The 54,935-nt window shown below is 70.4% G+C and carries 57 protein-coding genes and 2 tRNA genes (1 of these 59 only partly in view); 30 read left to right on the top strand and 29 right to left on the bottom strand.

Annotated elements, in window-relative coordinates:
- Positions 1–1,154 carry the 3' portion of a serine--tRNA ligase gene (gene serS / locus ACBJ32_RS37145; protein WP_375130721.1) on the top strand. The gene continues 109 nt to the left of window position 1, outside the view, so 1,154 of the gene's 1,263 nt are visible here — the last part of the coding sequence; its start codon lies beyond the left edge, outside the window; the stop codon is at positions 1,152–1,154.
- A 4-nt stretch (positions 1,155–1,158) separates the two neighbouring features.
- Here the strand turns inward: serS and ACBJ32_RS37140 are convergent, their stop codons facing one another.
- Positions 1,159–2,484, bottom strand: a complete 1,326-nt coding sequence (locus ACBJ32_RS37140; protein WP_375130720.1) for a hypothetical protein — start codon at positions 2,482–2,484, stop codon at positions 1,159–1,161.
- 260 nt (positions 2,485–2,744) lie between these two features.
- Positions 2,745–2,948, bottom strand: a complete 204-nt coding sequence (locus ACBJ32_RS37135) for a cold-shock protein (RefSeq protein WP_080043977.1) — start codon at positions 2,946–2,948, stop codon at positions 2,745–2,747.
- 250 nt (positions 2,949–3,198) lie between these two features.
- On the opposite strand from ACBJ32_RS37135, the gene ACBJ32_RS37130 reads away from it, so the two are divergent.
- Positions 3,199–3,969: an HAD family hydrolase gene (locus ACBJ32_RS37130; protein ID WP_375130719.1), complete on the top strand. Its 771-nt coding sequence runs from the start codon at positions 3,199–3,201 to the stop codon at positions 3,967–3,969.
- A gap of 40 nt (positions 3,970–4,009) precedes the next feature.
- Here ACBJ32_RS37130 and ACBJ32_RS37125 read toward each other — a convergent pair whose 3' ends face one another.
- Together ACBJ32_RS37125 and ACBJ32_RS37120 are read right to left on the bottom strand one after the other, a co-directional pair.
- Complete coding sequence (locus ACBJ32_RS37125; RefSeq protein ID WP_357874596.1) at positions 4,010–4,528, bottom strand: bacterial proteasome activator family protein; 519 nt, start codon at positions 4,526–4,528, stop codon at positions 4,010–4,012.
- A gap of 5 nt (positions 4,529–4,533) precedes the next feature.
- On the bottom strand, positions 4,534–5,490 hold the full coding sequence (locus ACBJ32_RS37120; protein WP_357874598.1) for an NAD(P)H-quinone oxidoreductase: 957 nt from the start codon (positions 5,488–5,490) through the stop codon (positions 4,534–4,536).
- Between the two features lie 114 nt (positions 5,491–5,604).
- On the opposite strand from ACBJ32_RS37120, the gene ACBJ32_RS37115 reads away from it, so the two are divergent.
- Positions 5,605–7,800 (top strand): AAA family ATPase, encoded by a 2,196-nt coding sequence (locus ACBJ32_RS37115; protein ID WP_375130718.1) that lies wholly within the window; start codon positions 5,605–5,607, stop codon positions 7,798–7,800.
- A gap of 49 nt (positions 7,801–7,849) precedes the next feature.
- Here the strand turns inward: ACBJ32_RS37115 and ACBJ32_RS37110 are convergent, their stop codons facing one another.
- Positions 7,850–8,290 carry a calmodulin-binding protein gene (locus ACBJ32_RS37110; RefSeq protein ID WP_375130717.1) on the bottom strand — a complete coding sequence of 147 codons (441 nt, stop codon included), beginning with the start codon at positions 8,288–8,290 and terminating at the stop codon, positions 7,850–7,852.
- A 160-nt stretch (positions 8,291–8,450) separates the two neighbouring features.
- Positions 8,451–8,540: transfer RNA gene (locus ACBJ32_RS37105), tRNA-Ser, on the bottom strand.
- 36 nt (positions 8,541–8,576) lie between these two features.
- On the opposite strand from ACBJ32_RS37105, the gene ACBJ32_RS37100 reads away from it, so the two are divergent.
- Entirely contained in the window at positions 8,577–8,918 is a 342-nt protein-coding gene (locus tag ACBJ32_RS37100; protein WP_375130716.1) for an STAS domain-containing protein, read from the top strand.
- A gap of 10 nt (positions 8,919–8,928) precedes the next feature.
- Here ACBJ32_RS37100 and ACBJ32_RS37095 read toward each other — a convergent pair whose 3' ends face one another.
- The 6 genes from ACBJ32_RS37095 to ACBJ32_RS37070 form a co-directional block, all read right to left on the bottom strand.
- On the bottom strand, positions 8,929–9,774 hold the full coding sequence (locus tag ACBJ32_RS37095) for an NUDIX domain-containing protein (protein ID WP_375130715.1): 846 nt from the start codon (positions 9,772–9,774) through the stop codon (positions 8,929–8,931).
- A gap of 12 nt (positions 9,775–9,786) precedes the next feature.
- Entirely contained in the window at positions 9,787–10,512 is a 726-nt protein-coding gene (locus ACBJ32_RS37090; RefSeq protein WP_375130714.1) for a M15 family metallopeptidase, read from the bottom strand.
- Between the two features lie 85 nt (positions 10,513–10,597).
- The gene (locus ACBJ32_RS37085; protein ID WP_375130713.1) at positions 10,598–11,074 is read right to left on the bottom strand and encodes a universal stress protein; all 477 of its coding nucleotides are present in this window, start codon (positions 11,072–11,074) and stop codon (positions 10,598–10,600) included.
- Positions 11,075–11,087: 13 nt separating this feature from the next.
- Positions 11,088–11,324 (bottom strand): hypothetical protein, encoded by a 237-nt coding sequence (locus ACBJ32_RS37080; RefSeq protein ID WP_357874615.1) that lies wholly within the window; start codon positions 11,322–11,324, stop codon positions 11,088–11,090.
- Positions 11,321–11,749 carry a hypothetical protein gene (locus tag ACBJ32_RS37075; protein ID WP_375130712.1) on the bottom strand — a complete coding sequence of 143 codons (429 nt, stop codon included), beginning with the start codon at positions 11,747–11,749 and terminating at the stop codon, positions 11,321–11,323. Before ACBJ32_RS37075 ends, ACBJ32_RS37080 begins: the two co-directional genes overlap by 4 nt.
- The gene (locus ACBJ32_RS37070) at positions 11,746–13,557 is read right to left on the bottom strand and encodes an MDR family MFS transporter (protein WP_375130711.1); all 1,812 of its coding nucleotides are present in this window, start codon (positions 13,555–13,557) and stop codon (positions 11,746–11,748) included. The genes ACBJ32_RS37075 and ACBJ32_RS37070 overlap by 4 nt, the downstream gene beginning before the upstream one ends.
- Positions 13,558–13,653: 96 nt before the next feature.
- Between ACBJ32_RS37070 and ACBJ32_RS37065 the strand changes: the two genes are divergently transcribed.
- The 3 genes from ACBJ32_RS37065 (at position 13,654) to ACBJ32_RS37055 (ending at position 16,723) form a co-directional block, all read left to right on the top strand.
- Positions 13,654–14,214 (top strand): TetR family transcriptional regulator, encoded by a 561-nt coding sequence (locus tag ACBJ32_RS37065; protein ID WP_357874623.1) that lies wholly within the window; start codon positions 13,654–13,656, stop codon positions 14,212–14,214.
- 137 nt (positions 14,215–14,351) lie between these two features.
- Positions 14,352–15,674: a glycoside hydrolase family 6 protein gene (locus ACBJ32_RS37060; protein ID WP_375130710.1), complete on the top strand. Its 1,323-nt coding sequence runs from the start codon at positions 14,352–14,354 to the stop codon at positions 15,672–15,674.
- Positions 15,675–15,739: 65 nt separating this feature from the next.
- Entirely contained in the window at positions 15,740–16,723 is a 984-nt protein-coding gene (locus ACBJ32_RS37055; RefSeq protein ID WP_375130709.1) for an LLM class flavin-dependent oxidoreductase, read from the top strand.
- Between the two features lie 67 nt (positions 16,724–16,790).
- Here ACBJ32_RS37055 and ACBJ32_RS37050 read toward each other — a convergent pair whose 3' ends face one another.
- From ACBJ32_RS37050 to ACBJ32_RS37035, 4 genes are all read right to left on the bottom strand, one after another.
- A complete protein-coding gene (locus tag ACBJ32_RS37050; RefSeq protein WP_375130708.1) occupies positions 16,791–17,222 on the bottom strand; it encodes a hypothetical protein in 432 nt (143 codons plus the stop codon).
- 11 nt (positions 17,223–17,233) lie between these two features.
- Positions 17,234–18,310 carry a DUF6745 domain-containing protein gene (locus ACBJ32_RS37045; RefSeq protein WP_375130707.1) on the bottom strand — a complete coding sequence of 359 codons (1,077 nt, stop codon included), beginning with the start codon at positions 18,308–18,310 and terminating at the stop codon, positions 17,234–17,236.
- 82 nt (positions 18,311–18,392) lie between these two features.
- The gene (locus ACBJ32_RS37040; RefSeq protein WP_357874636.1) at positions 18,393–18,842 is read right to left on the bottom strand and encodes a hypothetical protein; all 450 of its coding nucleotides are present in this window, start codon (positions 18,840–18,842) and stop codon (positions 18,393–18,395) included.
- Complete coding sequence (locus ACBJ32_RS37035) at positions 18,832–19,584, bottom strand: PAS domain S-box protein (protein ID WP_375130706.1); 753 nt, start codon at positions 19,582–19,584, stop codon at positions 18,832–18,834. The genes ACBJ32_RS37040 and ACBJ32_RS37035 overlap by 11 nt, the downstream gene beginning before the upstream one ends.
- A gap of 283 nt (positions 19,585–19,867) precedes the next feature.
- Here ACBJ32_RS37035 and ACBJ32_RS37030 point away from each other — a divergent pair, with 283 nt between their 5' ends.
- The gene (locus ACBJ32_RS37030) at positions 19,868–20,086 is read left to right on the top strand and encodes a hypothetical protein (protein WP_357874641.1); all 219 of its coding nucleotides are present in this window, start codon (positions 19,868–19,870) and stop codon (positions 20,084–20,086) included.
- On the opposite strand, the gene fxsT is transcribed toward ACBJ32_RS37030, so the two are convergent.
- Entirely contained in the window at positions 20,081–22,612 is a 2,532-nt protein-coding gene (fxsT, locus tag ACBJ32_RS37025; protein WP_375130705.1) for an FxSxx-COOH system tetratricopeptide repeat protein, read from the bottom strand. The genes ACBJ32_RS37030 and fxsT overlap by 6 nt on opposite strands.
- Positions 22,613–22,757: 145 nt before the next feature.
- Between fxsT and fxsA the strand changes: the two genes are divergently transcribed.
- The 7 genes from fxsA (at position 22,758) to ACBJ32_RS36990 (ending at position 30,036) form a co-directional block, all read left to right on the top strand.
- The gene (gene fxsA, locus ACBJ32_RS37020; RefSeq protein WP_357874647.1) at positions 22,758–22,919 is read left to right on the top strand and encodes an FxSxx-COOH cyclophane-containing RiPP peptide; all 162 of its coding nucleotides are present in this window, start codon (positions 22,758–22,760) and stop codon (positions 22,917–22,919) included.
- A gap of 262 nt (positions 22,920–23,181) precedes the next feature.
- The gene (locus tag ACBJ32_RS37015) at positions 23,182–23,886 is read left to right on the top strand and encodes an SIR2 family protein (RefSeq protein ID WP_357874650.1); all 705 of its coding nucleotides are present in this window, start codon (positions 23,182–23,184) and stop codon (positions 23,884–23,886) included.
- Between the two features lie 10 nt (positions 23,887–23,896).
- On the top strand, positions 23,897–25,534 hold the full coding sequence (locus tag ACBJ32_RS37010) for an ATP-binding protein (protein WP_375130704.1): 1,638 nt from the start codon (positions 23,897–23,899) through the stop codon (positions 25,532–25,534).
- Between the two features lie 49 nt (positions 25,535–25,583).
- Positions 25,584–26,795, top strand: coding sequence for an FxsB family cyclophane-forming radical SAM/SPASM peptide maturase (locus ACBJ32_RS37005; protein WP_375130703.1), 1,212 nt, complete (start codon positions 25,584–25,586; stop codon positions 26,793–26,795).
- On the top strand, positions 26,792–28,078 hold the full coding sequence (locus ACBJ32_RS37000; protein WP_375130702.1) for an HEXXH motif domain-containing protein: 1,287 nt from the start codon (positions 26,792–26,794) through the stop codon (positions 28,076–28,078). The genes ACBJ32_RS37005 and ACBJ32_RS37000 overlap by 4 nt, the downstream gene beginning before the upstream one ends.
- A 120-nt stretch (positions 28,079–28,198) precedes the next feature.
- Positions 28,199–29,203, top strand: coding sequence for an ATP-binding cassette domain-containing protein (locus ACBJ32_RS36995; RefSeq protein ID WP_375130701.1), 1,005 nt, complete (start codon positions 28,199–28,201; stop codon positions 29,201–29,203).
- Positions 29,200–30,036, top strand: a complete 837-nt coding sequence (locus tag ACBJ32_RS36990) for an ABC transporter permease (RefSeq protein ID WP_357874663.1) — start codon at positions 29,200–29,202, stop codon at positions 30,034–30,036. The genes ACBJ32_RS36995 and ACBJ32_RS36990 overlap by 4 nt, the downstream gene beginning before the upstream one ends.
- Here the strand turns inward: ACBJ32_RS36990 and ACBJ32_RS36985 are convergent.
- A complete protein-coding gene (locus ACBJ32_RS36985) occupies positions 29,965–33,183 on the bottom strand; it encodes a BTAD domain-containing putative transcriptional regulator (RefSeq protein WP_375130700.1) in 3,219 nt (1,072 codons plus the stop codon). The genes ACBJ32_RS36990 and ACBJ32_RS36985 overlap by 72 nt on opposite strands.
- Positions 33,184–33,537: 354 nt before the next feature.
- On the opposite strand from ACBJ32_RS36985, the gene ACBJ32_RS36980 reads away from it, so the two are divergent.
- From ACBJ32_RS36980 to ACBJ32_RS36970, 3 genes are all read left to right on the top strand, one after another.
- Positions 33,538–33,828 (top strand): STAS domain-containing protein, encoded by a 291-nt coding sequence (locus ACBJ32_RS36980; protein ID WP_357874667.1) that lies wholly within the window; start codon positions 33,538–33,540, stop codon positions 33,826–33,828.
- A gap of 101 nt (positions 33,829–33,929) precedes the next feature.
- Complete coding sequence (locus tag ACBJ32_RS36975) at positions 33,930–34,649, top strand: GAF and ANTAR domain-containing protein (RefSeq protein WP_375130699.1); 720 nt, start codon at positions 33,930–33,932, stop codon at positions 34,647–34,649.
- Positions 34,650–34,751: 102 nt separating this feature from the next.
- The gene (locus ACBJ32_RS36970; RefSeq protein WP_375130698.1) at positions 34,752–35,555 is read left to right on the top strand and encodes a GAF and ANTAR domain-containing protein; all 804 of its coding nucleotides are present in this window, start codon (positions 34,752–34,754) and stop codon (positions 35,553–35,555) included.
- Between the two features lie 27 nt (positions 35,556–35,582).
- Here ACBJ32_RS36970 and ACBJ32_RS36965 read toward each other — a convergent pair whose 3' ends face one another.
- The 3 genes from ACBJ32_RS36965 to ACBJ32_RS36955 all read right to left on the bottom strand — a co-directional run bounded on the left by ACBJ32_RS36965 (position 35,583) and on the right by ACBJ32_RS36955 (position 37,808).
- On the bottom strand, positions 35,583–35,996 hold the full coding sequence (locus ACBJ32_RS36965) for an ATP-binding protein (RefSeq protein ID WP_375130697.1): 414 nt from the start codon (positions 35,994–35,996) through the stop codon (positions 35,583–35,585).
- Between the two features lie 334 nt (positions 35,997–36,330).
- A complete protein-coding gene (locus tag ACBJ32_RS36960) occupies positions 36,331–36,759 on the bottom strand; it encodes an NAD(P)H-binding protein (RefSeq protein ID WP_375130696.1) in 429 nt (142 codons plus the stop codon).
- Between the two features lie 110 nt (positions 36,760–36,869).
- The gene (locus ACBJ32_RS36955) at positions 36,870–37,808 is read right to left on the bottom strand and encodes an NADP-dependent oxidoreductase (protein WP_375130695.1); all 939 of its coding nucleotides are present in this window, start codon (positions 37,806–37,808) and stop codon (positions 36,870–36,872) included.
- A 99-nt stretch (positions 37,809–37,907) separates the two neighbouring features.
- Between ACBJ32_RS36955 and ACBJ32_RS36950 the strand changes: the two genes are divergently transcribed.
- The 5 genes from ACBJ32_RS36950 (at position 37,908) to ACBJ32_RS36930 (ending at position 42,775) form a co-directional block, all read left to right on the top strand.
- On the top strand, positions 37,908–38,615 hold the full coding sequence (locus ACBJ32_RS36950) for a TetR/AcrR family transcriptional regulator (RefSeq protein WP_375130694.1): 708 nt from the start codon (positions 37,908–37,910) through the stop codon (positions 38,613–38,615).
- A 380-nt stretch (positions 38,616–38,995) separates the two neighbouring features.
- A complete protein-coding gene (locus ACBJ32_RS36945; RefSeq protein ID WP_375130693.1) occupies positions 38,996–39,745 on the top strand; it encodes a hypothetical protein in 750 nt (249 codons plus the stop codon).
- Positions 39,746–40,091: 346 nt separating this feature from the next.
- Entirely contained in the window at positions 40,092–40,997 is a 906-nt protein-coding gene (locus ACBJ32_RS36940) for an RDD family protein (protein ID WP_375130692.1), read from the top strand.
- Between the two features lie 34 nt (positions 40,998–41,031).
- On the top strand, positions 41,032–41,709 hold the full coding sequence (locus ACBJ32_RS36935; RefSeq protein WP_375130691.1) for a sulfotransferase domain-containing protein: 678 nt from the start codon (positions 41,032–41,034) through the stop codon (positions 41,707–41,709).
- Between the two features lie 457 nt (positions 41,710–42,166).
- A complete protein-coding gene (locus ACBJ32_RS36930) occupies positions 42,167–42,775 on the top strand; it encodes a hypothetical protein (RefSeq protein WP_375130690.1) in 609 nt (202 codons plus the stop codon).
- Between the two features lie 136 nt (positions 42,776–42,911).
- Here the strand turns inward: ACBJ32_RS36930 and ACBJ32_RS36925 are convergent.
- Both ACBJ32_RS36925 and ACBJ32_RS36920 read right to left on the bottom strand, forming a co-directional pair.
- Positions 42,912–42,984, bottom strand: a tRNA-Arg gene (locus ACBJ32_RS36925).
- A gap of 179 nt (positions 42,985–43,163) precedes the next feature.
- Positions 43,164–43,355 (bottom strand): hypothetical protein, encoded by a 192-nt coding sequence (locus tag ACBJ32_RS36920; RefSeq protein WP_375130689.1) that lies wholly within the window; start codon positions 43,353–43,355, stop codon positions 43,164–43,166.
- Positions 43,356–43,717: 362 nt separating this feature from the next.
- Between ACBJ32_RS36920 and ACBJ32_RS36915 the strand changes: the two genes are divergently transcribed.
- Together ACBJ32_RS36915 and ACBJ32_RS36910 are read left to right on the top strand one after the other, a co-directional pair.
- Positions 43,718–44,992, top strand: a complete 1,275-nt coding sequence (locus tag ACBJ32_RS36915; RefSeq protein WP_375130688.1) for a sensor histidine kinase — start codon at positions 43,718–43,720, stop codon at positions 44,990–44,992.
- 103 nt (positions 44,993–45,095) lie between these two features.
- Positions 45,096–45,737, top strand: coding sequence for a response regulator (locus tag ACBJ32_RS36910; RefSeq protein ID WP_375130687.1), 642 nt, complete (start codon positions 45,096–45,098; stop codon positions 45,735–45,737).
- Positions 45,738–46,623: 886 nt separating this feature from the next.
- Here the strand turns inward: ACBJ32_RS36910 and ACBJ32_RS36905 are convergent.
- A complete protein-coding gene (locus tag ACBJ32_RS36905; RefSeq protein ID WP_375130686.1) occupies positions 46,624–46,758 on the bottom strand; it encodes a hypothetical protein in 135 nt (44 codons plus the stop codon).
- Positions 46,759–46,881: 123 nt separating this feature from the next.
- On the opposite strand from ACBJ32_RS36905, the gene ACBJ32_RS36900 reads away from it, so the two are divergent.
- From ACBJ32_RS36900 to ACBJ32_RS36885, 4 genes are read left to right on the top strand one after another with little or no spacing between them, the layout of a single operon-like run.
- On the top strand, positions 46,882–47,160 hold the full coding sequence (locus ACBJ32_RS36900) for a hypothetical protein (RefSeq protein ID WP_357874704.1): 279 nt from the start codon (positions 46,882–46,884) through the stop codon (positions 47,158–47,160).
- A gap of 5 nt (positions 47,161–47,165) precedes the next feature.
- Complete coding sequence (locus tag ACBJ32_RS36895) at positions 47,166–47,903, top strand: prolipoprotein diacylglyceryl transferase (RefSeq protein ID WP_375130685.1); 738 nt, start codon at positions 47,166–47,168, stop codon at positions 47,901–47,903.
- Positions 47,900–49,417, top strand: a complete 1,518-nt coding sequence (locus tag ACBJ32_RS36890; protein ID WP_375130684.1) for a radical SAM protein — start codon at positions 47,900–47,902, stop codon at positions 49,415–49,417. Before ACBJ32_RS36895 ends, ACBJ32_RS36890 begins: the two co-directional genes overlap by 4 nt.
- Complete coding sequence (locus ACBJ32_RS36885; protein WP_375130683.1) at positions 49,414–49,662, top strand: hypothetical protein; 249 nt, start codon at positions 49,414–49,416, stop codon at positions 49,660–49,662. The genes ACBJ32_RS36890 and ACBJ32_RS36885 overlap by 4 nt, the downstream gene beginning before the upstream one ends.
- Here ACBJ32_RS36885 and ACBJ32_RS36880 read toward each other — a convergent pair.
- From ACBJ32_RS36880 to ACBJ32_RS36860, 5 genes are read right to left on the bottom strand one after another with little or no spacing between them, the layout of a single operon-like run.
- Entirely contained in the window at positions 49,652–50,812 is a 1,161-nt protein-coding gene (locus ACBJ32_RS36880; protein ID WP_375130682.1) for a hypothetical protein, read from the bottom strand. The two genes, ACBJ32_RS36885 and ACBJ32_RS36880, sit on opposite strands and share 11 nt — an antisense overlap.
- Complete coding sequence (locus tag ACBJ32_RS36875; RefSeq protein WP_375130681.1) at positions 50,809–51,276, bottom strand: SigE family RNA polymerase sigma factor; 468 nt, start codon at positions 51,274–51,276, stop codon at positions 50,809–50,811. Before ACBJ32_RS36875 ends, ACBJ32_RS36880 begins: the two co-directional genes overlap by 4 nt.
- 40 nt (positions 51,277–51,316) lie before the next feature.
- On the bottom strand, positions 51,317–51,775 hold the full coding sequence (locus ACBJ32_RS36870) for a MaoC family dehydratase (RefSeq protein WP_357874718.1): 459 nt from the start codon (positions 51,773–51,775) through the stop codon (positions 51,317–51,319).
- Positions 51,776–51,786: 11 nt separating this feature from the next.
- Positions 51,787–52,956, bottom strand: a complete 1,170-nt coding sequence (locus tag ACBJ32_RS36865; protein ID WP_375130680.1) for a TolB family protein — start codon at positions 52,954–52,956, stop codon at positions 51,787–51,789.
- Positions 52,953–53,483, bottom strand: a complete 531-nt coding sequence (locus tag ACBJ32_RS36860) for a SigE family RNA polymerase sigma factor (RefSeq protein WP_375130679.1) — start codon at positions 53,481–53,483, stop codon at positions 52,953–52,955. Before ACBJ32_RS36860 ends, ACBJ32_RS36865 begins: the two co-directional genes overlap by 4 nt.
- A 234-nt stretch (positions 53,484–53,717) precedes the next feature.
- Here ACBJ32_RS36860 and ACBJ32_RS36855 point away from each other — a divergent pair, with 234 nt between their 5' ends.
- Positions 53,718–54,899 (top strand): AAA family ATPase, encoded by a 1,182-nt coding sequence (locus tag ACBJ32_RS36855; protein WP_375130678.1) that lies wholly within the window; start codon positions 53,718–53,720, stop codon positions 54,897–54,899.
- Positions 54,900–54,935 lie beyond the last annotated feature (36 nt).

The following is a 54,935-nucleotide window of genomic DNA, read 5'->3' as shown; positions in this document are numbered from 1 at the left end:
GCCGCCGATCCGCGCTGACCTCGTTCGAGTCTCTGCGCGCGGAGCAGAAGAGCATGGGCAAGTCGGTCTCCAAGGCGCAGGGCGAGGAGAAGGCCGCGCTGCTCCAGCGGGCCAAGGACCTCGCGGGCCAGGTCAAGACCGCCGAGTCCGAGGCCGAGAAGCTGGGCGCCGAGCTGGACGAGCTGCTTCAGACGGTGCCCAACATCGTCGAGGAGGCGGCGCCGCCCGGCGGCGAGGACGACTACGTCGTGCTCGAGACGTACGGCGAGCCCCGCGAGTTCGACTTCGAGCCGAAGGACCACCTGGAGCTGGGCGAGGCGCTCGGCGCCATCGACATGGAGCGGGGCGCCAAGGTCTCGGGCTCGCGCTTCTTCTTCCTCAAGGGCGTCGGTGCGCGGCTGCAGCTCGGCCTGCTCAACATGGCCATGCAGCAGGCGATCGAGGCCGGGTTCACGCCGATGATCACGCCGGTGCTCGTCAAGCCGGAGACCATGCAGGGCACCGGCTTCCACGTGTCCCACGACAAGGAGATCTACCGGCTGCCTGAGGACGACCTCTACCTCGTCGGCACCTCCGAGGTGTCGCTGGCCGGCTACCACGCCCAGGAGATCCTCAACGCCGACGAGCTGCCGCTGCGCTACGCGGGCTGGTCGTCGTGCTTCCGCCGCGAGGCGGGCTCCTACGGCAAGGACACCAGGGGCATCATCCGGGTCCACCAGTTCGACAAGGTCGAGATGTTCTCGTACGTGCGGCCCGAGGACGCCCAGGAGGAGCACCAACGGCTGCTGGCCTGGGAGAAGGAGATGCTGGCCAAGATCGAGGTGCCGTACCGGATCATCGACACGGCGGCGGGCGACCTCGGCATGTCGGCGGCCCGCAAGTTCGACTGCGAGGCGTGGATCCCCACCCAGGGGCGTTACCGCGAGCTGACCTCGACGTCCAACTGCACCGAGTTCCAGGCCCGCAGGCTCGCCGTCCGCTTCCGCGACAAGGACGGCAAGCCCCAGCACCTGGCCACGCTCAACGGCACGCTCGCCACGACCCGCTGGATCGTGGCGATCCTGGAGAACCACCAGCAGGCCGACGGCTCCGTGGTGGTCCCCAAGGCGCTGCGCCCCTACGTGGGGCTCGACGTGCTGGAGCCGGCCAAGTAGAGCCTCACGGGCCGGCGTAGGGGTCCGGATCCGCGCGGCGGGCGTCGCTCCTGACGGCGGCGGCGCTCGCCAGCACGACCAGGCCGGTCAGCAGTACGGCGAACGCGAACGCGACCGCGTACGAGTCCGGCGTGCCCTCAGCCCAGCCCACGAACGGCAGGTAGACGGCCAGGTAGACGAGCGGCGAGGCCAGCACCCCGATGGCGGCGGGCACGGGCCGGGCCCGGCCCGTGAATCCCAGGACGAGGGAGCCCACGACGCCCGCCAGGATCATGAGCAGGCCCAGGGTGGAGAAGGGCATCCCCGGGGCGTAGAACGAGTCCGGCAGGATGCTGTCGCCACTCACCAGGAGCAGCAGGCCGAGGCAGGCGGTGAGCGCGGAGCCGGTGTAGGCGACGGCGTACTGGCGCAGCCCGGCCCCCGCCCCGGCGAACAGCATGCAGGCGGCGAGGAAGATCGCCACGTTCCGCTCGGGACCGGTGTCCACCTCGGCCGAGGTGGTGCCGGGCCAGCCCAGGCGCCGCCACGTGCCGGACGCCTCCCGGACGGTGATGCCCGCCATGCCGTTCGCCACGACGACGACGTGCCCGCCCGCCTGCGCCTGCACGGCCAGGGACGTGGCACGCACACCGGCGGAGTCGTACTGTCTGGTCAGCCGCTTCAGCTCGTCCGCTGAGGGCTCCCACGACGGGCGCCACGTGACGCCGGCGTCGTCCGACTGCTCCACCGCCGTGCGGCCTGGGCTCAATCGGTAGCAGCGGGTGGCCTGCTGCGGGACGCACTGGGCGCTCTGCGCCGGCCGCTGGGTGCTCTCGCCGGGCGTCTCCGTCCAGGTGCGGCCGCCGTCCTGCGACACCCAGTCCATCGGCGTGTCCGTGTGGACGGTGACGCGTCCTGCCCGGTCCACCTCCACGGCCTGGGCGGAGGGTGGCGGGGGCGCGGTGCTGGTGGCGGTGACGGCGATCAGGGCCAGCGGAACCGTGACGATGATCCGCCAGCGGGCTGAGGCGGGATGGTGGAGGGTGCGCCGGCGTACCCACCACGCCAGGGCGAGGGCCGGCAGCGCCAGCAGGTCCGTAGGATCGGCCAGGACGCGCGACGGGCCCGCGACGAGGGTCCAAGTCTGGGAAGCGAGCTCCGCGCCCGTCCCCGTGGTTTTGACGGCCGCGAAGAGGGCGCCGGTGAGCACCGTGGCCGCCAGGTCGGCCCGCCGCCAGAACAGCAACGCCAGCAGCGCGGGCGCCACGACGAGCCCGGCGACGTCGCTGAGCTTGCCCGTGACGAGGCCGGGCCAGGCCTGCTTGAGCAGGTGGTCGTTGACCAAAAGCACGAGAACCCCGGCAACGGTCACGGGGTGACACAACCACGCGTACCTCATACTCAGGTCGATGGCCTGAGGAGGCGGACGGTTCAAGGGGTGTGTGAGTCGAGTCACAGCCGTGACCGATCCGACACCGGCTTCGTGATCTTTCTCACGTTCGGGTCCGTCCGGGACCCTGGCTACGGGGCGGCCCGTCATGGCCGGTCCCGGACAAGCAAAAGACCGAGGCCCGCTGGGAGCGAACCCCGGTCTATCTCGCTGCTAACAGGTTAGAGGGCTCGGACCTGAGAGGCCTGCGGCCCCTTCTGGCCCTGCGTGATCTCGAACTCGACCCGCTGGCCGTCTTCAAGGCTGCGGTAGCCGTTGCCGACGATCTCGGAGAAGTGAACGAACACGTCCGGCGCACCGCCGTCCGGGGCGATGAAGCCGAAGCCCTTCTCGGCGTTGAACCACTTGACGGTTCCCTGAGCCATAAAAGCTCTCCCTCAGGATGTGAATCTATGGGACCCACACCTCGTGGGTCCCGGTGTGTCGTACAGCAAGCACCCGGGGTGGCTCAGACAAAGTCATGCTGGTTTTCACTACGGGATCAGCTAATACAACGCCATCACATCTAACACCATTCTGGAGCGTTGGTGTTCCCCTCCTCAGGAAGATTTCTGTCAGGCGGCATCACCGGGCAAACTGGAACCTGTTATGCAGAGTCTTCCCGCACCGCGTCTAGTGGCCACCGACCTCGACGGAACCGCGCTGCGTACGGACGGAACCGTGTCTCCCCGCACGGTCGCCGCCTTCGCCAAAGTCGAGGAATCGGGGGCTGTGCTGGCCTTCGTGACGGGGCGTCCGCCCCGGTGGATGGGCGGGGTGGCCGGCGCCGTACGCCACCGTGGCCTGGCCATCTGCGCGAACGGGGCCCTGATCTACGATCTCCATACCGAACGGATAGTGGAATCTCACCTCATCGCCGTGGAGGTGCTCGAGGAAGTCGTCGCTCAGCTAAGAGCGAACGTGTCCGAACTCGTATTTTCGGTCGAGTATGAAGCCGGTTTTGCGCATGAGTCCGATTTCCTGCTGGGCGGCCTGGACCGCCGCCTGGGGGCGGTGCGGATCGACTCGGTGACCGCCAAGCCGTGCGCCAAGCTGCTGGCCCTGCACCCCGCCATGGGCGCGGACGAGCTGCAGGCCATCGTGCACGAGCTGGTGGGGCATCTGGTGACGGCCACCCACTCCAGCCGCAGAGGCCTGATCGAGATGAGCGCCCAGGGCGTGACGAAGGCGAGCGCCCTGGCGGCGTTCGCCGCCGAGCGGGGGATCAAGGACACGCAGAGCGTCGCCTTCGGTGACATGCCGAACGACCTGCCCATGCTGAGCTGGGCAGGTACGTCGTACGCGGTCGCCAACGCGCACCCCGACGTGCTGGCGGCGGTCGATCACGTGACCGCGACCAACGACGACGACGGTGTCGCGCGGGTGATCGAGGAGCTCTACCGGTAGCCGCGTCCAGCGGCAGAGGCAGGGCCCCTGACCGCCGTGCCTAGAGGTAGGGCCCCGAGCCGTGGGGGCGCTGGCCCTCTTCACCGGGCACGCCAGGCACGCCGGGCAGCGCTCTGCGCATCTGCTCGAGCTGGGCCCGAGCCGCCATCTGCTGCGCGAACAGCGTGGTCTGGATGCCGTGGAACAAACCTTCGAGCCAACCCACCAGCTGGGCGTGCGCGATGCGCAGCTCCGCCTCGCTCGGCGGTGTGCCGTTGTCGTCGGTGAACGGGAGCGAGAGCCGCTCCAGCTCGTCGACCAGCTCCGGCGCCAGCCCGTCCTCGAGCTCCTTGATGGAGGACTCGTGGATCTCCTTCAGCCGCTTGCGGCTGGCCTCGTCGAGAGGAGCCGCGCGCACCTCCTCGAGAAGCTGGCGGATCATGCTGCCGATGCGCATCACCTTGGCGGGCTGCTCGACCAGGTTGGTGACCGATCGATCATCCTCGCCGCTATCGCCCTGACCTTGGAAGTCAGGGCCCACCACCACGATGTGGGGGGTGTTGTTGTCCTCAGCATTCATAACACTCACCGTACTAGCAGGATCTTGCCGACGTGCTCTCCCGAATCCAACATTCGGTGAGCTTCCGCGGCCTCGGACATGGGGACCTCCGCGTACACGACAGGACGCACCGCACCCGCTCCGACCAGGGGCCATACGTTGTCGACCACACTCCGCACGATGACGCCCTTGTCGTCGACGGGACGAGCGCGCAGCGTCGTGGCGTGCACCGACAGGCGCTTGGCGAGCATGGCGCCGAGGTCGATCTCGCCCTTGCGCCCGCCCTGCAGCCCGATGATCACCAGCCGCCCGCCGGCGCGCAGCGCCCGGACGTTGCCCGCGAGGTACTTCGCGCCCATGATGTCGAGGATGACGTCGGCGCGTACCTTGTCGGCGAAGTCCTCCTCGCGATAGTTGATGACCTCGTCCGCGCCGAGCTCCCTGACGCGCTCGCCCTTGGCCGCCGAGCCGACGGTGGTGACGACGTGCGAGCCGAGCGCCTTGGCGAGCTGCACCGCGAACGTGCCGATGCCGCTGGCCCCGCCGTGCACCAGCAGCGTCTCGCCCCTGCGCAGCCGGCCGACCATGAACACGTTGGACCAGACCGTGCACGCCACCTCGGGCAGGCCCGCCGCCTCGCGCAGCGACACGTTCTCGGGCACGGGCATGACCTGCTGCCACGGTACGGCTACGCGCTCGGCGTAACCGCCGCCACCGAGCAGCGCGCAGACCTCGTCACCCGGCTTGAAGTGCTCCACGTCCTCCCCGATCTCGACCACCACCCCGGAGACCTCCAGCCCCGGGTAGGGCGAGGAGCCGGGGGGCGGGTCGTAGAATCCTTGCCGTTGCAGGACGTCGGCTCGGTTCACCGCCGAGGCGGTCACGTCGATGAGCACGTCCCCGCGCTCGACGTGCGGCTCCGGCACCTCGCGCCACTCCAGCACCTCTGGTCCGCCTGGCCTGGCGATCTCAATGGCTCGCATGCGATCCACGGTAGCCGGGCAAAGAAGTTGTGGGTTGCCGGGCTGCGAGGGAACTCATGGCGTTAACCTGCAAGGTATTTGCTGCCCCTTTAGACCCACCCGAGGGGGAACACGGTGGCAAGACACGATCGAGAGGAATCTCTCGAGGAACAGCTGGCCTGGCTGGACGCGATCAAGGAGACGGAGGAGGCGCCTGTCCCTGTCAGCGCCTCCGGAGCTCTCGCCGACGAGCCGGTCGCATCGCCGTACCCCAAGGACCCGTGGGCGCTGGTGCCCCAGCACCACGACACCCCGACGCCGCCGCTGTTCCGCGCGGCCGTCGACTCCGTGTACGGCGCCGAGGCGGCCGAGGAGGTCCCCGAGCGGGAGAGCGAGGCCGGGGAGTGGCTCGGCGAGGCCACCGTCAAGGTGGAGCCCGCGGCGCCCGCCGACGACCCCTTCCACGCGCCGCTGAAGCCGTTGCCGCGCCCCGACGACACCGACGCCTACCCGTCACTGTCGTTCACCCCGCCCGGCACCTCACCCGGCACTTCACCCGGCACCCAGCCAGGCACCTCGACCGGCACCCACTCCGGCGCCCCGCCCGAGCAGGCCGCCTCACAGCCCGAGCGGGCCGAGGACACGACGTGGCCGCCTTCGGGCGAGGAGACGGCCTGGGTCACGCCCCCTGACTGGCCGCGGCCGGCCACCGAGGAGGCCACTCCCGCCGGGGAGCCCGCTCACGCCGGAGAGCCGGCGCGCGCCGGGGAGTCCGCGCGCGCCGAGGAGGAGCAGGCCCGCGTGGAGGAGGAGCCTCCCGCGGTCGAGGAGAAGGGCGCGTGGGCCGACACCCAGCCGCGCAACGAGCGGCCGTCCTGGGAGGAGCAGGCCGGCGCGTCCGCCGGGGAGCCCGCCGAGGCGGAGCCGCCCCAGACGATGCCGCGGGCCGATCTCCCGCAGTGGGCCGAGTCGTCGCAGACGCGGCCGCGCGGCGACGTCCCGCAGTGGAACGAGCCCGAGACCCACGCCCAGGACCAGCGCCTCACGTGGTCGGAGCAGCAGCCGGACCGTTCCCACTGGAGCGAGCGGCCCTCGGACCGTCCTGACTGGAGCGAGCGCCCAGCGGATCGTCCCGAGTGGAGCGATGACCCTGCCGACCGGCCCGGGTGGAGCGAGCAGCCCCCCGAGCACCTCCACCAGCCCCCCGAGCACCTCCACCAGCCTTCCGGGCACCTTCACCAGCAGGAGCACCTCCGGCAACCGGAGCAGCAGCGCCCGCAGTGGACCGAGCAGCACGAGTGGCGTCCCGCCGAGCGCGAGATCCCGCCGCCACCGCGCCGCCGCCCGGCCCCGACCCCGGTGTTCACCGCCTCGCCCAGGCCGCCGGTCACCGGCCGGCCGACCGCCGAGAGCCTCGACCCGGAGTCCCTGCTTCGCGGACGGCGCAACGCCCCCTCCAAGGGCTGGCGCCGCCTGGTCTACAGGGCGTCCGGCGGCTGGATCAAGCCGGGCGAGTCACCGGAGGTGCGCCGCCGCCGCGAGCTCGTCACCAGGGCCCGCACCCCGGTCACGGCCGGTCACCACCGCGTGGCCGTGCTGAGCCTGAAGGGCGGCGTGGGCAAGACCACGACCACGGTCGGCCTCGGCGCCACCCTGGCCCAGATGCGCGGCGACCGCGTCATCGCCGTGGACGCCAACCCCGACAGGGGCACGCTGTCCGACAAGCTCGTCCTGGAGACCTCGGCCACCGTGCGCGACCTGCTCAACGAGCGTGACCAGGTCAAGCGGTACGTCGACATCAGGGCGTTCACCTCGCAGGCGCCCTCGCGGCTGGAGGTGCTGGCCTCCGACCGCGACCCGTCGGTCTCCGAGGCGTTCAGCGGCTCCGACTACCAGGCCGTCTCCCAGGTCCTGGAGAACTTCTACTCGATCTGCATCACCGACTGCGGCACCGGCCTGCTGCACTCCGCCATGGGCGGCGTGCTCGGGCTGGCCGACCAGATCGTGCTGGTCAGCTCCCCGTCCGTGGACGGCGCCAGGGCGGCCTCCGCGACGCTCGACTGGCTGGAGGCGCACCACTACGCCGACCTGGTCAAGAACGCGACCGTGGTGCTGTGCAGCGTCAGGCCCCGGTCGAAGTCGGCGGTGGACATCAAGAAGCTGGAGGCCCACTTCGCCGCCAGGTGCCGCGCGGTGATCAGGGTGCCGTACGACCCGCATCTGGAGGAGGGCGCGGAGATCGATCTCGACCGGCTCCAGGAGCCGACGAGGGAGGCGTACCTGCAGCTCGCCGCCTACGTGGGCGACGGCTTCGCGGGCCTCAGGGACTGACCCGGGCGCACTGCCGGCGCGGCGACCGGCAGTGCGTGGCACGTCATGATCACGGCGCGGGCAGTTCCCTGACCAATCGGGAGGTCCACGGGCAGAAGACGAGCCCGGGCAGGAACGCGCCGCCCGCCTCGTCCAGATGGTCCTCGACGTAGGGGATCGTGGCGTCGCACACCTCGATGGCCACGTCGAAGAAGTCGACGGTCTCGGGCCGGTAGTGGTAGCTCCAGCGGGCGTTGTAGGGGACGGCCTGCTTCGCGATCCTGCCGACGACGTGGGGCCGCTCGTTCGTCACGCCGTGGATCAGGTCGCGCGCGTGCTGGATCTTGGCGGGATCGGTGAGCCGCAGGACGAACTCCTCCCGGGTGATGTCGGTCATCACGAAGTACGCCGCGGGCGCGGCCTGCGGGGCGGCCGTGGCCGGCGCGGCCGCGGTCAGGACGGCGAGTGCCGCGGCGAGGGGAGCGCCGATCTTACGGGTGATACGTCGCACGAGGTACCTCCGGTACAGGGGGTTGAGATCCACAACCCTTCGACACGGACGGTAGTGATACGACTACGCTGTGTGACACTAGCGTGACCGCCACACAGTTCTGGCTTGACCGGGGGGCGGCTCAGGGGCCTCAGGGCACGTCAGGAGCCCAGGGAAGAGCTGGCGGAGGGTGTGGGATTCGAACCCACGAGGCCATCGCTGACCTGGCCGCTTTCAAGGCGGCTGCACTCGTCCACTATGCGAACCCTCCTGTGCGGAAACCACGATAGCGGCTGTAGTGACAGGGGTGTACGTTCAGGAGGTGGCGGATCTCAACGTCGAGGTGCAGCGCGGTGACTGCGACGCGCTCGTGCGCCTCACCGGCGACCTCGACAAGCTCACGGCGCCACTGCTGAAGGACGCGCTGGTGCAGTTGTTCACCGAGGGCCGGGTGCAGATCGTGATCGACGCCGGCGAGCTGGACTTCTGCGACTCCAGTGGCCTGTGGGTGCTGGTGGAGCACCAGCGCAGGGTCTCCGCGCACGCCGGCTCCTTAGGCATCGTGGGTGTCCACGGGGTGCTGCAGCGCGTGCTCGACGTGACAGGGCTCAAGGCCGCCTTCGACCGCGTGGTTCCCGCCGAGCTCTAGACGCCGAGCCCTAGACACCGAGCTGCGACAGCAGCCACTTGGGGCCCACGGTCTCCGCGCCCAGCCGGCCCACCCGCTCCTTGAGCCCCCGGTCGGCCGTGACGACGAGCACGCGCTCCCACGGCTTGGCCTGGCGCACGACGTCCACGATGGCGTCGTCACCGCTGCCGGTGGCCGCGACCACCTGGATGCCCTCCACGGCCGGCGCGCTCCTGGCGGCGCCCTCCACGACCGCCACCATCCTCGGGTACCACTGCGCCAGCACGGGATGTGCCAGCCGCAGCCCCGACACCTCGCGCAGCAGCCGGGTCGCCGCCCCCAGCCGGTCGTTCCACCAGCCGCGCTCGGCCCGCGCGCCCACGATGTTGGCCACGTCCAGCACGACGGTCTCGGGCCTGATCGCCTCCTGGAGGTCGCCCCATGTCGCGGCGAAGCCGGGATGCAGCCTGCGCTCGGCGATCTCGGGCAGCGCCAGCCAGCGCAGCTCGGTGCTCTCGCGGTTGGCCGGCGCCGCCGCCAGCAGCTCGGCCGACTCGGCGATCACCGTCTCGAACGCCCACCCGCCGTGGTCGTCGAGGTAGATGCCCTGCACCCGCAGGCCGTCACCGGCCAGCGCCGCCTCCTCGCGGGCCTCGCGCAGCGCGCTCGCGACCGCGTCCTCGTGGCTGTCGCGGGCTCCGCCGGGCAGCCCCCAGGTGCCGCCGTGGTGGCTCCACCAGGAGCGTTTCTGCATGAGCACGTACGGCACCCCGGCGTCGTCGTGATGGACGACGAGCAGCCCTGAGGCGCCGTGCACGCCCCAGTGCCTGTGGCCCTGGGCGCACTCCGTCCAGCCGTCGCCGTCCCTAGCCGCCATGTGGCAATTCTCTCAGCCTCCGCCCTTGGAGAAATGCTGGTAGTCCTTGGCTCCCGACCAGTAGCCGCCCCACTCCCAGCCCACCCCGGCGAAGGCCTTGACGACCTTGTCGCCAGGATTAATCACACCTTTACCCTTAATTGGACGCTCGGTGAACTTCTTGGCATTTTGGTGTGCCGTCGTGCCACTTGCGGTGACATATGGGTTCTGCTGGGGATTGATGTCTATTGCTTCCCCGTATGCGTGATTTGACCAGTTGCTCGACCCGGTCGCCTGGCGGCAGTTGAAGGCCGAGGTGTTGTTGGCCTCGATCGAGTCGAAGTCGTCCGCCTTGAACGCGTCCACCAGCTTCATCTGCTCGATCGGCCAGCGCCAGTCGTACAGCTTCTCGAAGACCGTCTCGATGTCGTCGGTGACCGTCCTGCGCACCACCAGCTCACCGGTGTGCGGCTTGTTGTCGAAGCCCCAGTACGTCAGCGTCACCAGCCGCAGGTCCCGGTAGTGGACCGGGCAGCCGGGGCGCCAGGAGTAGGGGAGCTGGTCGCGGGAGACCCGCGAGACCTTCGAGCTGAACGCGGGCGGCCCCGTGGAAGTGGGAGTCGCGGGTGCGGGCGTGGGTGATTCGGGCGCTCCTTGCTCGGGAGCCGAGGTCGTGGGCGCGGGCACGGAGGCCGGCTGGCCCGCGCCGCACGACACGGTCCCGAGCACCACGAGCGCCAAGGCGGCAGCACGTCTCATCTGGCCACCATATGCGACGTCTGGCCAGGTCAACGAGCTATCGACGCCATGAGGCGGCCCGCGTCGCGCACGGCACCGGGCCAGGTCAGGGCACGATCAGGACCGTACGGTGCGCCCGTCTCGCCAGGTGGGCGGCCACCGACCCGCGCCAGGGCGAGCGGGAGCGGCCCACGACGATGCCGTCGGCCATGTGCGTGCTGGCCAGCGTCTCCAGCGCCCTGGCCGGGTCGCCGCGCAGGCTGACGAACTGCCACGGCACCCCGGCGCCGCGCAGCTCGTCGCGCAGCTCCTCGGCCAGGTCCGCGCCCGAGTCGGGGATGATCGGCGACCCGGCGAAGAACCAGAGCGAGGCGGTGTTCAGCGACTCCACGAACGCGATGAGCAGCGCGGCGCCGTCCCGCCGGGCGAGCCCGGCCGCGTACGCCAGCGCGTTGCGGCTCGGGCCCGAGCCGTCGAAGCCCACGACGAGCAGGCCGGCGCCGTCCTTGCCGATCTCGAACTGCCCTGCGGGGAGCCGGCCCGCCACGGGCTCCCACTGCGGGTCGATGCCATTGCCGGACACGGCATGACTCGCGTCAGGAGTCGGCGTGCTTGCCGCGGTGGGCCAGGTCGCGCAGGGCGTCGGCCGCGTAGATCACGAGGGCGACGAACGACAGCGCGGCGAGCCCGCCGCCGAGCCACAGGTCGTTGATCGTCGCGTCCACGTACTCGGCGCCGCGCGGCTGGTAGCCGACCGCGAACGGGGCCGCGACCAGCCACAGGCCGGCCAGGAACAGCACGACCAGGGCGGCTACGCCCAGCTTGGCCTTCATCGGTTCTCCTCCACTCCGACCAGGGGAGCCTTGCCGTTCTGGCGGTGCTCGCCAGTGCGGGGGTTGTGGTTCAGGTCCTCGCGCAGCGCCTCGACCAGCGGCGCGAGCAGACCGGCCAGCTCGGCGGACGTGGCCTGCGGCGCGGCGGCCACCGGCACGGGCTCCGGCTCCGGCTCGGGACCGCGCGGCTTGGGCACGACCAGGCCGCGGACGACGAGCTCCTCGTGGACGGCCAGCACGAAGGCGATCGCGCCCACGAGGCCCACGACGGCCACCCCGAGGCCGGCGAAGAACTCGGACTGGGTGGCGTTCGTCCAGTCGGCGCCCTCGGGCTGGGTGCCGAGGGCGAAGGGCGCGATCATCAGCCACAACCCGGCCAGTACGGCCAGGGCGGCCGCGACGGCGCCCACGAACTTGCGAATCATTGCGAGATTCCTCCTGTTACGAGGTCTTTCTGTGGGGGCGTGGCCTGCGCGATCAGAGCGCGCGAGGTGGGCCGCAGCACGTCCTGCACGACCGATCTCGCCCGCTCGCGCTCCGGGCGGTCGTCAGGCGGCGCCATCTTGGCGACGGCGGTGAGGAGCGCGGAGCGTTCGCCGTTCACCCGCTCGACGCGCTGGGCGATGAGCTCCAGCAGCAGGCCGGCCAGGACCAGGTCGTCCTTGCTGAGCGGCTTGGGCTCGGGGGCCACCGGAACGCTCGACCCGCGCAGCGGCAGCTCCTTGAGGAAGAGCGTGGCCACGAAGCCGAGCAGCGCGATGGGCACGCCGACCAGGAACACGGTCTCCAGACCCCGGGTGAACGCCTCCAGCACGATGTTCTTGATCGGCGTCGGGAGCATCTGGATGGCGCTGGGGCTGCCGAGCTTGACCTCGGAGCCGCCGGGCAGGTGGATGCCCGCCGCCTTGACCATCTCGGCGATCTCGTCCTTGAGCCGGCTCGTCAGGATGGCGCCGAACGCGGCCACGCCCACCGCGCCGCCCAGCGACCTGAAGAACGACACACCCGACGTGGTCGAGGCCATGTCCCGCAGCTCGGAGCCGTTCTGCGCGGCCAGGATGAGCATCTGCATGGACAGGCCGAGCCCGATGCCCAGCACCGCCACGTCGAACCCGATCAGCCACTCGCTGGAGTCCACGTGCAGCCGGGACAGCAGGAACAGGCCGATGGCCACGATGAGCAGGCCCGCCACCGGGAAGATCTTCCACTTGCCCGTCTGGGTGACGATCTTCCCGGAGATCACGCCGGCCAGGAACAGCGCCACGACCATGGGCAGCGTCATCAGGCCCGAGTTGGTCGGGCTGAGCCCCTTGACGATCTGCAGGTACTGCGGCAGGTAGATCATCGCGCCGAACATCGCCATGCCGACGAACAGCGAGGCGAGGCTGGTCAGCACGAACGTCGGGTTGCGGAACAGGCGCGGCGGCAGGATCGGGTTGCGCGCGGTCCGCTCCGACAGCACCGCCAGGGCCAGCATGAGCAGGGCGACCGCGCCCAGGAAGTACGTCCAACCCGAGTTCCACTCGAACTCGTTGCCGCCCAGCGTCAGCAGCAGCATCAGCGCGCTCGCGCTGGCCGTGATCGTCGTGGCGCCCCAGATGTCGATCGAGGTGCTGCGAGTGGCCTTCGGCAGCTTCAGCACCCTCTGGATCACGAAGAAGGACACCAGCGCGAACGGCACGACCACGTAGAAGCACCAGCGCCAGCCCAGCCAGTCGGCGTCCACGATGAACCCGCCCAGCAACGGCCCCGCGACCGTGGAGATGCCGAAGACGGCCCCCATGTAGCCGGAGTAGCGGCCACGCTCGCGGGGGGAGACGATGTCCCCCAGGATCACCTGGCTCAGCGCCGACAGACCACCGACGCCCAGGCCCTGTACGGCACGCGCCGCGATGAGCTGCCCCATGTCCTGCGACAGGCCCGCCACGAGCGATGCCGCGACGAACAACGCCAGCGCGGTCTGGAAGAGCAGCTTGCGCCCGAACAGGTCGGACAGCTTGCCCCACAGCGGTGTGGAGACCGTCATCGTCAGCATGGTCGCGCTCGCGACCCATGAGTACTGGTCCTGACCGCCTAGCTCCCCCACGATCGTCGGCAGCGCGGTGCCCACCACGGACGTCGAGATCATCGACGTGAGCATCGCGAGCATGAGCCCGGACATGACCTCGAGGATCTCGCGGTGCGTGTAGGTCCGCTGCTTCGTGGGGGACGCGGCCTGCGCCTGGGCTACCAAGACACAACATCCCCTTCTTGCAGTTTTATCCAACTTGAGTATACGCATGTTTACTAGCCGCGCGGTAAGTGGGTGTGCGTTCAGTAGAGTGCGGGCATGAACCCCCAGGTGACTGAGGCCAGGCCGCGCGACCGTGAGGCCACCCGGGAGCGCATCCTGCAGGCGGCTCGCACCCTGTTCGGCGAGCAGGGCTACGAGCAGGTGACCGTCCGCATGATCGCGGCGGCGGCTGAGGCCAACATCGCCCTGGTGGGCCGCTACTTCGGGTCGAAGGCCGGCTTGTTCGCCGCGGTCCTGCAGGGCGAGCCGACCTTCGGCGACCTGTTCACGGGCCGCCCGGAGGAGCTGCCCCGGCGGCTGGCGGAGTACGCGGCCCAGCGCATGCAGCACCCGCCCGAGAGCCCGATCCTGCGCACGCTCGAACGTTCGGCCTACCACCCGGAGGTGCGGGTGGCGGCCAGGGAACGGCTGATCACGGCGGTGCTCAGCCCGCTGGAGGCCATGCTCTCCGGTCCTGACGCGCACGCGCGTGCCCGCATGGCCGTCTCGGTCGTCCTGGGCATCGGGGCGATGCGCCGCCGCGTCGGCCCCGAGGAGCCCACGCCGGCCGACGTGGACCGGCTGACCGCCGTGTTCGAGGCGTGCCTGGCCGGTTGAAAGTTTCACCGCTCATCACGGCTCCGACCTGCGTGACGAGCCAGGGATCGACCCGATGTCTTTGTCCGGCCCCGGCGGGCTCCTAGCATCCATGATGCCCGTGGGAGCGCTCCCACCCGACGGACGGAGTTATCTACATGTCTCGCAGAAGGCCCATGTGGGCGGTGCTCGTCGCGGCGGGCGCCCTGGCCGCGGCGGGGGCGGTGGTCATGTCAACCCCCAGCGCGCAGGCCGCCGACTCCGCTTTCTACGTGGATCCGCAGACCAACGCCGCCAAGTGGGTGGCCGCCAACCCGAACGACAGCCGCACCCCGGTGATCAGGGACCGTATCGCCGCCGTGCCGCAGGGGCGCTGGTTCGCCACGTACAACCCCTCGACCGTGCGCGGCCAGGTGGACGCGTACGTCGGCGCCGCCGCGGCGGCGGGCAAGATCCCGATCATGGCCGTGTACGCGATGCCGAACCGCGACTGCGGCGGCCCCAGCGCGGGCGGCGCGCCCGACCACGCGGCCTACCGCGCCTGGATCGACGAGATCGCGGCCGGTCTGGCGGGCCGCCCCGCCTCCATCGTCCTCGAACCCGACGCCCTGGCGATCATGACCAACTGCATGAACGCCTCGGAGCAGGCCGAGGTGAAGGCCTCCATGGCCTACGCGGGCAAGCGGCTCAAGCAGGCGTCGTCGCAGGCCAAGGTGTACTTCGACATCGGCCACGACGGCTGGCTGTCCGCCTCCGAGGCCGCCTCCAGGCTGGTCGGGGCGGAAGTGGCCAACAGCGCCGACGGCCTGGCGGTCAACACCTCGAACTACCGCGCCACGCCGGGGCTCGTCTCGTACGCGAAGAGCATCATCGCGGCGACCGGCGTGTCCAGGCTGAAGGCGGTCATCGACACCAGCCGCAACGGCAACGGCCCGTCCGGCAGCGAGTGGTGCGACCCGGCGGGCCGCGCCACGGGCATCTGGAGCACCACGGAGACGGGCGACGCGGCCATCGACGCCTACCTGTGGGTCAAGCCTCCGGGCGAGGCGGACGGCTGCATCGCCGGCGCCGGGCAGTTCGTGCCGCAGCGCGCGTACGACCTGGCCGTCGCGGCGGGCGGCACCTCCACGCCCACCGTCACCCCGACGGTCACCCCCACCGTCACCCCGACGACCGGGCCGGGTGGCTGCACCGCCACGTACAAGGTGGCGACCCAGTGGTCGGGTGGATTCCAGGGCGAGGTCACCGTCAAGAACACCGGCTCCGCGCAGATGAGCGGCTGGAGGGTCGGCTGGACGCTGCCGGGCGGCCAGACGATCTCGCAGCTCTGGAACGGCACCCTGTCCGGCACGAGCGGCGCCGTCAGCGTCACGAACCTCAACTGGAACGGCACGCTGGCCGCCGGCGCGAGCACCACGTTCGGCTTCCTGGTCAACGGACAGAGTGGCACCCCTTCCACGGTGACGTGCACCTCGTCATGAAATAACGCGCCTTTCGCGGCTGTTGTCCACTGCCAGGTCAACCGCTCTGCGAAAGGCGCGTACTCATGGCTCTGCCGCTGTCCATCCTGGATCTGGCGCACATAGGCGAGGGCGAGACCGCGGCGGACAGCTTCGCCGCCAGCGTCGCCCTGGCCCAGCGGGCCGAGGAGCTCGGATACCGGCGGATCTGGTACGCCGAGCACCACAACATGGACAGCATCGCCTCCTCGGCCACGAGCGTGCTCATCGCCCACGTCGCCGCCCACACCCGGACGATCCGCCTGGGAGCGGGCGGCGTCATGCTGCCGAACCACTCGCCGCTGACCATCGCCGAGCAGTTCGGCACGCTGGAGACGCTGCACCCGGGGCGCATCGACCTCGGGCTCGGCCGGGCGCCCGGCAGCGACCAGCAGACGATGCGGGCGCTGCGCCGCAGCCCCGCCTCCGCCGACTCCTTCCCGCAGGACGTGCTGGAGCTGCAGGGCTACCTGACGGGCGAGACCCGCATCCCCGGCGTGCACGCCACGCCGGGCAAGGGCACGGACGTGCCGCTCTACATCCTCGGCTCCTCCCTGTTCGGCGCCCAGCTCGCCGCCATGCTCGGCCTGCCGTACGCGTTCGCCTCGCATTTCGCGCCCACCGCGCTGGAGGAGGCCGTCGCGGTCTACCGGCAGGAGTTCAAGCCGTCGGCGCAGCTCGCCGAGCCGTACGTGATCGCCGCGCTGAACGTGATCGCGGCCGAGACCACCGAGGAGGCCGAGGAGCAGTTCCTGGCCTCCAAGCGGCTCAGGGTGAGCAGGTTCCTCGGGCGGGGGCGCACGTTCACGACCGAGGAGGCCGACATGATCCTCGACTCCCCGGCCGGGCAGCAGCTCGTGCAGATGGCCAAGTACTCGGCGGTCGGGAACCCCGCCGAGGTGAAGGCGTACGTGGAGCGGTTCGCCGAGCACGCCCGGGCCGACGAGCTGATCGTGGCGTTCTCGGCGCCCGACAGGAAGGCCTGGATGCGCTCGGCGGAACTGCTGGCCGACGTGCTGATCCGCGGCTAGCGGCGAGCGCCGCCCGCTGATCCGCGAGCGTCAGCGAGCCACACCTACGGATCCGCGAGTGGCGCCGCTAGTCCGCGACCAGCCGGGAGCGGCTGCCCTCGTGCTCGCGCTGGCGCCGCACCACGTACGTGCCGGGCGCGCATCCCGAGCCCCCGTGTTCGGGATGCAGCAGGTAGACGGGGGCGGTGGCGTCGAACACGCCGATCGCCAGCCCCTGCCCGTCCCGGACGTGCGCGGTCCAGCGGCAGGTGCCCGGCTCGGCGACGAGCGTGTGCGGGTTGCCGCCGGCCGCGCCGCGCAGCAGCTCCACCCCCTCGGCGGGCACGGGCCGCCACACGGCGTCGCCCCACACGGTGACGTCGACTTCGGACAGCGGGATGACGATCAGGTCGCCCTGGGCCTGGAGGCCGTCGAGCACGGGGATCCGTACGGAGTGTTCGAGGTGGTCGAGCACGGTGAGCCCGGTTCGGCTGGTGAGCTCGGCAAGGGTCATGGTCATGGGAATCACCTTCAGGTTCTGCGCAGGAGTCGGGAGTACTGCTCGGCGGACAGCCCGTACGTCCAGCCGGCGGCGGAGAGCGGATCGGTGAGGTGGCCGGGCACGGTCAGGCCGTACCGGCGGCGCCGGCCGTCGCGCTCGACGGAGCCGTTCACCGCGACGAGCACCTTCGTCTCCCGCCGCATGTCGTAGAGCCGCAGCTCGGCGCCAGGGTTGCCGGGATCGGGCGCCGTGCCGACCAGCCTCAGCCCGGCCTGCTCGACGTACTCGGGCCAGCCGAGGCGCTCGATGGCGCACCGCCTGACCTCGACGTTGGTCTCGGCCGCGATGCGTTCGACGGTCGGGCCGGCGATCACCCAGGCCGGCACGCGGGTGCCGTGCCAGGAGTGCAGGGACCAGCCGTCGGCGTAGCGCACGGCAGGGCCGTCCGCGTGGTGCAGCCGCACCTGGCCGTCGTCGCCCGACACCTCCGTGTGCAGGGCGACGGGACGTTCGGACACGACGCACACGTGCTCGGCCGGCCACCACCAGTGGCACGAGGAGGCCACCGTCGCCCACAGCTTCCACTGCCGGAGCTGCTCGGCGGTGAACACCACCCCGGCGACCCGGCGCAGGGCGTCGTAGTGGGCGATCCAGGGAACGAGCTGGCTCTCGTACCAGCGGTTGTTCCAGGAGAACTCCCCGGTGTGGGCCTGCTGGAGCGGCTGGAGGAGGCAGACCCCGCTGCTGTGGAGCAGCGGGGTCTGCACCCTGCGCCGGATGAGCTGGTCGAGCGGCTGTTGCAGACCTCGCACCTTGGCGTCGATGCCGCGGCGCAGCTCGTTCTTGAGCGCGATGAGCCGGTGCGGCAGCGGCCATCCGTCCACCCGCTCCAGGCTCTGCGCGGAGCCCAGCCCCGGGGGCACGGTCGCCAGCGCGGTCAGGGGTGAGGCGACCCAGTGGAAGCGGGGCGGCGGCAGCCCGACCAGGTCGTAGAGAGAGGAGATGGCCGTCTCGGCGGCCGGACGGTCGGCGGGCAGCGTCGATAGCGCTCGGCCCAGCCATTGCTCGCGGATCTCGGCAGCTTCCCGCTGCGCGTGAGCGCTCACCGATCGAGGGCGGTGGCGCCCTCCCTTCGCATGATCATGGGACCGATGGTGGCAGACGGGCCGGGCCGCTGTCCACCCCGGATCACTCCTGCTGCGGGTGCCGGAGCTGGTACGGGCCGGTCGTCTCGGAGGCCGGCGCCGGTGACAGGCCCGCCGCCATGAGCTGGGCGCGCAGCGTGATCACCGTACGGTCGAGCGCCCTGATCTGCGCCTGCAGGCGGCGGATCTGGTCGCGCATCGCCGTGGAGGCGCTCTGCTCCTCGACCAGGTCGGTGCTCACCTGGTCGGCCTGGCTCTGCATGCGGGTGAGCTGCTTCTCCAGCTGGTCGAGCGCGTCCTCGTAGATCGTCTTGGCCCGCAGGAACGCCTCGGCGTCCACCTTCGAACGTTCCAGCTCCGCCTGCCGCTCGACCTGGAGCAGCGCGGTCTGGTGGGTCTTCCTGTTGGCGTCGGTGGCCGAGCGGAAGGCGAGGTAGGCCACCCCGAGCGGCACGGCGCCGATGGCCACCTGGATGAGGATGTCAGTCAGCATCGTCGCCCCGCATGGGCTTGATCACTCCGGTGTAGGCGATGCCGTCGTCGCTGTGCCAGGCGTTGACGGTCAGCGCGATGGGGAACTCGCTGCCGTCGCGCCGCAGGCCGACCAACGGGATGATGTGGCCCGCCAGCGTGGACACGCCGGTGACGCGCACCCTGGCCAGGCCCTCGACGTGCTGGTCGCGCAGGCGCGGCGGCATGAGGATGGTCAGCGGCCGGCCCACCGCCTCCTCGGTGCTCCATCCGAACAACTTGGCGGCCTGCGGGTTCCACGACTGGATGAGCCCGTCGGCGTCGGCGACGACGACCGCCGCGCCGCCTGCCTCCCGGTCCGCCGCGACGGCCTCGGGCCAGGTCGCGATCAGCGCGATCCAGCCGCCGAACGCCAGCCAGACCGCCCCGCCCACCCAGCCGCGCGGGTTGTCGCCGGTGAAGGTCGAGATCAGGTACACCAGGCCGTACAGCAGGAGCAGCGCCGTGGCGGCCGCGAAGGCGATCCGGTCCGAGCGCAGGAACATCTGCACCAGGCACAACGCTCCCGTGGCGCACCAGGCCAGCGCCCAGACACCGAGCGGGGCGATGGCGGCGAGCGCGGCGTACCCCGGGGCCGCGCGCTGCGCGTCGGGGGGGAACGCCAGGGAGGCGGCGATGGCTAAGCAGAGCAGGCCCACGAAGGCCAGCGAGGCGCCGCGACGGCCGATGCGGTGCAGGACGCGCGCGAGGACTTCGTTACTCACGGTCGCTAGATTAATGCATATAGTTAACTTTGGTGGTGGTTATCTTGAGGGAGATGTTCCACTCGCCGAGCGGCCACTCTCCGTGACCGGCGCCGTCGCGGCGCCCGCAGAGGGGTGCGGTTCGGTCGCCGAAGCGACTCCGCAGCTCCGGGCCCTGGTCGAGAGGGGTGAGGCGGCTCATGTGCCGTGATGTGGCATCGTTCCCAGGTTGGCCCTGAGTGCCCCGCTCTGGCATGACAACGGGGGCTGGACCGGCCGCGCGCGGGCTGGTTAGAGTGACCGCATGACTACAGTGGGTCACGACGTAGAAGCGCTCCGCACCGCGTTCCCCGACTGGTCGTTCTTCTTCAGCGACGAGGGGGTCCTCTACGCGACCAGGCGCGGAGTCCGGCTCGACGACGCCGACATCCTCAAGGGCCTGCATCAGACGGTCAGTGCGAACGACGTGGAGACGGTCGTCGACCTCCTGCAGGATCAGGCGCGTGTGGCAGCGATGTCATAGCACCGGAGGGTCGAAGTCGAAGTCGAGGCGCCTGCGCTGCTCCGCCACGTCGACGTCGGGATGCCCCGGCCCGAGCACCTCCAGATAACGTCGCATCGTGTCGGCGTGCAGCGCGTCCGCCTCGTCCCGCGCGCCCAGCCTGACCAGGTCGACCACCAGGTTCGCCGCCGCGGCGAGGGTCAGCGGGTGATCGGGGCCGAGCAGCTCGCGGAGCCTGCGCAGGGTGTCCTCCCCGAGCTGCCGCGCCTCCTCGTGCTCGCCGATCGCCGCCAGGTCGCTGGCGAGGTTGATCGCGCAGGTGAGGGTGAAGTGATGGTCGCGGGTCAGCCGCCTGTCGAGCCCGTCGAGCGCCTCCCGGTCCCTGGCCACCGCCTCCTCGGCGCGCCTGTTCACCCGCAGGAGCAGGGCGAGATTGGTGTCGCAGCCGTACTTGAACGGGTGATCCTCGCCGTACATCGTCTCGAAACGCGGGGTCAGCTCTTCGAGCAGGGCCAGCGCCTCGGCCGTCTCGCCGGAGGCCCGTTGCGCGTTGGCCAGGCACAGGCCGGCGGCCAAGGTGTCGGGGTGGTGCTCGCCCACGGTGCGTAGCTGCTGGTCGCGGGTGCGCAGCGCCAGCCGCAGGGACTCGTCGGCCTTGGCGTCCCGCCGCTTGGCGATGGCCAGGTCCTTGGCGGCACGCAGCGTCCACGGGTGTTCGGCGCCGAGTTGCTCGACGCCGTACTCGTAGGCGTCCTCGCCGAGGTCGCACGCCTCGCGGTATTTCCCGCTCAGCCGCATGACGCGGGCCAGGCCGTTCCAGGACGACAGCACGTTCATGCTGCTGGCCCCCGAGCCGGGCCGTCGTTGCAGGCGGAACGTCGTGGACTGCAGCTCCAGCGCCTTGCTGTAGTCGCCGAGCAGCAGGTAGTCCAGGGCCAGGTTGTTCATCGCCCGCAACGTGCGGCGGTGCTCCGGCCCGAACACGGCCTCGTGCCGGCGCAGCGAGTCGAGATCGTGCTCGAGCGCGGCCGCGAAGTCGCCGCGGAAACGCAGGTCGGCTCCGGCGCTGTTGATCAGGAGCAGCGTCTCCTCGTGGTCTTCGCCCAGCACCTCGCGCATCCGCACCAGCAGGCGCTGGTTCTGTTCGAACGACCGGGTGATGTTGCCCAGCTCCCGGACGACGATGGCCTGGTGGCGCTGCGCCGACAGGACGCTCGGGTCGTCGTCGCCGCTGTCGGCCCGCCACTGGGTGATGCACCGCTCGGCCAGCATCTGCGCGAAGTTGAAGTCACCGGAGGAGTACAGGTAGCGGATGATGCTGAGGGTGAACCTCCTGATGCGCGGGTCGTCGTTGCGATCCACCTGGGAAGGCGTGATGTGGCCGAGGAGGCCGCTGTAACGCGGCCAGGACGCGGTGTCGTCGGGCTCGTACGGAGCCGCCGCGGCGGCCAGGAGGAGGTGTGCCTCGGCCCGCAGGGACAGGCGCTCGTCGGGCGGCAGCTCGTCGCGCAGCAGGGCCTGCACCAGCCGGTGGATCTGGATCGTGCGGCTCGACGAGTCGATCTTGACCAGGGCGTACCTGCCGAGCTCGCGCAGGATGCGGCTGGTCAGGATGGGATCGGCCAGCGTCTCGGCCAGCCTCGACCCCTCGGCGAACTCGGGGGGCAGGCGGTCGAAGAGGTCGCGCGGGATCGGCTCGGGCCCGAAGAACGCGCAGCAGCGCAGCAGCTCGACCGCCACGGGCATGCGGGTGGTGAGCTGCTGCACCGACAGCGTCCACGCGGCCGACATCGACAGCGGGTAGTCGGCCGGCTTGTTGGTGCCGAGCAGCCGGGTCGTCTGCTCCTCCAGCAGCCTGAGGTAGTCCTTGACCGAGATGGTCGTCTCGACCTGCAGGGCGCCCGCCTGCTCCAGGGCCAGCGGCAGGTCGCCCAGCGCCTCGGCCAGCTCGTCCGCCTCGGCCTCGGTGATGCCGTGCGGCACCCGCCTGGTGAGGAACTGGATGCTCTCCTTGCGGGTGAAGACGTCGACCGGCAGGGTGTCCACCACGCCCTGCCAGCTGTGGTTGCGCGAGGTGATCAGCACGTGCCCAGGCCCGCGGGGCGCGATGGCGTTGATCTCGTCGACCTCGTCGGCGTTGTCGAAGATGAGCAGCCATTTGGAGAACGGCATGCCGCGGCGCAACGCGTCGAGCGCGGCCTCCGCCGCTTCCTCCACGCCTGCCGAGGCGCTGATCGGCAGCCGCAACTCCCGGGCGAGCCCGGCCAGCGACGGCTTCACCAGCACGGGCTGGTCGGCGGGGATCCACCAGACCAGGTCGTATTCGCCGCGGTGGAGGTAGGCGTACTCGATGGCGAGCTGGGTCTTGCCCACGCCTCCCAGCCCGTGGAGCGCGTGCGGCACCACCGCGGTGACGTCGGACAGCAGACCCTCGTGGAGCTCCCGCAGCAGCTCTGACCGGCCCGTGAAGTTCATGTTTCGCTGCGGAACCCGGCCCCAAATGGTGGGAAATTGTGTGGAATCCGGCGAATAGTGCGAAACCGACACGATAGCGCCTCCGCTAGACCCGGTCTTTAATTGAGCATAGGCGCCATGGGCGCGCCGGTGAACCACAGAGTGCCACCCTCGTCAGGACATCTCAACCATGCGAGGATGAGATCCACACAGTTGTCTTCCGGGCCCGGAGAGAGTTATGGACAGCGTAGACGAATACGGCGGTGGTCTCATCGACGTGAGCGGTTGGAGCTTGGCGGACCTGGACGGGCTGCCCCCGTCCCCCTTGACGTCGGCCCTGCGCCGCCTGGTGGACGAGGCGGGAACAGGCCCCGTGGCGGGTTTCCAGTCGGCGATTTGAATCAGGGCTGACGGCCTTGGCCTGACGAGTACCATTGTGTACGGCTAATTTGATTTCTGGCACATGATGCGACGGCCGGGATGGGCGCGTGAAGGATGCCGACTGGGACCGACTGGTCAAACAGTTGCGTCGCGGAGATTGCACGCCCCTTCTCGGTGCGGGCGCGTGTTACGGTCGGTTACCCACCGGCAAGGAGCTCAGCCTAAAATTCGCCGACCAATACAAATACCCGTTCGCCGACGCGCACAACTTACCCCGTGTCATGCAATACGCGGCCGCGGTGAACGGCGACATGGTGGAGTTGAAGCACGAGGTCTGCGACTACCTCCGGAAGTACGTGCCGCCCGCCGGCGCCCCCCGTCCCGCCATCGATCCTCATGAGGTGCTGGCGCAGTTCCCGATCAGGACCTTCCTCACCACGAACTACGACGACTTCATGGTGCAGGCGCTGCTCGAAGCGCAGGTGTGCCGCAAGAGCCCGGTCACCGCGTTCCCGACGTGGTGGGACATCGAGGAGGAGGAGCCGCACCTCGACGCGCCCACCTACGAGGAGCCGCTGGTCTACCACCTGCACGGCCGATGGGACAAGCCGGGCTCCGTGGTCCTCACCGACGACGACTACCTGACGTACCTGGTGAACATGGTCGAGGCGCGCGCGGCCAAGGACCAGCCTCCGCTGCCCAGCACCGTGATCGGCGCGATGACCTCCCATCCCCTGCTCTTCGTCGGCTACAGCCTGCAGGACTGGAATTTCCGCGTCCTGTTCCACGGCCTGCTCAAGGCCATGCCGCGGATCATGCGGCGGCGGCACATCAGCGTGCAACTGATGCCGGATCTCAACGAATCCGTGGCCGACGCCGCCGGTCGCGCGCACGAATATCTGGAGAAGTACCTCAACGACTGGTCCATCACGATATTCATCGGCGACACGCAGGAGTTCTTCGCGCGACTGCGCAGCAGGATGTGAGGGCGGCCGCATGCCAGAGACGGACCAGCAGACGCACCCGTACGTGGGGCTGCGTCCCTATCGGCGGGAAGAGAGCGCGTTGTTCTACGGCCGCGACAGGGAGGCGCGGGAGGTCGCCACCCTCTGGCAGGCCACCGGCCTCATCGTGCTCTACGGCGCCTCGGGCGTGGGAAAGACCTCCCTGCTGCACGCCGGAGTCCTGCCCCTGCTGGAACCCGAACGGACCGACCTGCTGCCCGTCGCCCGCATCGGCGGCCACCTGGCCTCCGCCGAGTCCGCCGGGAATCCGTATGTCGTGGCCCTGCTGTCGGCGTGGGCGCCCCAGCTCGATCCGCAGCAACTCTCGTCGATGACGATCTCGGACTTCCTGGAGCTCAGGCCCGAACACACCGACCTCTACGGCGATCCCGTGCCGACGCTCGCCGCCATCGACCAGGCCGAGGAGATCTTCCACGGCTCCCCGCTCCTGGAGAAGGAGCGGAAGGCCTTCCTGGACCAGCTCGCCGACGCGGTGCGGAGACACCCCGCCCTGCACGTGCTGCTCTCCCTGCGGGAGGAGTACCTCTTCCTCGTCCTGCCGCACGAACGCTCGATCGGCCAGGGCTCGCGTACGCGGTTCCACCTGCGCGCCCTCACCCCCGACAAGGCCGAGGACGCCGTGCGGAAGCCGTTGCGCCACACGACCAGGACCATCACCCGGGCCGCGGCCGACCTGCTCATCTCGGAGTTGCGTACCGTCGACTTCGTCAACGAGCTCGGCGAGACCTCCACCATCGAGCTCGACACGGTCGAGCCCATCCAGCTCCAGGTGGTGTGCTCCGCGCTGTGGGCCTCCCTGCCGCCCCTGGTCACCGAGATCACCGAGGACCACGCCCGCCTCTACGCCAAGGTGGAGGAGTTCCTCTTCGAGTTCTACAAGCGCACGATCTCCGAGGTCGCCCGCGAACACCGGGTCCCGTCGAACGAGATCCGGATCTGGATGCGCAACGTCTTCATCACCGAGCACGGCACGAGGAACGCCGTGTACGAAGGGCTGAGGACCACCCAGGGCATGCCGAACGAGATCGTGCACGCCCTGGAGGAGCGTCACCTGCTCCGTGCCGAGCAGCGGCTCGGCATCCGCTGGTACGAGCTGACCCACGACCGGCTCATCGGCCCGGTCTCCCGTTCCGACTCACCCGAGTCGTCGCTGCGGGAGGCCCGCCTGGCGCTGGAGGAGCAGAACTGGGAGGGCGCCGGCCGCCTGGCGGACGCGGCCGTCCGGGCCGCCGACGCGGGCGCGACCTGGGTACGCGCCGAGGCGGCGGAGATCTTCGCCAGCGTGGCGGCCGCCAGGGGCGAGATCCACGTCGCGCGGAAGTACTGCGAGGAGGCGGCAGGCATCTTCGCCGAGCGGCAACGCTTCGACGGGGTGGCCAGGGCGCTGACCACCGACGGGCTCCTGTGGCTGGCGCAGGGGGACTCGACCCGGGCGATCGAACGCATCAGCGCCGCGCTGAACTGGGCGCCGAACGACCTGTCCGCGCAGGTCGCCCTGGCGAGGGCCCTGATGGCGTCGGACACGCCCAAGGCGGCCGACGCGATCATCAGCGGGCTGCCGTCAGATCTCGCCCAGCAAACCTTGAAAAAGCTTCGCGACCCGACGTGACCTGATTATGCTCGACGGCCATGACACCAGACGCGCGGGCCGGCCGACCTTGCCTGAGTGGCCGCTAACACTCGACCTGGCCGCGCTCGTCGAGAGCGGCTGGCGGCCGACCCCCTTCAGGCAGTTCGTCCTGAAGATCCACAGCAGGTGCGACCTCGCCTGCACGTACTGCTACATGTACGAGATGGCCGACCAGAGCTGGCGCGCACGCCCGCTGCGGATGGCGCCCGAGGTGGTGCGGGCGGTGGCGGCGCGGATCGCCGAGCACGTACGCGACCACGACCTCCCGTCGGTCGAGCTCGTCCTGCACGGCGGCGAGCCGCTCCTGGTGCGCCCCGAGGAGATCGACCGGCTGGTGACGACCGTACGCGACGCGGTCGGCGCGCCTGTCGCCGTGACCGTGCAGACCAACGCGGTCAGGCTGGACAGGACGTACCTGCGCCTGTTCGACCGGCTCGACATCGGCGTCGGGGTCAGCCTGGACGGCGACCGGCGCGCGCACGACCGCAGCCGCAGGACCGCCGACGGCCGCGGCAGCCACGACAAGGTGGCCGCCGGCCTGCGGCTGCTGACCGAGCAGCCCTTCGAGCGGCTGTTCCGGGGCCTGCTGTGCACCGTCGACCTGCGTAACGACCCGCTGGAGACCTACCAGGCACTGCTCGCCTTCGGCCCTCCCACCATCGACTTCCTGCTGCCCCACGGCACCTGGTCGCAGCCACCGCCAGGGCTGGGCGGCGACGGCAGCGACGGCGACGGCAGCGGCACGCCGTACGCGGACTGGCTGATCGCGGTCTTCGACCACTGGTACGCCGCGCCCGCCAGGCCCGCGAACGTGCGCCTGTTCGACGAGATCATCTTCCTGCTGGTCGGCGGCCGGTCGGCCGGCGAACAGGTCGGCCTGTCACCCACCGCCATGGTGGTCGTCGAGACCGACGGCGAGATCGAGCAGTCGGACATCCTGAAGTCCGCCTACGCGGGCGCTCCGGGCACCGGGTTCCACGTCCTGCGCAACTCCTTCGACGAGGTGCTCACGCTGCCCTCCATCGCCGCACGCCAGATCGGCTGGGCCGGGCTCTGCGCCACGTGCAGGGCCTGTCCGGTCGCCCGCGTCTGCGGCGGCGGCCACTATGCTCATCGCTATCGGCCTGGCAGCGGATTTCTCAACCCGTCGGTCTACTGCGCCGACCTGCTGCGACTCATCACCCACGTCGCGGACACGATCAAGCGTGACCTCACAGCACTGCAGAAGGACCGCCGATGAACCTCGCAGAGCACCGCATCCCGGCCGCGGCCTTCGACGAGCTCGCCTCGGGCGCCGGCGGGACGGACACGGTCGAGCGGCTCAAGGCCGCCCAGCGCAGCAGGCACCTTCTCCTGCTGCGGGGAGTCCTGGAAACGACCCGCAGCGCCGGCCACGCCTGCTGGCCGGAGGTGCGCCGGGCCTACGACCTGCTCGCCAGCGTCCAGGTCTCGCACCCGGAGGCAGTCAACGCCGTGCTCCACCACCCCTCCGTGGGCGCCTGGGCCCGCCACACGATCCAGACGCTCGAGACCCCCGAGCAGATGTGCGCGCTCGCCGCGGCCGCGGCCATCCGCGCGCGCTTCGCCTGCGACCTCGACGTCGCCGTGGTGGGCGGCGTGCTCAACCTGCCCTCGCTCGGCCAGCTCACCGTCGGCCCCGGCGTCACCACGGTGACCGTGCACTGCTCGGCCGACGGCGCGGAGGTCTCGACGGGCGGCAGGTTCCTGCAGATCAGCCAGGACGAGCCGGGCTGGCGGCCGCTGCGCCACCTGTCCGCCCAGGCCGCCGACGAGCACCTCGACGTGATCGTCGACGACCTCGACCCGCACCGCATGCCTGGCTCCGGCGCCCTGCGCGACCCCCTGACCCCGCAGGAAGCCGGTCTCTGGCAGAGAGTCCTGGACGACGGCTGGGACCTGCTGGTCCGCAACCATCTCCCCATGGCCAGGCAGGTGTCGGCGGCCATCACCGTCCTCACCCCCTTGTCGCCCCCGCCCAACGGGATGTCCAGCGCCACCTCGCGCGAGACGTTCGGCTGCATCGCCATGTCCACGCCGCCCGACGCCCACGCGCTGGCGGTCACGCTGGCGCACGAGACGCAGCACGCCAAGCTCTCGGCGCTGCTCGACATCGTGCCCCTGACCAGGCCCGACAACGGCTCCCGCTACTACGCGCCGTGGCGCCCGGACCCCCGGCCCGCCGCGGGCCTGCTGCAGGGCACCTACGCCTACGTGGGGGTCACGGACTTCTGGGAGCGCCAGCGGCACCACGAGAGCGGCGAGTCGGCGGTCAGGGCGAACGCGGAGTTCGCCCGCTGGCGCTCCGCGGCCCGCCTGGTGGCCGGCACGCTGCTCGACAGCGGCGCGCTGACCCCGCCGGGGGTGAGCTTCGTGAGCGGAATGGCGCGGCGGCTGGACGAGTGGTCTCGCGAGCCGGTGCCGGCCGCCGCGGCCACCCTGGCTGAGGGGGCCGCCGACCGCCATCGGTCCCTGTGGCGGGAACGCAACGCGCGGGACGCCTGACCAGAGGCCGCCCACCGGAGGCCCGCTCACGGCGGCACCCGGTGCGCGGCGTCATCGGTCATGAGAGCCGGTGAAACCACGTGAGGGCGCCGTGAAACCGCCGCCGCCGACAGTGAAGCCATGAACATCGCAGAACTCGGACGTACCGGGGGCGGCGATCTGGCCGTACGGACGCAGGGGCTGGCGAAGTCGTTCGGCGAGCACCGCGCCGTCGACGGGATCGACCTGCACGTCCGCCCCGGTGAGATCTTCGGCGTGCTCGGCCCGAACGGCGCCGGCAAGACCACGACACTGCGGATGCTGGCCACCCTCCTGACGATCGACGCGGGCAGCGCCGAGATCTTCGGCGTCGACGTGGCCGGCAACCCGCACGTGATCCGCCAGCTCGTCGGCGTCACCGGACAGTACGCCTCGGTCGACGAGAACCTGACCGCCCGCGAGAACCTCTGGCTCTTCAGCCGCCTGCAGGGCATCGCCGCGCCGCGCGCCCGGCGCATCGCCATCGACCTGCTGGGCCAGTTCGGCCTGGAGAAGGCCGCCGACAAACCCATCGCGCAGTTCTCCGGCGGCATGCGCCGGCGGCTCGACCTGGCCGCCAGCCTCATCACCAGGCCGCCGCTCATCTTCCTCGACGAGCCCACCACCGGTCTCGACCCGCGCACCCGCGGCCAGATGTGGGACACCATCCGCGGCCTGGTCGCCGACGGCTGCACGGTGCTGCTGACCACGCAGTACCTGGACGAGGCCGACCAGCTCGCCGACCGCGTCGCCGTCATCGACCACGGCCGCAAGGTCGCCGAGGGCACCCCCGACGAGCTGAAGACCGCGGTCGGCAACTCCACCCTCCAGCTGCTGCTCGCCGAACCCGGCGAGGTGCCCGCCGCCGTGGAGGTCGTGCGGCGCGTGCTCGGCTCCGAGCCGGTGCTCAGCCCCGAGCAGGGCCGGCTCAACGTCGCGCTCGACCAGGCCGACCTGGCCGCGGACGTGCTGATCGCGCTGCGTACCGCCGGGGTGTCGATCGTCTCGGTGAGCGTGGCCAAACCCAGCCTGGACGAGGTGTTCCTGGTCCTCACCGGTCACGAGACCGACGGGGACGGCCAGAGCGGTACGGAGGAGAGCCGATGACGACCACGATCGCACCCGCCCGCGAGGCGGTCCGGGCCGCCGACCGCGTGGCCGCCGCCCGGCGGCGCGTCTCGCTCGGGGAGACGGTCGGCCAGACGCTGACGATGGCGTGGCGGGCGCTGAAGAAGATGCGCAGGAACCCGGAGCAGTTCTTCGACGTGGCGCTGCAGCCCATCCTGTTCACCGCGATGTTCGCCTTCATCTTCGGCGGCGCCATCGCGGGCGACGTGGAGAGCTACCTGCCCCTGATGGTCCCCGGCATCCTCGCCCAGACCGTGCTGACGACGTGCATGGCCACGGGCACGCAGCTCCGCGAGGACATGGAGAAGGGCGTCTTCGACCGGTTCAAGTCGTTGCCGATCGCCCGGATCGCGCCGCTCGCCGGCCCGATGGTGGCCGACCTGCTGCGGTACACGATCGCGGCCACGCTGACCTTCGGCATGGGCCTGGTGATGGGCTACCGCCCGGGTGGCGGGGCGGTCGGCGTGCTCGCCGCGATCCTGCTCGCCATCTTCACCGGGTGGTCGCTGGCGTGGGTCTTCACCTGGGTCGGCACGATCGCCCGCAGCGCCCAGGCAGTCCAGGGCATCTCCATGATGATCTTGTTCCCGCTGACGTTCCTGTCGAACGCGTTCGTGCCCGTCGAGACGCTGCCCGGCTGGCTGGCGGCGTTCGTCCGGATCAATCCCGTCTCGCACCTGGTCACGGCCGCCCGCGACCTCGCCAACAGCGCGCTCGTCAGCGGCGAGGTGGCCTGGACGCTACTGGCGTCGCTGGTCGTCATCGCGATCTTCGCGCCGCTGTCGGTGCGCAGCTACAAGCGCCACATGTGACCCGCCCCTGTCACGCACCCGCTCGACGAGCTCGCGCGCCTCGTCGAGCAGGTCGGAGCCGCGCCGGTCGCCGTACTCGGCCCGCCTGGCGTCGATCATCCCGGGCGCGGCCAGCTCCGCGTACGGTTCGATGCGCTCGAACGCCATGCTCGGCGTGGTGTTGTTGTACGCGAACCGCTCGGCCAGCACCAGCAGCCCGATCGCGTCACCCGGGGGCATGGCGTCCCGCAGCAGCCCCCAGGCGCCGAGGGCGAAGAGCATCACGCCGCACAGCGGGTAGTCGAGGGCGGGGTCGTCCACGCTCAGCACGTTGTATCCACAGATGGTGGCGAACAGCTCCGCGCCGTACCGGACGTCCTCCGGCGGGGCGTGGTACGCGTACGCCGTCAGGGCGGCCGACTCGGCCACGAGCATCCACGGCGTGCACTCCGTCAGCGGCACCCCGGGCAGGCGCAGGCCGCGCGCCCGGTGGACGGCCGTGCGGTACTCATCGAGCGCGGCGGCCGTCTCACCGCGGGCGAGCGCGACCTCGGCCGCGCACAGCGAGACCATCGCCACCCCGCCGAGCACGACCTCCCTGTCGTTGATCCGCTCGATCGCGGCGAGCTCGGCCTGCGCGGTGTCGAGGTCGCCGTCGGCCAGCGCGGAGGTCAGCAGCACCGTGCGCAGCTGGGTCTCGTCGTCGGCGGCGCCGAGCCGGCTCAGCACCGGGATGGCGACGCGCGCGTGCTCCACCGCCCGCCGCCGGTCGCCGAGCTGCATGACCAGGTGCGCCAGCACGGCGTGCGTCATCGCCGGGAACCACGCTCCCTCGTCCTCCGTCACCAACGACAGCGTCCGCTCGGCCACCTCGATCGCCCCGCGCATGTCGCCCGCGTTCTCCAGGACGTGCACACTCGCGTGCGTCGCCGCCCTGAGCACGTCGGGGTCGGCGCTGCGGCGCAGCTCCGCCAGCCGGCGGTGCATCTCGGCGCCGTCGGTCGTGTGGCAGGCGAGCGCCACCCTGGCCATCGCCGAGATACGGGGATCCGTCGCGTCGCTGGTGGGCAGCGTGCGGAGCAGGTCGCGCAGCGGATCGTCGCGGCGGTCGGTGGCGACGAGGACGTTCATCAGCGTGATCAACACGGCGGCCCTGGTCACCTCGACGAGGTGCGGCGGCGGCCACCAGCCGGTGATCACCTGGACGATCGCCTCGCGGTGGGCGATGATCCGGAGATGGTCGCCGCGGATCGACCACAGCGCGCCGACCCCGGCCAGCAACTGGACCGTCGTGACCGGGTCCGACTCGCCGAGAGCCTGCCGGAGCAGGTCGGCGAGGTTGCCCTCCTCCGCGCGCAACGCGTCGGCCGCCGCGAACTGCGCGGGGCTGAACAGCACGGAGGCGTGCCGGAGCGCGTACTCCGTCGCCCAGGCCCGCTGCGCCGCCCGGGCCGGCTCCTCCTCGCCGGCCTCCTTCAGCCGCATCCGGCCGAACTCACGAACGGTCTCCAGCATCCGGTAGCGCAGGCCGTACGCGGTCTCGCGGACGCTCAGCATCGACTGCTCGGTCAGCGCGTCCAGGACGTGCAGGGCGTCCGGGCCGAGCACGTGCTCGGCCGCCTCCAGCGTGAAACCGTCGCCGAACAGCGACAACCACCGCAACGCCCGCCGCTCCGGCTCGGCCAGCAGGTTCCACGACCAGTCGATGACCGCCAGCAGCGTCCGATGCCGGCCGGGAGCCGTCCGGTTCCCGCCGCGCAGCAGCGCGAACCGGTCCGCCAGCCGCCGCGCGATCTCCTCCACCGACATCACCCGCACCTTGGCCGCCGCCAGCTCGATCGCGAGCGGCAGCCCGTCGAGCCGGGCGACGACCTTCCCGACCACCCCCTCGTCGATCCGCACACCGGGGCGGGCGGCCGTGGCACGCTGGCGGAACAGCTCGACGGCGTCGTCCTCGGGCAGCTCGCCGAGCAGGTAGACGCGCTCGGCGGGGATCGACAGGGGAGCGCGCGAGGTGGTGAGCACCCGCAGGTCGCGGGTCGTCACGGTCAGGAACCCGACCAGATCCGCCACGGCCTCGATCACGTGCTCGCAGTTGTCCAGGATCAGCAGCGCCGGGGTCTGGTCGAGCTGCTGGGCGATCCGCGCGCGGACGTCGGCCCGCTGCTGGGCGGTCAGCACATGACGTCCGCCCACGGAGTCTCGCACCCCCAGCGCCGAGCCCACCTCGCCCACCACACCCTCCGGCGAGGAGACGCCGACCAGCTCGACGAAGTGGGCGACGGGCTGGGCGGCCTTCCTGCCGGCCACATGGGCCAGCCGCGTCTTGCCCAGCCCGCCGGGGCCGATGACGGAGACCACCCGATGGGTCTGCAGCAGGGCGTGCACCGCCCGGATGTCGTCGTCGCGGCCTAGCAGCGAGGAGCCGTCGAACAGGATGCCCTGGCGTACCGGCCGATCGGCGACGAGCAGCTCGGCGTACACGCGGGCGAGCTCGGGCCCCGGTTCGGCGCCGAGCCGCGCGACCAGCCCCGCGCGATACCGCTCGTAGCGCTCCAGCGCCGCCGCGGCGCCTCGCACGGCGGCCTCGCTGCGCAGCAGGCAGGCGAGCAGCTCCTCGTCGTGCGCCCGCTCGCCGGCGGCCTCCTCCAGCAGCGGCAACGCGCTCTCGTGAGCGCCGCTCCGCCCCTGCGCGATCGCCGCCACCCGCCGCGCCTCGGCCGCCCACTCGCCCGCTACGCCCCTCAACTCGGCGAGCGCGCCCGTGGCGCCGTCAGGACCGCCCGCCGCCAGAGCCATGGCCTCTTCGGCACGGCGCCGCGCCGACGCCACGTCGTCCGCGCCCAGCGCCGCCCGTGCCCGCTCCACCAGCAGGCCGAGCAGCAACGCGTCCACCTGGTCGGCGGCCACCCCGAGCCGGTACCCCCGAGGGATCCGCTCCACGACGTCGGCGCGGGTCGCCGCCCTGGTCCGCGAGACGACCACCTGCAGCGCCTTCGTCGGGTTGGCCGGCGCCTCGTCGGGCCACAGCTCCTCGACCAGCCGCTCGTCACCGACCCCCGCACGGCCGTGCAGGGCGAGCACCGCCAGCAGGGTGTGCGCGCGGTCGCCGACCACGCGCACACCCTGCCAGCGGACGCCGTCGAGCAGGACCAGTGCGGGGGACACACCCTCAGCTTACGGACCGGCGGGCCCTTGGCCGTCGAGTCGATGCGGGTGGTCCGCGTGGAGAATTGGTGGGTTACGCCATGGAGTCGTGGGGTTCGACAGTATGCTTCTCTTCGTGTGCGACCGATAGCGATTAGTGATATTTCGGTCGTGTGGCAGCCGGGCTGTGCCCGGGCCTGCCCGTGCCGCCCAGACCTTGCGACACGCACCTCACAAGGCGGGCTCGCTGGTGGGGAGACCAGAGGGCCGGCGTCGAGGCGGCGGGTCCGCGGGGTGTGCAAGCCCCAGGCGGGACGCCGGAGGGGGTGTCTCGCCTGGCCCCCTCGTGCAGGGGTGGGAGCGGCGGTGCAGGGTGTGACGATTCGAGATGGCCGGCAGCCGGGCACGCTGGTGGTGTGCGGCGAGCTGGACGTGGCCGGAAAGCCGGTGCTGTGTGCGGCGGTGCGCCAGGCACTGCTGGTACGCGGTGCCGACGTGGTGCTGGATGTGGCCGGGGTGTCGTTCATCGACGCCCAAGGGCTGTCGGCGCTGGTGGTCTGCCGGGGCCTGGCCGGGCTCGCGGAACGGCGGCTGCGGCTGGTGGCGGTGCCGGCCCGCATGGTGCGGCTGCTGCGGCTGACCGGGCTGGACCGGGTTCTGCTGTGACCGCCTGGAATCTGCTGGGCGCCGGATCGGTTGGGCGGGTGTTCAGCGGCGTACGGTGAAGGTTACGTGTCCTCCGGACGCGAGGCGGGCGGTCACGGCAGGTGGACGACGAACATGGGCTGCGCGTCTGGGCGTTGATCGGAACAGCGGCGGCGGCACGCAGGGCGCCGGTCTCGGTGGGCAACGTGTGCGTGGCGTGCGTGGACTCGCTGCGGGTGACCGGGGCCGGGCTCTCGGCGGTCAGCGGCGTTCCCGGGATGCGGCTGACACCGGTGCACGCCGAGGGCCGGTTGGGGCATGACCTGCTGGAGGCGGAGCTGACCAGCGGGGACGGGCCGTGCGTGGACGCGGTCAACGATCGCGAGCCGGTGCTGGTCGCCGATCTGCACCGGCAGGAGGCCCAGGCGCGCTGGCCGCTGTTCACCGCGCTGAGCCAGACGGCGCGGGTGCGGGCGGTCTTCGCCTTCCCGCTGCTGGCCGGCCCGGACAGCGTGGGCGTGCTGGTGCTGTGCCAGGACCGGCCGCGGATGCTGGAGGAGTCCGAGCAGCTGACGGCCCGGTACTTCGCCGACGCGGCCCTGCTGCTGTTGCTGAACCTGGTCACCGTCAACGGAGAGGGAGAGGCGCTTCCGGCCCAGACGCTGACACTGGGACCCGAGATCCACCAGGCCACCGGCGTCGTGGCGGTGCAGGCCGACTGCACGGTGGAGGAGGCGCTGATCCGGCTGCGCGCCCACGCCCTGGCCGCCGACGAGCCGCTGACCCGGGTGGCCCAGAAGGTACTCGCGCACACCTTGCGGTTCTCCGAGCAGCGGAGCTGAGCCCTCCGGCGGCAGGCACCCCCTCCCCGGAGCGCACGGCCTTGAGACGGTGATGCGGCTGTGCTCTGCCCACAGGCTGTGGACGGGCGTAGGCTGCCGAAGGTGGAGACTTCCGCGTCCCGCCAACCGGAACACCGGCTGGCCAAGGCGTTCATCACGCTGGCCGACACGCTGGTGAGCGGGTTCGATCTCATCGAGTTCATGCACGGCCTGACCGAGCAGTGCGTAGGGCTGCTCGGCGTGGACGCCGCCGGCCTGCTGATCAACGACCAGCACGGCAACCTGCAACTGGTGGGCGCCTCCAGCGAGCAGACCCGGCTGCTGGAGCTGTTCCAGCTGCAGAGCGACCAAGGGCCGTGCCTCGACTCCTTCCGCTCCGGCCGGCCGGTGCACTGCGCCGACCTGAGCGGCACCGCGGCCACCACCTCGTGGCCGCGGTTCGCCGAGCGGGCCCATCTGGCGGGTTTTCACGCCGTGAGCGCACTGCCGATGCGGCTGCGCGACCAGGTCGTCGGCGCGATGAACCTGTTCCGCTCCGCGCCCGGCGAGCTGGACGGCGACACGGCCGCCCTCGCCCAGGCGATGGCCGACATCGCCACCATCGGCCTGCTGCAGGAACGCGCCATCCGCGAGGGCCAGATCCTCGTCGAGCAACTCGAGTACGCCCTGAACAGCCGGGTGGTCATCGAGCAGGCCAAGGGCATGCTCGGCGAGCGGCACGACCTGCCCGTCGAAGAGGCGTTCGGCCTGTTGCGCCGGCACGCCCGCAGCAACCAGCAGAACCTGACCGAGCTGGCCCGCGCGGTGGTGGCGCGCACCAGCGACATCCCGCCGCCGCCCGGCCTCACCGGTGACTTCTCGCCGCAGCGGGGGAACGGGCCCGCCACGCCCTCGGCAGAGGGCTGATCCCGCCCGGACCCGGTGCGGGCGGGATCAGCCCGGCAGACGGAAGGCGATCCACAACAACGTGCCTTCCGCGCCGCTGGTAAAAGTGATCTCGTCGGCGAGCTGCCGGATCAGCCACATGCCCCGCCCGCCGGTGCTGTCCGGTTCGGGCACCGCGGTCCCGTCCAGGCGACCGGCCAGAGCGCCCGGCCCGTCGTCGCTGATCTGGCAGCACAACGCTGCCTCGTTGCGCCACAGCCGGAGCCGCCCCGTTCCGCCGCCGTGACCGACAGCGTTGACCGACCCCTCATGGACCGCCAGCACGAAGTCGTCCCACCGCATCCCGGCCAGTCCCGCGCGGGCGGCCTGCCAGGCCACCATGTGGCGCAGCCTGGGCAGATCCGTGTGCGTGAAGCGGCAGGCCAGCAGCGACTGCCGGTCACCGTTCAGGAAGCTGGTCATCCGGCCTCCCCTCCGCTCGCAGCGGAGAGGCCGGTAACGGCCGCGGTCTCTTGACCGCCGTGACGCGGCCGTCGCCGCGGGTGTGGGTCTGCGGAACTGTCTCGGCTGCTGAGCCAGGGGACGGGCGTCGGCCGGCCACCGTTATCACGGTCCTTCACAACGGAATGGGACCGCCGGGGTCTGGGGCAGCCAGTGCTTGCCTCCATCATGCCCTCAGCCGGAGCGATCAACCACCGGCAGGGTCTGATTCGCCGCGCCAGGCAGAAACACGGGGGCGGCGTCCCGGACCCGGATCTCGGCGCGGTCACCCTCGTGCTCCGGCTCGGTCAGCGGGTCACAGCCACGTCTTCATGGTCTCGGCCAGGGGCTGGGCCGGGCGGCCGATGAGCCGGGCGACGTCGCCGGACAGCTCGTAGGCCTTGCCCTCGTGGCCGGGCGTGCTGAGCACGACGGCGGCGGCCTCGGCGAACTCCTTGCGCGGGGCGGCGCCGATGCTGTTGGCGATGACGCCGCGTTCCCGGGCGGCGGCGAAGTCCTGCAGGTGGTTCTCGGTGTACCAGCCGTTGCGCAGGAAGGTCGCGGGGATGCCGGAGGCGGTGACGAGCTCCTCGGTGGCCTTGTGGTCGGCCGCGAGCCGCAGGATCGTCGTCGGCGCCTGCAATCCCGAGGTGTGGACCAGGTGCGGCACGCCGGCCTGGCGGGCGGCGTCGATGGCGTTCCGGCGATGCCGAACATGGCGGCCAGCACGGCCTGCACGATCCACAGGGCGATGTTCGTCACGGTTTCCTTCGCGGGTCGGGACAAGCGCCTCCGGCGTGGCGATCGCGGCTGCTCAGCCGGTGCAGACGATCTCGGACTCCATGGCGAGGACCGTCAGGCGCAGGTGACGGCGATCTTGCCGAGCGTTCCCGCGCCGAAGGCGGCGAACGCCTCGGGGGCCTGCTCCAGCGGGTAGGTCGCGGTGACCGGGACGCGCAGCACGCGGGCGGCGGCCTGGGTGGCCAGCTCGGTCAGGGTCTGCTGGTTCGGGTCGGCCATGATGGTGTGGACGGTGACCTCGACGCCCGGGACGGCATCCGGGGCCAGGCCGAGGGTGGAGGCGAGCCGGCCACCCCGGCGCAGCAGCCCCGCCAGCTCGACGCCGTCGCCCGCCAGGTGCAGCACGGCGTCCACACCTTCCGGAGCGAGCGCGCGGACCTGCGCCGGCAGATCGCCGCTGTAGTCCACGAGCTCGACCTCGGTGCCGGTGAGGCCGGTGACGAAGTCGGCCTCGGCACCGGGACGGGCGGTGGCGATCACCCGGACGCCGCGGGCGGCGGCCAGCTGCACGGCCAGCGCGCCCACCCCGCCGGTGGCGCCGGAGACCAGCACGGTCTCGCCCTCCGCCGGGGCGACGGCGTTGAGGCTGTCCAGCGCCGCCGTGCCGGCCAGGCCCAGCGCGGACGCCTCCGCAGCGGCCAGGCCCTCGGGGAGGGGAGCGATGCCGTAGCCGGCGGGCACGGTGAGGTACTCGGCCATCGCGCCGGGGCCCAGGAACGGCTTCATCACCACGCCGAAGACCGCCTGCCCGACCGCGAAGCCCTCGACGCCCTCGCCGAGCGCCTCCACGGTGCCGGCGAAGTCCTTGCCCACCACCAGCGGGAAGCGGTGCTCCATCATCTGCTGCAGGTAGCCGGCGGCGACCGACAGGTCGAAGCCGTTGACCGAGGAGCCGGCGACCTTCACCAGGACCTCCCCGGCCTCGGGCTGCGGGGTGGGGAGCTCGGCCAGGGCCGGGGTCTCGGGGACGGAGTTCAGCGTTACGGCACGCATGATCTGCACCTCTCAAGAAGTGGAACGGGTTACCCGTTTTGCGGTGCCAGCGTAACAACAGAAATGGGTAGGTTGTTCCACTTGGGTAGAGTGAACGGCATGGATCTTCCCGCCGACGCCCCCGAGCCTTCCGGCGAGCAGCCCGGACCGGGACTGCGCGCCGACGCCGAACGCAACCGCGAACGCATCGTGGCCGCTGCCCGCCGCCTGTTCGCCAGCCACGGCCTCGGCGTCTCCATGGCCTGCATCGCCCGCGCCGCCGGCGTCGGCAAGGCCACCCTGTCGCGCCGCTTCGCCACCCGCGAAGAACTCATCAACGCCGTCTTCGCCGACCGCATGGACGCCTACGCCGCCGCCGTCGCCGAGGCGCTGGCCGACCCCGACCCCTGGCACGGCTTCGTCGGCTACGTCCAGGCCGTCTGCGCCATGCAGGCCGCCGACCGCGGCTTCGCCGAAGTGCTGGCCATGACCTTCCCCGCCGCCAAAGCCCTGGAGAAGCGCCGCGCCGAGGCCTACCACAGCTTCCTCGACCTCATCGCCCGCGCCAAGGCCACCGGCCACCTGCGCGAGGACTTCACCGACCGGGACATGCCCATCCTGCTGATGGCCAACGCCGGCGTCATCGCCGCCGCCGGGGACGCCGCCCCCGACGCGTGGCGCCGCCTGGTCGGCCAGATGCTGCGCGCCTACGCCGCCCCCGGCGCCGACCTGCCCCCGCTGGATCCGGCCCCCGCACCCACCGCCCTGTACCGGGCCATGGTTCGCCTCACCCGCACCGCTTCCGGTCCTGAGGGGGACACGGGGTGAGCAGCACGTGGCCGTGGGCGAGCACGCGAGGTCCCCGCTCTCGTGCAGCGCTCAGGTAGCCGCACAGCTCAGCCGTCGTACCCAGGAAGCGGCCGGTCTCCAGGTGCTGGAGGCCTGGAGTGAGTCCGGTAGGCCGTTCCCCTCACGCATCCTTGCCGGGGCAGCCGCCAGAAGGACGGCACGCCATGGCCGTAGACGACCATGGTGCGCGGAATCCAGCCGGTGCAGAAACGACCTATGCATATCTGAATCTCTGGCGGGGGCAGGGAAGGCGTCTGGCTCTCTTCCGAGGAAATGGAAGACTCAACCGGCCCGCGCGGGGCACCGAGACGCCTTCGGACGTTGACCGGCCATCTATGGGGGCCCTATTGTCGCCCCACGTGAAGCTTCTTAAGATCGCGGCGCTCGCCTGCGCCCTGATCACCCCCTTAGCCGGAACGGCGTCCGCGGATGCCTCGGCATTTCCCGTGAAAAACCCCGTCCTCACCAAGAACGCCCTGTACGAGGCGGGCCCGCTGCCGCCGACGACATGCGACGAGCTGCCGATTGAGCCGTACAATTCCGAGCAGGCCCGCGCCTACATCGACGAGGTCATCCGCTGCCTGGAGAACACGTGGGGGCCGTATCTGAAAAAGGCCGGCCTGCCGTATGAGCCGGTCAAAGTCCGGTACGTGAAGCGCCTGCCCAAGAACTACTGCGGTTCCGACGAAGAGAGCAGCCGGGATTCCGAGGTGTGGTACTGCGACTGGGACCGCACGCTGTCGTTCAAACTCGGCCCCTCCTGGCTTGCGTCTCCGTCCGACCTCCTGCTCTTCAACGAGGCCGCGCTGATGTACGGCTACCACGTGCAGAAGCTGACCGGCCTTTACGACGCCGGCGAAGACCTCAGGGCCGGTAGCAAAGCCGAGCACCAGGAGCAGCTCCGGCGCATGTACCTGCAGGTCGAATGTCTGGGTGGCGCGTTCATCCAGAGCGTCTGGCCGATCAAGGGCAGGACCACCGAGGATTGGAACCAGGTCCTGGGATACGTCCGGGACGACAACGTCAAGCATTGGATCCGGGCCGGTTTCCGCACCGGCGACCCGGGGTCCTGCAACACCTGGACGGTGCCCTCGTCGAAGGTGGCTTAGGGCTGCTACCGCAATGAGGTGAGGCGTCGCCAGCAGATGAGGGCGCAGACCGGCTTCAGGAAGCTTCGTGGATGTAGGCGGACCCTCACCGGCGCTCCACTGGGAGGACCGTACGGGCGCTGAACTTCTCACCGCGCCCTGAGGCGAGGTCGCCCGGTGTGTTCCGTTGCTTGGCGCATGAACCGCGGGCGGCGTTTGACGTTCATGAGCAGCCGAAACGCTCGATCACGGACACGAGCCGCTCTGGGCCTTGGGAACTTACCGGATCAACGACACCACCACGGTGCCACGGGTGGATATGGAGTGTTGCCCATACCGCTAGGGTGTCGCGAAAACGGAGATCATCTTGTCGCGATTGGCCCACCTCGCTTGGGTGGCCGCCCTAGCCGCCGCAGCGTACTCGACCTGGGGCGCCTGGCAAGCCGAGTACGGGTCCTCCTATGCCGTCCTCGGCTGTGTGGGGTTGGTTGACACCGGCGGCTTCAGCCTCACCAGGCTGGCGTCGGTGTCTCTGGGGGACGCCTATGAGATCGCGAACCTGGCCGTCGTATGGGGCGTGCCCTCCATCCTCGTCCTCACGGGGTTCCTGATGTCGGCCGCCGTCGGCAACAGGGCGATCACCGGTTACCGGGTGGCCGGCCTCCTCGTCCTTCTCGCGATAGTTGGGCCGGCCACCCCTTCGTACATGGCGGAGGACGGCTGCTCGGTGATCCCCGTGCTCAGCGGCGAGTGGTTCGCGACCGTGGCGTGCGCCTACGGGCCTGCAGAGTCGATCCTCTTGCTCTCCGCGTTGCTGGTGCTGCTGGCCACCCGGACCGCGAGGGACACCTGGCCGAGTGGATTCGCCGGGCGCCGGGCGGTGGCGTTCACCTTCGATTACTTGATCTTCGTCGCCTTCCTGGGTTTCTTCGCGGGAGGGTTCAGCAGCTTGGATTACGGCCTCCTGAACTGGTTCCGCGTCAACGAACCGACATCGCTGCTTGTCGCTGTGCCCGCGTTCTTTTACGTCCTGACGGGACGGACGTTCGGCAAGCGGCTCATGCGCATCCGCGTCGTCTCCGCCGATACCGGCCACTGGCCGGGCTGGCGCAGGGCCGCGGTCCGCGCGCTCGTCTTCCCCGTCCTCATCTGCGTGCCACAGTGCGGGCTTGTCGTGCTCCTGGTGGACGTTCTGTGGTCGGTGGCCGACCCGGCCGCTCGCACCTTGCATGACCGCCTCGCTGGCACTCGGGTTGTGCGCGATCTGCTGTAGCTGCGCCGCGCTCGAAGGCGTTACCGTTGAGGCCGTGATCATCTGGGTTGCCTCGTTCCCCCGATCAGGCAACACCTTCCTCCGCATCATTCTGTGGCGGCTGTACGGCGTGCGCACCTCCACCGTCTACGACGTCGACGGCGTGGCCGCGCGGCTTGGCCCCGACATGATCGGCTACGAGGAGCGTCCCTCCTCGATCGAGGAGATGCGCGCCTCCGAGAAGCTGCACTTCGTCAAGACGCACCGGCAGCGTGCCGGGGAAGAAGATCGCGCGATCTGTCTTGTCCGAGATGGCCGCGACGCCATAACGTCATGGGCCCACCTGACCGATGGGCCTGATATCGGGGCCGAGATCCGCACAATGATCAACCGTCGTGACGAGGCAGGGACGGGCAGTTGGGGCCAGAACGTACTGAGCTGGCTACATCCGCCCGTACCCCATCGCGTGATGCTCCGCTACGAGGAGCTGATCCGCGAACCGCGACGGAGCGTCAAGAAGGTGCTGGCCACGCTGGCACCGAGCCTACGACCACTGCCTGATGCCCACATTCCCACCTTTGCAGAGCTCCACCAGGTCGATGACGGCTTCTTCCGCAGAGGACACACCGGCACACACTCGGACGAGCTGCCAGAGGAGCTGCACCAGCTCTTCTGGTCCCGCCCCGACAACGTCACGGCCATGAAGATGCTTGGGTATTCACGCGATGGGTGAAGGCTAGGTCCGCCCTTTGCGTTTCCGGTCCAGGGTCGGCTTTGATCGGCTCAATCAGAGCCTCGACCGTTGAAGCGAGACATAACTAATCTCTCGGTATCACACATAGGTCCTCTGGGGGTATCCCAGAGGACCTATGTGTGTGCCCAGGATCTCGTCATAACCGAAGGGATATGCCGGACTGGCTACGGTGGTCATTTCGCTTTTCGCTGCTTGTGGTTCAAAGAATGGGGCTTCCGGTGAGGCGCCAGTTCACTAGGCCGGACGAAGCGGAGAGCGAATGACGCACCCTGTGATCTGCGAGCGGGCGAAGGGACATTACTGCGGATGTTCCGCCTGTGGAGGGGCGCAGCACGGCTGGACCAACGGTCTCGCGTCGGCCCGAGACCCCTCTCCCGTTGCTCGTCAAAAGGCGAGAGATGACAGTGACCTTGCCTGGGCCAGAACTCGGCCTCCCGTGGGGCGACGCAAGCCATCCAAGGACAGACAGGCGGCAGCCACCGATAGCGCCACAGTCGACCTCGTTGACTGGCTATCCGAAAACCCGGACACCATCGACCGCATCCAGGAAATCGGGGACATCCTTGCCGGCCCCGTAATCCAGGAGCTCGATAAGAGGTTCGGCGGGAGCAAGCCGCGAGAGGCCAGAAGGCAACTTAACAGTCATTTCTGGTGTGATCTTCTCGTCGCCGTGGCGGAGGCCATCGAAAAATTTTCGAAGGCCATCGACCGAATCCCGGAGTACGTGACAACGGTCATCCTGCAGTCCCGGAAGGCCGAGGGCCGCAGCGTTCTCCTCGATGCGCTGGTGGGTCTTGCCGTACGGACGGCATGGGAGCCCATCAAGAGCATGATCCACACGGCGGGGATCGAGGAGCTTCAACGAGGATGTCGGATCCTAGCCGTCCTGATCTGCCCCGCGCCCGAGGATCACAAGGCCGTTCAGGACGGTGCCCTCCTCCCCTTGGCGAAGGAGGGGCTGTTGGGGACCAGCAGGGAGCGGCTTGAGCAGGTCTTCCCTGCGGAGTGGGTCCACCGCCTTCGAGAGGGCCTCGGCGGTGTCTGAGTAGCGCGGCCGGTGTCCCGTCGGCATGAGCTGGATGTGTGGGATCGGCTGTGTCGGGCTGCGTTGCTGTACGACGCTGCTGTACGGCCACGAAAAAGGCCCTCCGGGATCATCCCGAAGGGCCTTTCACCTGCTGCGCGGCCGAGAGGACTCGAACCCCTAACCTTCTGATCCGTAGTCAGATGCTCTATCCATTGAGCTACGGCCGCTCGCTGCGTAAGCAAGCATAGCGGGTTTTGAGGAGTGCCTCGAACCAGAATCGGGAAGCATGGGGTCGCGGGTTCGAGCTTGGGGTGTTCGCCGGGCGGTTGAGGTGGGCGCGCGTGGCGTTGACCTGGGGTTAAGGGTGAGATGGTCCTCTCGAAGAGGGGCAGGGGCCCAGGGTGATCTAGGCGTCCAGCTTCTTCGCCAGGCGTTCGATCATCAGTGCCAGGTCGGTGAGTCTGCGGTGGACGGCGTGGTGCTGGCCCTGGATCTGTGAGCGGAACTTGGCGAAGTGGTCGTTTGAATGCCTTGTGACACCTCCGATCTCGTCGTTCAGGGCGGAGAGGTCCTGGGACAGCTCGATCTGAAGGCTCATGGTGGCGGCGTTCAGGTGGGTGACGTCCGGCGGAGTTGGTGGGGTTTCGGGTTTATGTCCTCGGTGGGGTGCAGTTCTGGGCCGGGATGTTCATGTGCCGGCGTCGTACCCTCGTGCGGCGGCCGGAGGCTCTGCTGCCGGAGCGCACGCTTGCTTCGAGGGCGTCCACACGGAGTTTCAGCTTGCGAATCTCCGCCTCTATGTCCACGAACCCCTACCTGGTGGATGGATTGGGGCATGGCCTGCCCCTGTTGCGGCTTGCGCCTGTGGATAAGTCGCTGCCTGTGGATACATCGAAGGGTGTATCCACAGGAGGACCTTCGTAGGAGGGAGGGGCGGGCGGGAGGTGGTGGGATGAGGGCATGAAGCAGGCGGTGCTGGGGGCCGGGCTCGCCTTCGCGGTGGGTCTGGTGCTGATCGCGGGCGGGTCCCATCTCGAACGCGGTGTGCCCACGTGGGTGCTGGCCGTGCCGTTGGCGTTCACCTGCGCGGGAGTTCTGGTGCGGCAGCGGGCTCCGCTGGCCTCTTTGGGGCTGGGGGTGGTCGGGATCGTGGTCGACGGGTTCGTGGGGCCGTCGCTGGGGACGGTTCTGGTCTTCACCGACAATCTCTACGCTGCTGCGCTCTATGGGCCGGCTCGGTTCGCCCGGGTGCTGCTCGGGGTCACTGGGGTGCTGGCGGTTGTGGCGGGGGCCGTGGCGGGGTTCCTGGCAGAGGATTGGCGGATGCTGGCCGTCATGGGGGTGCAGGCCGGGTTGGTGCTCATCACGCCTGTCATCACCGCGGTGGTGCTGCGGGAGCAGCGTGATCGGGCCGCGGCCGAGAGGGTGCGGGCCGAGCAGGTGGCTCATCTTGCGGAGCTGGACCGGCAGGCGGCCGTGGCCGCTGAGCGTACGCGGATGGCGCGCGAGTTGCATGACATGATCGCCAATCACTTCAGCGCCATCGCCATCCAGTCGACTGCCGCGCTCTCACGCAAGGACCTTGACCGGGAGACCGTGCGGAAGGTGATGGAGTCCGTACGGGAGAACAGCGTCAAGGGGATGGCCGAGATGCGGACCATGATCGGGCTGTTGCGGCGGGAAGGCGACGAGGGGGAGAACGAGGCAACGCGGCCTCGGCTGGCTGACGCGGAGACCCTGGTCGAACGGGTGCGGCGGGCAGGGATGACGGTGGAGGTCCGGGTCGAGGGGGAGGCTCGGGAGCTGCCCGCGGCCGTCGATCTCGCCGGGTATCGGATCTTGCAGGAGGCGTTGACCAATGCGCTCAAGCATGGAGGTTCGCCCGTGTCGGTTGCTGTCGTTCACGAGGGTGAGCGGGTCTGCCTGAGCGTCGAGAACGCCCTTGGGGCACGGGGGCGGCGAGTCGAGCTGCCGGGAGCCGGGGCGGGGCTCATCGGCATGCGGGAGCGGGCTTCGCTCGTCGGCGGGTTCTTCGATGCGGGAGAGGTGTGGGACGGGGAGCGGGTGAGTGGTGGCGAGGGGCGGTGGCGGGTCCTGGCGGTTCTTCCTACCGCTGTGGACGTGACTCGTTCGGGGATTTCCGATGGTGAAGCTGGGGCCGGGTTCCGGCTCGGTGATGGTGGTGCGGGGAGAGGGGTTCGGTTCGGGACGGGTGGTGGTGGTCCGGGTGGGTGAGTGGCACGGCAAGGTGAGGCGTTCTCAAGCTTGAGATGTGTGGCGGGTAGGCCCCCGGACGGCCGGTGGGTGACAGATGTAGTCGGCTTGGTGGAGGTGGCTGGTGACCATCAGGGTGCTGGTGGCTGACGATCATGCGGCGGTCCGGGCTGGGATCGTGCTGATCCTGGGTGGGGTGGATGACATCGAGGTCGTGGGAGAGGCCGGTGATGGCGAGCAGGCTGTGGCCATGGCTCGGGAGCTGCGGCCCGACGTGGTGTTGATGGATGTCCGGATGCCTCGGCTCGACGGGATCTCCGCCACCCGGGAGCTGGCCGGTGTTTGTGATGTGCTGATTCTTACGACGTTCGACGTCGATGAGTACGTGTTCGGGGCGTTGCGGGCCGGGGCGGCCGGGTTTTTGCTGAAGAACGCTGACGCTGAGGCTTTGATCGAGGCGGTCCGGGTGGTGGCGCGGGGGGATGGGCTGATTTCGCCGGGGGTTACGCGGAAGCTGATCGCTGCCTTCGCTGAGCAGATGTCGGTGCGTCGGGCGGTGGGGGAGGAATCGGCTGGGGCGGCTGGGTTGACGCCTCGGGAGAAGGAGGTGCTGGCTTGTATCGGGCGGGGGTTGTCCAACGCTGAGATCGCCAAGGAGCTGGACATGGCGGAGGCCACGACCAAGACGCATGTCAGCCGGGTGTTGAACAAGTTGGGGTTGAAGAGCCGGGTGCAGGCCGCGATCTATTACTCGGAGGGGTTGTAGGGCGTCGTTGGCGTTGAACGGGCGGTGAGGGGCTGCTCGACGGGCTGTTGCGAGGGCCTCGTGGGTGTGTGGTTGGTGTGGCGAAGGTCGTGTGCGGGGTTGTCGGTTGAGTTGTGGCGACGGCCTGTCGTGTGTGGTGTGGCGAGGGTCTTGTGCGCGGTGAGGTGAGGGTCTTTGTGCGGGCTGTCGGGTGCGGTATGACGAGGGCCCTGTGTGGGCTGTCGTGCGCGGGGTGGCTAGGGGACCGTGCGGTGTGCGGCCGGGTGTGGTGAGGTGTTGATCCGATGACAATTGCGGGTGTCTAGTCTGATCATGACTAGAGGGGTAGACCAAGCCAATGAGTACAACGCCACCACCTCCGCCGTCCGAGGAGCCTGACCAGGGATCAGGGGCAGGGGCGGTGCCGGAGGAGGGATCGGAGTCCCTGCCGCCGCCTCCGAGCGGCGAGCCGGTCATCATGCCGCCTCCCGGCGGGGAGCAGGTCCGTGTGCCGCCTCCGAGTGGCGAGCCGGTTGCCGTGCCGCCTCCGAGTGGGGAGCCGGAGATCATGCCGCCCCCGTCCGGGGTGCCGGGGCCGCTGGTGGCGCCGGATCCAGGTGCAGGGGCCGACTCTGGGGATCGGGGGCGTGGGCATGTCGGCCGGCCGTCGTTCCTGCCGCCGGACGCCGGGCCCGGGCAGCCCTCGGGCGAGGAATCGCCTCGTGGGCATGCCTTCCCATGGGAGTCGCCCTCCGGTCAGTCCTCTCAAGGCGAGCCGTCTTCCCAGGGTGGTCAGCCGTCATTCGGGGGTGCCGGGTCTCAGGGTGGTCAGCCGTCATACGGCGGTTCCGGGTCTCAGGGTGGTCAGCCGCCATTCGGGGGTGGCGGGTCTCAGGGTGGTCAGCCGTCATACGAGGCGCAGGGGCAGCCGCCGTACGGGGGCGTACCCCAGGGTGCCCCGCCCCAGGGACAGCCACCGTTCCAAGGACAGCCACCGTCCCACGGGCAGCCGCCGTACGCAGGCCAGCCCCACAGCCAGCACCCGCCGCCCCCCGCAGGCCCGCCATCGTACGGCCCCCCGCCGCACACCCACGCGGGCGGCTACGGCCCCCCGCCGCCCCCACCCCCGCCCCCGAGCACCAGCTCCACAGGCATGCTCGTCGGCATGCTCTTCGCCGGCCTGGGCATCTACAGCGCCCTCAACGCCGTGATCGGCTTCTTCATCTTCTTCGCCGCCATGGGCGCCAGCGGCAGCCCCACCCCCTACCTCGCCGCCGGCGCGGCGCTCCTGGCGCTCGTCGGGCTCGGAGCCGGCATCGGGCTGTGCTTCGTACGCAAACCATGGAGCAGGGGCCTGGGGCTGGGGCTCATGATCGGTTGGGCGCTGTGGTCGATCCTGTCCGCGGGGATCTGCACCGGTATCAACCCGAGCCTGTACGCCTGACCGCCATGCCCCTTCACGAAATCTTCGTCGGCCTCGGCGTGGCGGCGGCGGCCGTCGTCTTCGTACGGGAGGCCCGCAGGCGCGGAGCTCTCAATGAGCAGTCACTGGTAGCCGTCGCCGGCGCGCTGGTCGGCGGCGCGATCGGGATGCGGCTGGCGGGCTGGCTGGAGACGCTCCAGCTGGAGAGCCTGTGGCTGTACGGCTCGCGGAGCATCCTGGGCGGCCTGACCGGCGCCTACGTCGGGGTCCTGGTGGCCAAGCGGATCATCGGCTACAGGGAGCGGACCGGCGACCTGTTCGCCCCGGCGGTGGCGCTCGGCATGGCGGTGGGCAGGATCGGATGCCACCTGACGGAGGCGCCCGGCAGGCCGACCGATCTGCCCTGGGGCGTGCACGCCTCGCCCACGACCCCCGAATGCCCCGCCTGCCTGACGGGCCAGGCGATGCATCCGTCGTTCATCTACGAGATCATCTTCCAGCTCGCCGCCTTCGCCGCGCTCATCTGGGCGCGCGAGCGGCTGACCCGGCCGGGCGAGCTGTTCACGCTGTACGTCGCCGCGTACGCCGCCTTCCGCTTCCTCGTCGAGTTCACCCGGGCCAACGAGACGGTCTGGCTGGACCTGACCCGGCCCCAGTGGTTCCTGATCCCGGGCTTGCTGCTGCTCGCCGTCAGGCTCGCGTACGGCTGGCGGCGCGGCTACTACACCCCCCTGTTCAAGCGAGAGCGAAAGGTCATGACATGAGCGCAGGGATGGGCCTGCGGGGCGACCGCATCCTCAGGTACGTCAACGCGTTCTGCCCGAGCTGCCACGGCCGCGCCCTCGACAGGGTCGAGCGGTTGAGCGGCTATCTGGCCGAACGCGACGGCCGCGTGTGGCTGGAGCGCGGATGCCGCGAACACGGATTCATCCGCACCCTGTACGACGAGGACCCAGAAATCCTGAAATATCTGGAGGAGTGGACCGCCCCCACCAAGCAGCACGTCCCGGACACCGTCGGCAACTTCGCGCCGATCCCCTCCGCCTACCTCCAAGGCCTGCCCGAGCTCCAGACCCAGCACACCTGCATCCTCCTCGAGGACATCGCCGAGACCTGCAACCTGCGCTGCCCCACCTGCTTCGCCGGCAGCTCGCCCGACCTGACCGGCGTCGTCCCGGTCCCCGACGTCCTGTCCAACGTCGACCAGCGCCTGCGGCGGGAGAACGGCAAGCTCGACGTCCTCATGCTCAGCGGCGGCGAGCCCACCCTCCACCCCGAGCTGAAGACCCTCCTCGCCGAGCTGAGCGCCCGCCCGATCACCCGCATCCTGATCAACACCAACGGCGTCCTCATCGCCAGGGACGACTCCCTGCTCGACCTCCTCACCGAGCACAGGGACCGCGTCGAGGTCTACCTCCAGTACGACGGCACCTCGGCCGACGCGTCCAGGCACCACCGGGGCGGCGACCTGACCCGGGTCAAGGCCGAGGCCATCGAGCGCCTGTCCGAACGCGAGATCTTCACCACCCTCGTCATGACCGCCGCCCTCGGCGTGAACGACGGCGAGATCGGCGACGTCGTACGCCTCGCGCTCGACACCCCGTACGTCGGCGGCGTGTCCCTGCAACCCCAGTTCGGCTCCGGCCGGTCGGGCGCCATCGACCCGAACGACCGCCTCACCCACACCGGCGTGCTCAAGCGGCTCGGCCCGCAGACCGGCGGCCTGGTGACCTGGCGCGACCTGACCGCCCTGCCCTGCTCCCACCCCCACTGCTGCTCGGTCGGCTACCTCATCCGCGACGACGCCCGGCAGTGGCGCTCGCTCACCGCGCTGATCGGCCACGACCGGCTCAAGGAGAACCTCGGCCTGGTCTCCAACCGCATCGCCGACACCGAGCTGCCGAAGGAGCTGCGCCTGGCCGTACAGGAGTCGCTGCTCGGACTGCTCTCCGAGCAGTCGTCGCTGTCGCACCCGCAGGTCGGCGACCTGTGGCGGACCATCTGCGAGAACTGCGACCTCGGCGTCTCCACCCTGCTCGCCCTCGCGTCGTCGGCGCTGCCCGGGCGGCGCAGGAAGCTGCGCAGGATGCTCGGGGAGCGGGTCGTGCGGATCACGGTGAAACCGTTCATGGACATCTCCACGATGATCGAGGAGCGGCTCACGCAGTGCTGCGTGCACGTGGGCACCCGCGCCGAGCAGGACCAGTGCGCGCCGTTCTGCGCCGTGCAGGCGTGGCCTGAGCTGTCCGGGCAGCGGCTCTCGGCGGTGGCCCGGTGACACGGACACCCGCCAAGCAGCCGTACGACCCGCTCCGGTTGTGCGTGTACGCGACCGTGGCGCTGCTGGCGTGGCTGCTCGGGCCGTGGGCGGTGCTGGGGTTCGCGGCGCTGGGGTTCGCGGGGTACTGGAAGGCGCGGCGGGCGGGGCTGACCCGGAGCAAGTGCTTCCTCCGGGACACCCGGCTCGTGCTGGCCTACCTCGGCCTCATCGGGCTGGTCGCCCTGGTGGCGATCATCGTCTGATCGCCATCGGGTTGAGCACGGTGTACTCCTCGCCGCCGCCCCGCGTCCTGATCTCGCAGGCCCGGTCCGCGCAGTGCTGGTAGAACCGGGCGGCGGCGTCCCAGAAGAGCGTGGAGGAGTGCTGGATCCGGCCCACGTCGCCGCCCTCGACCCCCGGAGTCCGCTCGCCGACCCCGGCCAGCTCCCCGGTGGCGAGGTCGTACACGGCGGCGAGCGGCACGCCGGCCTTGTTCACGTCCGGTTCGTAGACGCGGAACAGGGCGTGCCGGTCGTCGAGCAGCCACCAGACGCCGTAACCCATCAGCATGCCCGGCAGGGTCCGCCGCCCTGATCCGTCCACTCGCTGCACGATCAGGCGGCCGTCCAGCATGCCCGTGCACCATTCGGCGCCGCACTGCCACCGGTCGGCGCCCAGGGGTACCGCCACGCCGGTGGAGCCGCCGGTCTCGAGGTTGACGATCCTGGTCACGTTGCCTGCGGCGTCCCACTCGTGGGCCCACGGCCAGGAGGCCAGGCGCAGCGTCGCGGCGCCGGGCAGCGGCTCCGGCGCGCCGCCTGCGAGCGGCAGCCGGTAAATGCCGCTCTGCTCGCCCGACCAGAGGAGGAAGCCGTCCGTGACCGCGAGCTCGTACACCTCGGCCGCGGCCCGGCCCACGCGCCTGGCCTCGCCACCATCCCTGGGCATGATCCACAGGTCGAACGCCGCCCCGGCCCACGCGATGTACCGGGTGCCCACCGCCACCGGCGCCGGATCCACCGGCGTCCGGCCGAGCACGCGCGTCCTGCCTGTCGCCGAGTCGTACACCTCGAACCGCTTGTCCCTGTACGTCAGCACTTCGGTCGCGCTCAGCCCGGTCAAGGGCAGCCTGTCCGCGGGCACCTTCATCACGGCCTCGGGCCACACCTCGGTGGCGGGAGCGATGCCGGCCGGGGAGATCGCGGGCTGCTCGCGGTCCGACATCACCACCACCGTGCCCCCCGTGCCACCCGCGAGCGCCACCAACGCCGCGGCCGCCAGTGCCACGCTCATCCGCTTCCTGGTACGCCGGGCGCGCCGCCGGCCGGCCACACCGCTCGCGAGATCCGCCGGCAGCCCGGCCTGCCCGGCCGCCGCCCGCAGGGTCAGTACGAGATCCTCTTCGCTTCTCATCGCAGCACCCGTGCCTCTCGGTTGATCCGGAGCTTGTCCAGGGCACGGGCCGCCTGGCTGCGCACGGTCCCCCGGGAGACGCCGAGGATGGCGGCGATCTCCTGGTCGGGCAGGTCCTCGTAGTACCGCAGCACGAGCACGGCCCGCTGCCTGCGGGGCAGCTCCTGGAGCTCGGCCCACAGGTCGGCGTCGCCGTAGCGGTCGGGCTCGCCGCGCTCGGGCACGGCGGCCACCAGGTCCTCCCGGTGCCGCCGCCGCCACGACCTGATGTGCAGCCGGACCATGGTCGTACGGACATACCCCTCAGGGTCGTGCTTCTGGCGCACCCGGGGCCAGGCGTCACCCAGCCGGGCCAGCGCCTCCTGGACGAGGTCGGCGGCGTCCTCGGAGTTGCCGGCCAGCACGTAGCCGTACCGGAGAAGCGCATCGCCCCGGGCCCGGACGAACTCGTCGAATTCCTCCACGAACCCAGGGAGCGTCTCGCACGGCCAGCTGTTGCACGGCCTATTCGGCGCGCACGTACAGGCTGAGGGTCTCGGCGACGCAGGCCGGCCGCTTCTCGCCCTCGATCTCGATCGTCATCTTCAGGCTGGACAGGTGGCCGGCGGGGGAGTTCTTGACGTCGATGAGCTCGCCCACGGCCCTGATCCGCGCGCCGACCGGGACCGGCGTGTGGAAGCGGACCTTGTTCAGGCCGAAGTTGACGCCCATCGCGATGCCCTCCACCTTGATCAGGGAGAACATGAACGACGGCAGCAACGACAACGTCAGGTACCCGTGGGCGATCGTGCCGCCGAACGGCCCCTCCTTGGCCCGCTCCACGTCCACGTGGATCCACTGATGGTCGTCGGTGGCGTCGGCGAAGGTGTTGACCTGCTCCTGAGTGACCGTGCGCCACTCGGTCGGGCCGAACTTCTCGCCGACGGCCGCCTTGAGTTCATCGATGTTCGCGAAGGTCCGCATGGCCCCGAACGCTATTGCGCGGACGGGACGGCTGCCAAGTTCAGCACCTCCCACGAGCCCTGCTTCTTGATCCAGTAGAGGATCGTGCTGGGCTCGCCCGCCGTGCCCAGGGCCAGCGTCCTGGCCTTGATCGTGGCCGTCGAACCGGTCGCGACGTCGTGGACGCCGTGCTTCAGCGGTACGAAGCGGTTGAGCAGCGGAGCCATCGACAGCGGCTTCGGATGGCCGAAAACACCGTCGATGTCACGCAGGTCGCTTCCGTTGATCCGCTGCAGGAAGCTGCCCCCGGCACCGCGGCCGAGGCACCAGTGCGGGCCACAGCGCACCCCCTTCGCCCCCGGCCTGCTGTCGACCTCGTGCGAGGTGATGAGGGTGAGGTCGACCAGCACTGTCTGGTTGCGGTCATCGAGGTCGGGCCCCGCGGGCGCGTCGCTCGCCCATGGCCATCGCAGCAGGTGCAGGCCGTCCGTGGCGGTGATGCGGTCGGGCGCGCCGCCGGCCAGGGGGACTCGCCAGACGCCGCCGCTCCTCTCCGACCAGATGATCTGGTCGCCGTTGACCGAGATCGCGTCGAGGTCGGAGCGGCTGCCGGTCAGCTCGGTGACCAGCCTGGCCTTGCCGCCCGCCAGCGGTGCCGTCCAGATCTCCCGTACGGACTTGCCGGCGGACACCTGCCAGACCACGTTCCTGCCGTCGGCGGCCAGGGACGGGATCACGAACTGCCGTGACCCGGGCAGTTCGGCGACCAGCCGGCTCTTCTCCGCCGCGGAGTCGTACACCTCCAGCCTGCCCCGGCCCTCCTTCCCCGGCATCCTGGCCAGGACCAGCACCTCCGTCGGGCTGATGCCGGTCATCGGGACGCGGCGCGCGCCGTCGGGCGCCTCCACGGGCAGCGTGAAGACGGCGCCCGGCCACAGCTCCTCCACGGGGGCCGACCGGGGAACGGGCGGTTCCGGGGCAGGGGTCGTGGCCATGTCGCCCCCGCCCTCGCGGGACAGGACGGCGCCCCTGATCCCCACGCTCAGCACCACCACGGCGGCCGCCGCCGCCAGCACGCGCACCCTCCGGCGGGTCCTGCGCCGCCTGCGCAGCGCCACGCCAGCCAGCAGATCGCCGCCGCCGTCGGGAGCGTGCTCGCCCGCCGTCCGCAGCGCGCCGATCAGCTCGTCCTCGCTCCTCATGCCCGCTCCCTGTTCCCCGGCGACTGACGTACCGACTGCTGTGCCGTGTGCCGTGCCGACTCGCGTGCCGACTCGCGTACCGACGGCTTGACGCGCAGCGCGTTGAGCGCGTGGAACGCCTGGCTGCGCACGGTTCCCCGGGAGATGCCGAGGATCTCGGCGATCTCCTTGTCGGAAAGGTCCTCGTAGTACCGCAGCACGAGGACGACCCGCTGCCTGCGCGGCAGCGTGGCCAGCTCCTTCCACAGCTCGCCGAACGTGTGCACGTCGGTGTACGAGCCCTCGGGCAGGTCGTCCGTCAGGTGCTCCCTGCGCCGCCTGCGCCACCAGCTGATGTGCTGCCTGGCCATGGTCGTGCGGACGTACGCCTCCGGGCTGTCCTTGTTGCGCACCCGTTTCCAGGAGTCGCTCAGCTTCAGCAGCGCCTCCTGGACCAGATCGGCCGCGTCGTCGGCGTTGCCGGTGAGCACATAGCCGTACCGGAGCAGGGCCGGGCCCCGCGCCCGTACGAAATCGTCGAACTCCACATCTCCTGGACGCACCGGGGGCTCCGGGCTGTTGCAAAGATCTTTACTCGAAACCATCGCATGAGTGTTCGAGTCCGCGCTACAGTTCTAGGTACGCAATCGAACAGAGGTTCGGCCTGGTGAGAGGGGGTGTGTCCGATGACGGTGCTCGCGCCCGCCCCTGCTCGGACACGCCGTAGCACTTTCTTCCCAAATCTAAGACGGCCGCTATATCCGGCAATAAAGTCCGAGAGCGTGGACCCTGTGCGAAACCCCTACGCTCCAGGCGCCGGGCAGCGCCCGCCGGAGCTCGCCGGGCGCGACCGCGAGCTGCAGCAGTTCGAGGTCGTGCTGGAGCGGGTGGCCCGCGGCCGTCCCGAGCGCAGCATGGTCGTGACCGGCCTGCGGGGAGTGGGCAAGACCGTCCTGCTCAACACGTTCAAGTCCATGGCCATGCAGCGGCTGTGGGGCACGGGCAAGATCGAGGCCCGGCCCGACCAGTCGATCAGGCGGCCGGTGGCCGCCGCCCTGCACATGGCCATCCGCGAGCTGGCGCCGCGGCACCGCGCGCCCGAGCGCATCGAGGAGTTCCTCGGCGTGCTCAAGGCGTTCGCGATGCGCGACCCGGCCGCGGCCAAGGGCACCTCCCACTGGTCGCCCGGGATCGAGGTGCCGGCCAGCCGCGGGCGCGCCGACTCGGGCGACCTGGAGATCGACCTCACCGAGCTGTTCGTCGACGCCGCGAGCGTGGCCACCGACCTGGCGGTGGGCATCGCCCTGTTCATCGACGAGATGCAGGACGTGCAGCCCGCCGACGTCTCCGCGCTCTGCGCCGCCTGTCACGAGCTGTCGCAGACGGGCGGGCCGCTGATCGTGGTGGGCGCCGGGCTGCCGCACCTGCCGAGCGTGCTGTCGGCCAGCAAGAGCTATTCCGAGCGGCTCTTCCGCTACGCGCGCATCGACAAGCTCGACCGGGAGGCGGCCGACCTCGCGCTGATCCTGCCCGCGCGCGAGGAGGAGGTGGAGTTCACCCAGGAGGCGCTCGACGCGCTCTACGAGGCGGCCGACGGTTACCCGTACTTCGTGCAGGCCTACGGCAAGGTCGCCTGGGATCTCGCCCCGCGCAGCCCGATCACGCTCGACGACGTCAAGGTCTCCGCGCCGGAGGCCGAGGAGGAGCTGGCGGTCGGGTTCTTCGGCAGCCGCTACGAGCGTGCCACCCCGGCCGAGCGCGACTACATGCACGCCATGGCGCAGATCGGTGACGAGCCGGTGCCGACCTCCGAGGTGGCCGACGCGCTCGGGCGCAAGCCGTCCAGCCTCTCGCCCGCCCGCGACAGCCTGATCAAGAAGGGTCTCATCTACAGCGCCGAGCGCGGCCTGATCGCGTTCACGGTGCCGCACTTCGGGAAGTTCCTGCGCGCTCAGCCGGTCTGAGCGACGCCCCTAGACCTCTATTGGGCTGTCTAGTGG

The organism is Nonomuraea sp. GTA35 (assembly GCF_041950525.1).
Classification (GTDB): Bacteria; Actinomycetota; Actinomycetes; order Streptosporangiales; family Streptosporangiaceae; genus Nonomuraea.
Note: the sequence above shows the minus strand (reverse complement) of the source record. Positions and strands in the feature narration are given on the sequence as shown.

What these genes read in the sequence shown, in the direction of transcription:
- ACBJ32_RS37050 (WP_375130708.1), bottom strand. Translation starts at nt 17,222, where the DNA reads ATGACCATGACCCTTGCCGAGCTCACCAGCCGAACCGGGCTCACCGTG.
- ACBJ32_RS37095 (WP_375130715.1), bottom strand. Translation starts at nt 9,774, where the DNA reads ATGGCGGCTAGGGACGGCGACGGCTGGACGGAGTGCGCCCAGGGCCAC.
- ACBJ32_RS36880 (WP_375130682.1), bottom strand. Translation starts at nt 50,812, where the DNA reads ATGAGAAGCGAAGAGGATCTCGTACTGACCCTGCGGGCGGCGGCCGGG.
- ACBJ32_RS36865 (WP_375130680.1), bottom strand. Translation starts at nt 52,956, where the DNA reads ATGAGGAGCGAGGACGAGCTGATCGGCGCGCTGCGGACGGCGGGCGAG.
- ACBJ32_RS36890 (WP_375130684.1), top strand. Translation starts at nt 47,900, where the DNA reads ATGAGCGCAGGGATGGGCCTGCGGGGCGACCGCATCCTCAGGTACGTC.
- ACBJ32_RS37075 (WP_375130712.1), bottom strand. Translation starts at nt 11,749, where the DNA reads ATGATTCGCAAGTTCGTGGGCGCCGTCGCGGCCGCCCTGGCCGTACTG.
- ACBJ32_RS36900 (WP_357874704.1), top strand. Translation starts at nt 46,882, where the DNA reads ATGCTCTTCGCCGGCCTGGGCATCTACAGCGCCCTCAACGCCGTGATC.
- ACBJ32_RS36955 (WP_375130695.1), bottom strand. Translation starts at nt 37,808, where the DNA reads ATGCGTGCCGTAACGCTGAACTCCGTCCCCGAGACCCCGGCCCTGGCC.
- ACBJ32_RS37055 (WP_375130709.1), top strand. Translation starts at nt 15,740, where the DNA reads ATGGCTCTGCCGCTGTCCATCCTGGATCTGGCGCACATAGGCGAGGGC.
- ACBJ32_RS37040 (WP_357874636.1), bottom strand. Translation starts at nt 18,842, where the DNA reads ATGCTGACTGACATCCTCATCCAGGTGGCCATCGGCGCCGTGCCGCTC.
- ACBJ32_RS37135 (WP_080043977.1), bottom strand. Translation starts at nt 2,948, where the DNA reads ATGGCTCAGGGAACCGTCAAGTGGTTCAACGCCGAGAAGGGCTTCGGC.
- ACBJ32_RS36915 (WP_375130688.1), top strand. Translation starts at nt 43,718, where the DNA reads ATGAAGCAGGCGGTGCTGGGGGCCGGGCTCGCCTTCGCGGTGGGTCTG.
- ACBJ32_RS36965 (WP_375130697.1), bottom strand. Translation starts at nt 35,996, where the DNA reads ATGACCAGCTTCCTGAACGGTGACCGGCAGTCGCTGCTGGCCTGCCGC.
- ACBJ32_RS36990 (WP_357874663.1), top strand. Translation starts at nt 29,200, where the DNA reads ATGACGACCACGATCGCACCCGCCCGCGAGGCGGTCCGGGCCGCCGAC.
- ACBJ32_RS36895 (WP_375130685.1), top strand. Translation starts at nt 47,166, where the DNA reads ATGCCCCTTCACGAAATCTTCGTCGGCCTCGGCGTGGCGGCGGCGGCC.
- ACBJ32_RS37030 (WP_357874641.1), top strand. Translation starts at nt 19,868, where the DNA reads ATGACTACAGTGGGTCACGACGTAGAAGCGCTCCGCACCGCGTTCCCC.
- ACBJ32_RS37090 (WP_375130714.1), bottom strand. Translation starts at nt 10,512, where the DNA reads ATGAGACGTGCTGCCGCCTTGGCGCTCGTGGTGCTCGGGACCGTGTCG.
- ACBJ32_RS36950 (WP_375130694.1), top strand. Translation starts at nt 37,908, where the DNA reads ATGGATCTTCCCGCCGACGCCCCCGAGCCTTCCGGCGAGCAGCCCGGA.
- ACBJ32_RS37010 (WP_375130704.1), top strand. Translation starts at nt 23,897, where the DNA reads ATGCCAGAGACGGACCAGCAGACGCACCCGTACGTGGGGCTGCGTCCC.
- ACBJ32_RS36920 (WP_375130689.1), bottom strand. Translation starts at nt 43,355, where the DNA reads ATGAGCCTTCAGATCGAGCTGTCCCAGGACCTCTCCGCCCTGAACGAC.
- ACBJ32_RS37060 (WP_375130710.1), top strand. Translation starts at nt 14,352, where the DNA reads ATGTCTCGCAGAAGGCCCATGTGGGCGGTGCTCGTCGCGGCGGGCGCC.
- ACBJ32_RS37065 (WP_357874623.1), top strand. Translation starts at nt 13,654, where the DNA reads ATGAACCCCCAGGTGACTGAGGCCAGGCCGCGCGACCGTGAGGCCACC.
- ACBJ32_RS37015 (WP_357874650.1), top strand. Translation starts at nt 23,182, where the DNA reads ATGCAATACGCGGCCGCGGTGAACGGCGACATGGTGGAGTTGAAGCAC.
- ACBJ32_RS37080 (WP_357874615.1), bottom strand. Translation starts at nt 11,324, where the DNA reads ATGAAGGCCAAGCTGGGCGTAGCCGCCCTGGTCGTGCTGTTCCTGGCC.
- ACBJ32_RS36870 (WP_357874718.1), bottom strand. Translation starts at nt 51,775, where the DNA reads ATGCGGACCTTCGCGAACATCGATGAACTCAAGGCGGCCGTCGGCGAG.
- ACBJ32_RS37000 (WP_375130702.1), top strand. Translation starts at nt 26,792, where the DNA reads ATGAACCTCGCAGAGCACCGCATCCCGGCCGCGGCCTTCGACGAGCTC.
- ACBJ32_RS37120 (WP_357874598.1), bottom strand. Translation starts at nt 5,490, where the DNA reads ATGCGAGCCATTGAGATCGCCAGGCCAGGCGGACCAGAGGTGCTGGAG.
- fxsA (WP_357874647.1), top strand. Translation starts at nt 22,758, where the DNA reads ATGGACAGCGTAGACGAATACGGCGGTGGTCTCATCGACGTGAGCGGT.
- ACBJ32_RS36995 (WP_375130701.1), top strand. Translation starts at nt 28,199, where the DNA reads ATGAACATCGCAGAACTCGGACGTACCGGGGGCGGCGATCTGGCCGTA.
- ACBJ32_RS37125 (WP_357874596.1), bottom strand. Translation starts at nt 4,528, where the DNA reads ATGAATGCTGAGGACAACAACACCCCCCACATCGTGGTGGTGGGCCCT.